This is a genomic window from Streptomyces roseicoloratus (genome assembly GCF_004117935.1).
Classification (GTDB): Bacteria; Actinomycetota; Actinomycetes; order Streptomycetales; family Streptomycetaceae; genus Streptomyces; species Streptomyces roseicoloratus.
In genome coordinates this window covers 55,861-112,863 of the sequence record NZ_SDOY01000170.1, presented here as the reverse complement: position 1 = coordinate 112,863, position 57,003 = coordinate 55,861, and the positions used below count along the sequence as shown (strand labels likewise).

Genomic DNA, 57,003 nt, shown 5'->3' with positions numbered 1-57,003 from the left:
GTGAGCGGGCCGCCGACCTCACCGACATCCGTGGCGGCGGTGGCAGCCCGGTACGCATCGTCGAGGCCGGAACCGGGCGGCTGCTCGGCACGGTCGACGAGGCCGCCTCCCACGCGGCCGTCCACGAAGGCGCCGTCCACCTGCACCAAGGCCGCACCTATCTGGTCCGCGAGCTCGACCTGAAGGACTCCGTGGCCCTCGTCGAGGAGGCGAACCCGCCCTACTCGACCACCGCCCGCGACACCACCTCCATCTCCGTCCTGTCGACCGACACCGAGATCCCCTGGGGAGCCGGCCGCCTCTGCTACGGCTCCGTCGAGGTCACCAACCAGGTCGTCTCCTTCCTCCGCCGCCGTCTGATCACCGGCGAGGTGCTCGGCGAGACCAAGCTCGACCTGCCGCCCCGCACCCTGCGCACCCGGGCCGTGTGGTGGACGGTCACCGAGGACCAGCTCGATGCCGCACGGATCAACCCGGAGATCCTCGGCGGTGCCCTGCACGCCGCCGAACACGCCTCCATCGGCATGCTGCCGCTGTTCGCCACCTGCGACCGCTGGGACATCGGCGGGGTCTCCGTCCCGCTCCATCCCGACACCCTGCTGCCGACCGTCTTCGTCTACGACGGCCACCCCGGCGGCGCCGGGTTCGCCGAGCGCGCCTTCCACACCGCCCACGCCTGGCTCACCGCCACCCGCGAGGCCATCGCCTCCTGCGAGTGCGACGCCGGCTGCCCGTCCTGCATCCAGTCCCCCAAATGCGGCAACGGCAACGACCCCCTCCACAAGCGCGGCGCCGTCCGCCTCCTCACGGAACTCCTACGAGGCGCCCCCGAGGCAGCCGAGGCGAAGGCGAGCAGTGCCGCGGCCGACGCCGCCGCGACCGGCCCGCCCACGGCTGGCACTCCCGCGGCCGGCGCACCCCCGGCCAGTCCAGCCGCAGCCGACGCGCCCTCGGACGCCACCCTCGGGGAGGCGGCGGCTGCCGAGAACGCTCCTGTTCAGCCGTCGGACGAGCCGAGCTGACGGCCGAGGACGGTGGGAGGGTCAGGGTTCAGGCCCTGCCACCGACCCGGGCCGGGCCCGGGCCGGGCCCGCAGGAGACGCCGGGTGGGCCGGCAGCGCCGGGTCTGCTGGTGGGCCCGCGCGGGCGCGGGACTCCGGGTTCCATGGCGGGTGGGTCACCCGCGCCGTGACGTCGGCGATGTCCTCGCGGATCCGGCAGCGGACCACGGTGGCGCCCTGGGCCGACGCGACACGGGCCGCGGCCGCGCAGGCGTCCTGCTCGCCCCACAGTGCGCGGCCCGCGGCGGCGAGCACCGCCAGATCGGCGGCCGCGCCCGCGCGGTGGCGGGCCGCGACAGCCTGTCCGAGGGCGAGCACCGCCCCGAACACGACGCAGAGCGCGCAGGCCGCGAACGCGGTCCACACCGTGGCCGCGCCGCGGTCGGCGAGGCGGGCCCGTAGAGCACTCATGGCATCGCCTCCCCGATCGTGTCCTCGGCGAGCGCCGCAGCCCCGGCCCGCAACGTCAGTCCCAGTCCGCCGGGTCCCGGCGCGGCCGCCTCGACGTTCACCCGCCAGAGCTCGCCGTCCCGGGCCACGGTGACCGTGGCACCCTCGGGAGCCGCGGCCCGGGCCGCGGCCTCCGCGGCCGGGACGGGCTCGGAGCGGGCGACCGCCCTCGCCCCGGCCCTGGCCGCGTCCACACACTGGATCTGCGCGGCGGCCGCGGCCAGGCCCCACAGCAGAGCCGCGGTGAAGAGCACGAGTGCGGGCAGCGCGACCGCCGTCTCGGCGGTCACCGATCCCCGGTCAGAACGGCGCATCGAGAGCCTTCCCGATCACCGCTTCCAGCGCCTTGCTCACCGTGCCGCTGGTGAGCACCTTGTAGAGCACGGCCGCGAAAGCCGCGGCGGCGATCGTGCCCATCGCGTACTCCGTCGTGCTCATGCCCGTGTCGCGGCGGGCCGCCGCCGTCCGGGACCGCCACCATCCGCACAGCCGGCGCCCCGCGCTCCCGCGCATTCCGCGCTCCCTGACCTGCATGAACTTCATTTCCGGACCTCCTTGTGATCTTTCGTCCACTTCGTTCTCACCGGCCGCCGAGCAGTCCGCTCGCCAGGCCGATCACCACCGGGGCCACACCGACCGCCAGGAACGCGGGCAGGAAGCACAGCCCGACCGGCGCGGTGATCAGCACCTCGGCGCGTTGCGCACGGGCCGCCGCCACCCGGGCGCGGGTCGCGCGCAGCGCCTCCGCGTGGCGTGCCACGGCATCCGCCGCCGGCGCCCCGGAGGAGGCCGCGCGCTCCAGGCAGCGGGCCAGCCCTTCCGCGCCGGGTATCTCGCCGAACCTCCGCCACACGTCGGCCGGTTCTCCGCCGAGCCTGAGTTCGGCGGCGGTGCGGACCAGCCGCTCGCCCACCGGGCCGCCGAGCGATCGGCCCACGGCTTCCGCGGACTCGCCGGGCGGCGCCCCGGCCGAGGCGCAGGCCGCCAACAGATCCGCCGCAAGGGGCAGCTGACGCGCCGTCTCCTCATCCCGCTGCTCGTCCGCGGCCCCCGGCCGCCGCGCGCGCCACCGCCACAACGCCCAGGCCCCGCCCGCCCCGGCCAGAAGGCCGGGAAGTCCGCCGATCAGCACGAACCCCGCGAGACCCACCGCGCACGGCACGCCCCAGGCCCTGGCCCGTGCCGTAAGCACCGGTCTGCGCCTGCTGCCCCGGTGTCCGCTCCCGCGCCGTCCGCTCCCCCTCCGCCTGTTCTCCGCCGGCCCGTTCTCGCTCGGCCCGTCCTCCCTCGGCCTGTCCTCCCCCGGTCTGTCCTTCCTCGGCCTGTTCTCCATCCGTCCGCTTCCCGGCGACCGCCCCGACGGCCTCCCCATGCCCAGCAGAGCCGCTGTCCGGGCTCGCGCCCGTCGGTCGCGGCCTCGGCCGGACAGGACCAGGGCCAGCGCCGCGAGGGCGGACAGCACGGCGAGGGCGGCCGTCACGACCGCTCACCTCCCCGCACGATCCGGGCCGCCCACCACAGGCCCGCCGCCTCCAGCGCGCCGCCGACGACCAGACACGCGAGGCCCGCAGGCGTGTGGAGCAGCACCCACAGCGGGCGGGCTCCGAGCGCGGCGCCAAGTCCGAGCCCGGCGACGGGCAGGACCGCAAGGACGGCCACCGTCGCCCACGCGCCGGCCAGTTGGGCCCGCAGCCGCTCCCGCTGGTCCTGGTGGGCCCGCAGGGCGGCCTCCAGCCGGTCGAGGCCGGCGGCGAGACCCGCGCCGCCGTCCACGGCGACCTGCCAGCAGGCGGCCATACCGGCCAGGCCCTCGGCACCGTCGCCGCGGGCCGCCCGCCGCAAGGCTTCCGGCACGTCTCCGCCGAAGCGGGCCGCCGCGAGGACCGCCGCTTCCTGACCGCCGAGCGCGCCCGTGGTGCGGGCGGCGAAGGCCAGCGCCTGGGCGGGCTGCCAACCGGCTCTCAGCTCTCCCGCGACCGTCCCGCACAAGGCGACGACCCGGTCGGCGCGTGCCTGCCTCTCCCGGCGTGCCCGCGCCGCCCTGAGCCGGCGTCCGGCCAGCGGCACCGCGACCACGCCCGCGAGCAGCGGCAGGGGTGAGGAGCCGAGCAGTGCGACCATTGCCCCGACCGGCAGGCACAGCCACTCCGGCCGGCCGCGCAGGGCGTTCCACCCGCGGGTGGCGGCCTCGGGCACCGGGGCCCAGATCCAGGTCGTCCCCGGGCTTCCCGGTGCCGCCAGGACCGCACGGGCCTGGCGGGCGGTCCGCTCCTCCCGAGCGGTCCACCACAGCGCGAGAACGGCACACCACACCGCCGCGACCGTCGTCGTCATCGCCCGCCTCCGATCAGCGACCGCAGCCGCTCCCAGCCCCGCTCCCGCTGGAAGCCGTCCGGCGCCCAGCTCAGTGCGGGAACCGTCACCACCAGGCCCTCCCGGTCCCGTTCGAAGACGTGCACCTCGGCGATCCGCCGGAGCCCGGAACGGTCCCGCACCAGATGCAGCACCGCCGAGAGGCCGGCGCCCAACTGGCTGTGCAGAGCGGCGCGGTCGAGTCCGGCGGCAGTGCCCAGCGCCTCGAGCCGGGCGGGCACGTCCGCGGCCGCGTTGGCGTGGACCGTGCCGCAGCCGCCTTCGTGTCCTGTGTTGAGGGCGGCGAGCAGGTCGACCGCCTCAGGGCCGCGGACCTCGCCGACCACGAGCCGGTCGGGCCGCATCCGCAGCGCCTGCCGCACCAGGTCTCGCAGGGTGACGAGCCCCGCGCCCTCCTGGTTGGGCGGGCGGGCCTCCAGACGCACCACGTGCGGGTGGTCTGGGCGCAGTTCGGCCGAGTCCTCGGCGATGACGATCCGCTCGCCAGGGCCGACCATGCCGAGCAGGGTGGACAGGAGGGTCGTCTTGCCCGAGCCCGTGCCGCCGCTGACGAGGAACGAGACTCGGGCCTCGACCAGTGCCCGCAGCAACGGCTCGCCGCCCGGCGGGACGGTGCCCGCCTCGGTCAGTTCTCCCACGGAGAAGGCCCGCGGCCGCACCACGCGCAGCGAAAGACAGGTCGAGCCGACGGCGACCGGCGGCAGCACGGCGTGCATGCGGGTGCCGTCCGGAAGCCGCGCGTCCACCCAGGGTCTGGCGTCGTCGAGCCGGCGACCCGCGACCGCCGCGAGCCGCTGCGCCAGCCGCCGTACCGCCGCGGCATCGGGGAACGTCACGTCGGTCGCCTCGAGTCCCGCGCCGCGGTCCACCCAGACCCGGTCGGGCGCGGAGACCAGGACGTCACTCACCTTCGGGTCGGCGAGCAGCGGCTCCAGCGGCCCGGTCCCGATCAGTTCGCACCGCAGTTCCTCCGCCGCCCCCAGGACTTCGGCGTCGCCGAGCAGACGTCCCTGGGCCCGCAGGGCCGCCGCGACCCGTGCCGGGGTCGGTTCGGCGCCGCTCTCCGCGAGCCGCCGGCGCACGGCGTCGAGGAGTCCCGTGCCGCTCATGCCGCACGCTCCGGGACCAGGACCCGCTCCCAGAACGCGGAGCAGAAGCGGGCGAGACCGCCGCGGACCTCGGAGCCCGGCGGAGGTCCGCCGTCCCGGGCCGTCGCCAGGCCGGGGTCGCAGGGCAGTTCGCCGGCAAGGGGAAGCCGGAGGGCGTCGGCGATCCACTGCTCGTCGAGCCCGGGCGCGTAGGGGCCCCGGACGACCGCGCGCAGGTCGCGCAGCACGGTGCCGACGGCTCCGGCCATCCGCTGGGCGGCGGCGACGGCCCGCAGCTCGCCGGGAACGACGAGCAGGCCGAGGTCGAGCTGGGCGAGGGCCTCGGCGACGGTGTCGTCGACACGGCGGGGCAGGTCGACCACGACGACGCCGTCGCGCCGGCGACCGGCGGCGAGGACCGAGCGCATCGCGTCTGGCGGCACGAGCACCGGGTCGCCCCGGTCCCAGCTCAGCACCCGCAGCCCGCGCACCGACGGCAGCGACTCCTCCAGCGCCGCGCCCGCGACCCGCCCCTTGGACGTGGCGAAGTCGGGCCACCGCCGTCCTTCGGCGCGCTCGCCACCGAGCAGTACGTCGAGTCCGCCACCGAGCGGGTCGCCGTCGACGAGGAGAGTGCGCTGCCCGGCCCGGACGGCGGCGAGCGCCAGTGCGCAGGCCAGTGTGGAGGCTCCCGCGCCACCGCGTCCGCCGATGACTCCGACGGTCAACGCCTGCCGTCCGACGCCCTCGACGGCATCGGCGATGAGGTCGACGACCCGGCCCTCGTCGTCGGGCAGGGTCAGTGCGTCCTCCGCGCCGATCCGGACGGCCCGCCGCCACACGCCCGGGTCGTCGGGGTCCCGCCCCACGAGCAGCACCCCCGGCCGCCGGGTGGCGCCGCGGCAGCGGGCCGCCGCGTCGTCCCCGACGAGGACGAGCGGCGGATCGGTCCAGGCCGCCCGGTGCTCGGGCACGGTGTGGTGCACCTCGGGCTCGGCGCCCGCGGCGGCGCACAGCCGCAGCAGGTCGTCGAGGAGCGCCAGGTCCTCCGTGACGAGCAGCGGCCGGGCCGGCCTGGCACCTCCGTCCTCCCTGTCCGTGCGCCCGCCCGGGCCCGCACCCGGGCCCACCCGCGAGCTCACGGCCGCACCCGCGACCGCACTCACCCCCGCCGCGCCTCGCACCGGCGTTCCGGAAGTCTTCGGTCCTTCCACGGCACACACCCCTCACGTGATTCCTGCGGTTCGCGGACTTCGCGACCGGAATCACCGTGCAGCCGTCGGGAAAAACTTGTGGATCTTGGTCAAAAACTGTGGATAACCCACCGGCTGTGAATAACTTCGCCACCCAAACCGGTACTGGGCCGGAGAGCACCCTCTCGACTACGCTGAGTGACGAAACAAGATCTCGTACGGCCCCTCGGCCGACACGTGACACGGCCTGCCAAGGAGGGACGGAGATGAGGGAGAACCGAGGCGGAAACAGGTCCGGACCAGGTCCGGACATGCGACGACCCCCGCCGGGGGGGAGAGCGGGGGTCGTCTCTCCGGCCGACTCGGGGGGGGAGGAGCCGGTCCGGGTTAGCACGGTCGCGAACGATCCGTGACTTCCATGGTGTACCCGAGAGCCTTCTCAGGCAAACCCACGCGCCCCAGCGTACGCCGAATGGCGGGCACCTATGCTCAGCTCGTGGAAAACCACTCGATGCCGCGCGCAGCCGCCTTCTTTGACCTGGACAAGACGGTCATTGCGAAGTCCTCGACGCTGACCTTCAGCAAGTCCTTCTACAGGGGCGGACTGATCAGTCGCCGTGCCGCACTGCGGACGGCGTACATCCAGTTCGTGTTCCTGATCGGGGGCGCCGATCACGACCAGATGGAGCGGATGCGCGAATATCTCTCCGCGCTCTGCAAGGGCTGGAACGTCGCCCAGGTCAAGGAGCTCGTGGCGGAGACCCTGCACGACCTGATCGACCCGATCATCTACGACGAGGCGGCCTCGCTCATCGAGGACCACCACGCCGCCGGCCGCGACGTCGTGATCGTCTCGACCTCGGGCGCCGAGGTCGTGGAGCCCATCGGCGAGATGCTGGGCGCCGACCGCGTCGTCGCCACCCGGATGGTGGTCGGTGAGGACGGCTGTTTCACGGGTGAAGTGGAGTACTACGCGTACGGCCCGACCAAGGCGGAGGCGGTCCGGGAGCTGGCCGAGTCCGAGGGCTACGACCTGTCCCGCTGCTACGCCTACAGCGACTCGGCGACCGATCTGCCGATGCTGGAGGCGGTGGGCCACCCGTACGCCGTGAACCCCGACCGGGCCCTGCGCCGTGAGGCGACCGCCCGGGACTGGCCGGTCCTCGTGTTCGACCGGCCGGTGCGGCTCAAGCAGCGGCTGCCGGCGTTCCGCATGCCGCCCCGCCCGGCCCTCGTCGCCGCGGCGGCGGTGGGAGCGGCTGCGGCCACCGCCGGTCTCGTCTGGTACGCGAGCCGCCGTCGGCAGGCCGCACTGGCCCGGGCCGCGACCGGGGTCCTCGCCTGAGCCGGCGGTTCGGCTCGCCGGCATCACCGCCCCACCATCCCCGCGCACCCCACCATCCCCGCGCGCCCCACGACCGCCGATCCACCGCCCCGCGCCACCGCCGGGACCTCGGGACTTGCCCCTCGCTTTGCCCGGATTTGAGACGAAAGCAAAGAAGCGGAGTCAGGACTTTCGCTTCCTCGCCGACAGGAGTAGAAAGGAATCAGGCCCGCGAGACCTAGGACATCCGAGAGGATCACCTGTTGAGCAAAACGGCCCCACGGACCTGATGCACGAAAACCTGGCACCCACGCGACGTCGACCCTTCGATTAAGGGCCAGCCGCACCAGGCGCAGGGCAAAGCACCCCGCTTGATGGGCACATATCGAGGACGCTTGGTAACTGGGTGGACGTGCCAGCGGCGGTACCGAAGTCTGGTACCGCCGCAACCCATGTCAGGACCCCTTGCGGGGACCCGCACTCCCGGAGGTCTCTCAGGCCGCGCCGCGCTGCAGCGCCTCGCAGACGGCCGTCGACTCCCGGACACCCAGCTCCACCGCGCGCCCGCAGTGCGCGATCCAGGCGGCCACGCCCTCCCGCGTCCCGGACAGGTACCCCTCGAAGGCCGTCAGGTAGGCCGCCCGCCCCAGCTCCGCGTGGCCGACCTCTGCCGGGCAGATCGCCTTCGGGTCGAGACCGCTGCCGATCAGCACGATCCGTTCCGCCGCCCGCGCGACGAGGCCGTTGTGCGAGGTGAAGGGCCGCAGGGCGAGCAGCTCGCCGTGCACCACGGCGGCGGTGACCAGAGCGGGAGCGTCGCCACCCGCGATGATCAGGTCGGCGAGGCCGTCGAGCCGACCCGAGACCTCGGCCGGATCCGGCAGGGGCGCCTCGACCAGCGTTTCGTCGACCGGCTCGCCCGCCTGTCGCGGCCGGCCCGTCGAGGCAAGCGGCTCGCCCTCGGCGACCAGGTGCAGCCGGGCGAGCACCCGCAGCGGCGACTGGCGCCAGATGGACAGCAGCTGGCCGCACTCGGCGGTCAGCCGGAGCGCCGCGCCGACCGTGCGGGCCTCCGGGTCCGCGCTGAAGTCGGTACGCCGGCGGACCTCCTCCAGGGCCCAGTCGGCGCCCGCGAGCGCGGCCGAGCCACGGGCCCCGCGCAGCGCCGCCTCGGAGGTGATCTCGTTGCTGCGGCGGCGCATCACGCGGTGGCCGTAGACCCGGTCGACGGCCTTGCGTACGGAGTCCACCGAGTCGGCGACGCCCGGCAGGGAGCCGAGGGCGGCCAGGGGGTCAGAGGCGTGCGTACTCATAAGTAGGGAGGCTACGCGCCCCGGGCCCGGACCCCACGTTGGAGTGGTCTTCTTCACGCAGCCTGACCACACTCGGCATTCATGCCGCTACCCTAGGTGAACATGAAGATCGCTTTCGTGGGGAAGGGCGGCAGCGGCAAGACGACGCTGTCCTCGCTCTTCATCCGTCACCTCGCCGCCACCGGAGCCCCGGTCGTGGCGGTCGACGCGGACATCAACCAGCACCTGGGAGCGGCGCTCGGCCTCTCCGACGAAGAAGCCGCCGCGCTGCCCGCGATGGGCGCGCACCTGCCGTTGATCAAGGAGTACCTGCGGGGCTCCAATCCCCGGATCGCCTCGGCCGACACGATGATCAAGACGACACCGCCCGGGGAGGGTTCGCGGCTGCTCCGGGTGCGCGAGGACAACCCGGTGTACGACGCCTGTGCCCGGCCCGTGCGGCTCGACGACGGCGAGCTGCGGCTGATGGCGACGGGCCCGTTCACCGAGTCCGACCTGGGCGTGGCCTGCTACCACTCCAAGGTCGGCGCGGTGGAGCTGTGCCTGAACCACCTGGTGGACGGGCCGGACGAGTACGTGGTGGTCGACATGACGGCCGGCTCCGACTCCTTCGCCTCCGGCATGTTCACCCGCTTCGACATGACGTTCCTGGTGGCCGAGCCGACCCGCAAGGGCGTCTCCGTCTACCGCCAGTACAAGGAGTACGCGCGAGACTTCGGGGTCGCCCTGAAGGTCGTCGGCAACAAGGTGCAGGGCGCCGACGACGTCGACTTCCTGCGCTCCGAGGTGGGCGAGGACCTGCTGGTGACGGTCGGCCATTCCGACTGGGTCCGTTCCATGGAGAAGGGCCGGCCGCCCCTCTTCGCCCTCCTGGAAGCGGCCAACCGCACCGCCTTGCAGACCCTGCAGGACGCGGCGGACGACTCGTACGCCCACCGCGACTGGGAGCGCTACACGCAGCAGATGGTCCATTTCCACCTGCGGAACGCGGAGAGCTGGGGCAACGCCAAGACCGGGGCCGACCTGGCCGCGCAGATCGACCCCGGCTTCGTCCTGGACGAACGCCTCGCCGTCCCCCAGCCGAGCTGACGAGGGCCGGCGCTCAGCGCCGAGCGGCCCGGCCGCCGGAGGCCGCCGATCCTTCCGGCGGCCGGCGCCGCTCGGTCACCTCGTCCCGGCCGCCGGTCCGGCCGGGACGGCGGGCTGCGGGGCGAGGAAGGACGTCCAGCCGCCCTGCGGGGCCTCGCCGACCTTCAGGGTGCGGAGCTTGGCGAGGACCTCCGGGTCCTGGGCGTCGAGCCAGTCGGCGAGCTGGCGGAAGGAGACGCACTTGACGTCCTTCTGCACGCACACGGTGGCGATCGTCTGCTCGATGGCGCGCATGTAGGTGCCGCCGTTCCAGGACTCGAAGTGGTTGCCGATGATCAGCGGCGCGCGGTTGCCCCGGTACGAGCGCTCGAAGGCCTGCAGGAGGCCGTCGCGCATCTGGTTGCCCCAGAACTCGTGCATCGACGGATCGCCCTTCGTCGTGCCGGACTGGTTGACCAGGAAGTTGTAGTCCATCGACAGGGTCTGGAAGGCACGTCCGGGGACCGGGACGAGCTGCATCGACAGGTCCCACAGGCCCTTGTCCTTCTTGGGCCAGATCTGGTCGTTGACGCCGCTGGTGTCGTAGCGGAAGCCCATCTGCGCCGCCGCCTGGACGAAGTTCTTGCGGCCCTCGAGGCAGGGCGTGCGGGCGCCGACCAGCTCCTTGTCGTAGTCGAACGGGAGCGGCTTCTCCGCCTTCAGGCCGGCGTTGGTCTTCCAGTTCTTGACGAAGGACTTGGCCTGGTTGATCTCGCTCTTCCACTCCTCGACCGACCAGGTGCCGACTCCGCCGTCCTTGCCGCAGAAGTGGCCGTTGAAGTGGGTGCCGATCTCGTTGCCCTCCTCCCACGCGCCGCGCAGCTCGCGCACGGTGTCGCGGATGCCCTCGACATCGTTGAAGCCGATGTCCGAGCGGCCCGGTGAATGCTTCGGCGGGTCGTAGAGCTCGCGCTTTTCCTGGGGCAGCAGGTACACGCCGCTGAGGAAGTACGTCATGGTCGCGCCGTACTTCCTGCCCACCTTGCGGAAGTGGGAGAACAGCCGCTGGCTGTCCTCGCCCGCGCCGTCCCAGGAGAACACCACGAACTGCGGCGGTTCCTGACCGGGCTTCAGCCGCTGCCATGTCGGCTGGTGGGGCTGCGGCCCGGTGAAGGCGGTCGAGCCGTCGCCGATCAGCCGCACCGCGCTCTGCGGCGCGGCAGCCGGGGCCTCCTTGGCGCCCCCGCCGGGCGCCCCGTCGGGGGCGGAACCGCCGGAGCCCGAGCAGCCGGCGAGCCCGGCCGTGAGGGCGACGGCGAGAGCGCCGCCGACGAGCGCCCTCTTCTGGACAGTGGTCCTTCTCCCGGCGGCTGACATCCGCCCACCTCTCCTCGGTCTGCGTCCTCGGTTGCGTCGTGCGGTGCGTCCGGATCGTCCGTGCGGCGGGTTCCGGTTGCGGGGTCGCCCGCCTGCCCCTTCGCACGGTTCCTCGGATTTCCGTACAAGCGGCGTCAACGTCGCACCAAGGCGGCCGGAGAGCGGCAACGACAAGCGGCATGACCACGTTCTGTCACCGGATCCAGTGAACCCTTGCCCTGTTTGCCCCGAAAATAATGCCGGAGTCTTTACTCTCCATTACTGTTCATTTACTGAGCGTTGAGGATCGCCGATCATCGCGCTCGATGACCCCGCCGCTGCACCCCGCACGAGCCGCGACCCCGCTGCCCCCCCCGGAGGAGACGGGACATGACACTCACCACCCCTGCCCGCACGATCAACCGGCCCCGCGTCCAGAGGCCACACAGTCCGCCGGACGGACCCCGCCGCCGGTTCCGCCTCGACGGTGCGGACGTCTCCGCGTCCGTCGCCGTCTTCCTGATCGCGCTGCCGCTGTCCCTGGGCATCGCGCTCGCCACCGGCGCCCCGCTCCAGGCGGGTCTGGTGGCCGCCGCCGTCGGCGGCATCGTCGCCGGACGACTCGGGGGCTCCCCGCTCCAGGTCAGCGGCCCGGCCGCCGGACTGACCGTGGTCACCGCCGAGTTGATCCAGCACTACGGCTGGCGCACCACCTGCGCCATCACGGTCCTGGCGGGACTCGCCCAACTCGGTCTCGCCGCCCTCAAGGTGGCCCGTTCCGCCCTCGCCGTGTCCCCCGCGATCGTGCACGGGATGCTGGCCGGCATCGGCGTGACCATCGCCCTCGCCCAGCTGCACATCGTGCTCGGCGGCAACCCGCAGAGCTCCACCGTCGCCAACGCACTCGGGCTGCCCGGCCAGCTGGCGCACGCCTCGCCCGCCGCGCTCGTCGTGAGTGCCCTCACCATCGGATTGCTGCTGCTCTGGCCGCGCCTTCCCGGCCGTACGGGCAGGCTGCTGCGCACGGCCCCCGCCGCTCTCGTCGCCGTGGCCGCCGCCACCGCCGTCGCGGCGCTCGCCGGGCTCGGCGTGCCGCGGGTCGACCTGCCCTCGTGGAGCAGCCACGCACTGCCCGGCCTTCCCCAGGGGCCGTTCCTCGGGATCGCGGCCGGAGTGCTCACCATCACGCTGGTGACGAGCGTGCAGTCGCTGCTGTCCGCCGTGGCCGTGGACAAGCTGGCGGCGAAGCGCGCCGCCGACACCGGCGCTCCCTCGGTCCCCCGCTCCCGGCTCGACCGCGAACTCGCCGGTCAGGGCGCGGCGAACGTGGTGTCCGGGGCGCTCGGCGGCCTGCCGGTGGCCGGCGTCGCGGTGCGCAGCGTCGCGAACGTCTCGGCGGGAGCCGTCAGCCGCAACTCGTCGATGCTGCACGGCGTGTGGATCGTGCTCGCGGCCCTGCTTCTCGTCCCGGTCCTCGACCTCATCCCGCTGCCCGCGCTCGCCGCCCTCGTCATGGTCGTCGGCGTCCAGATGGTCAGCATCACGCACATCCGCGCGGTCACGCGTCACCGTGAAGTGCTGGTGTACGCGGTGACGCTGGCCGGGGTCGTGTTCGTCGGCCTCCTCGAGGGCGTGGGCCTCGGGATCGCGGTGGCGGTCGCCGTCGCGCTGCACCGCCTCGCCCGTACCCGGATCACCCCGGAGGAGAAGGACGGGCGTCATCTGGTCAGGATCCGCGGACAGTTGACCTTCCTCGCGGTGCCGCGACTGAGCCGCGCTCTGCACCAGATCCCGCCGGGCGCCGACGCGGTGGTGGAGCTGGACGGCTCCTTCATGGACCACGCGGCGTACGAGACCCTGCACGACTGGCAGGCGGCGCATCTGGCCCGCGGCGGCACGGTGGAGACGACCGGACCCTCCGGCGGCCGGATCGCCGACCCGGCGCCCGAAGCTGCGTCCGCGCGGGGCCACGGGTCCCACCCCTGCTGCCGGCCCTGGACGCCGTGGCGCAACCACCAGTGCGGCGAGCAGCCGGCCGAGGAGGCCGGGCTCACGACCGCGCACCGGCTGGCGAGCGGCATCGGCGCCTTCCAGCGGGACACCGCGCCGCTGGTCAGGGACGAGCTGGCGCGGCTTGCGCGGGAGGGCCAGCGGCCCTCGCAGCTGTTCCTCACCTGCGCCGACTCCCGGCTGGTCACCAGCATGATCACATCGAGCGGCCCGGGCGACCTGTTCACCGTGCGCAACGTGGGCAATCTGGTGCCGCTGCCGGGCGAGGAGAGCGGCGACGACTCGGTGGCGGCGGCGATCGAGTACGCGGTGGAGGTGCTGCGGGTCGAGTCGATCACGGTCTGCGGGCATTCCGGCTGCGGTGCGATGCAGGCCCTGCTGAACAGCGGTCCGGACGATCCGCCGACTCCGCTGCGGCGCTGGCTGCGGCACGGCCGGCCGAGTCTGGAGCGCATGGCGAGCCGCCGGCACGCCTGGGCGAGGATCTCCGGGCGGCTGCCGGCCGACGCGGTCGAGCAGCTCTGCCTGACCAACGTGGTGCAGCAGCTGGAGCACCTGCGGTCGTACGAGTCGGTGGCGCGGCGCCTCGCGGACGGGTCGCTGGCCCTGCACGGGATGTACTTCCACGTGGGCGAGGCGCAGGCCTATCTGCTGGCCGGGACGGACGAGGTGCACAGCTACGACGACGTCTTCAACCACGTGCCGCCCGCGGCCGTGACGCCGGAGGCGTATCCGGGCCTCCGGCAGATCGCTCGCGCGTCCTGAACCTTCCCTTCCGTTCGTCCGTGCAAGTGTGTGACCCCTCGCTCCCTCCCGCTCGGGGAGAGAGGGGTCACCTCCCATGTCACCCCACAGGTCTAAACCAATTGCCCGGATGCTCTTGTCACCCGGGCATCCGCCTGATGAGCTATGACGCGGGACACACAGGCACATAGGACGCCCTGGGAAAGGGAGATGTCGTGAGCAACGAATCCTTGGCCAATCTGCTCAAGGAAGAGCGCCGGTTCGCGCCGCACGCCGAGCTGGCCGCGCACGCCAATGTGACGGCGGAGGCGTACGAGCAGGCCAGGGCGGACCGGCTGGGCTTCTGGGCCGAGCAGGCGAGGCGGCTCACCTGGGCAACCGAGCCGACCGAGACCCTCGACTGGTCGAATCCGCCCTTCGCCAAGTGGTTCGCCGACGGTGAGCTGAACGTCGCGTACAACTGCGTGGACCGCCATGTCGAGGCCGGCAACGGCGACCGCGTCGCCATCCACTTCGAGGGCGAGCCGGGCGACAGCCGTGCCCTCACCTACGCCGAGCTCAAGGATGAGGTCTCCAAGGCCGCCAACGCCCTGACCGAGCTGGGTGTCCGCAAGGGTGACCGGGTCGCCGTCTACCTGCCGATGATCCCCGAGGCCGCGATCACGATGCTGGCCTGCGCCCGCATCGGCGCCGCGCACTCCGTGGTCTTCGGCGGCTTCTCGGCCGACGCCGTCGCCTCCCGCATCCAGGACGCCGACGCCAAGCTGGTCGTCACCGCCGACGGCGGCTACCGCCGCGGCAAGCCCTCCGCGCTCAAGCCCGCCATCGACGAGGCCGTCGCCCGCTGCCCGCAGGTCGAGCACGTCCTCGTGGTCCGCCGCACCGGCCAGGACACCGCCTTCACCGAGGGCCGCGACGTGTGGTGGGACGACGTCGTCGCCCGACAGTCGACCGAGCACACCCCCGAGGCGTTCGAGGCAGAGCACCCGCTCTTCATCCTCTACACCTCCGGCACCACGGGGAAGCCGAAGGGCATCCTGCACACCTCCGGCGGCTACCTCACCCAGGCCGCGTACACCCACCACGCCGTCTTCGACCTCAAGCCGGAGACCGACGTCTACTGGTGCACCGCCGACATCGGCTGGGTCACCGGCCACTCGTACATCGTGTACGGGCCGCTGGCCAACGGCGCGACCCAGGTCATGTACGAGGGCACCCCGGACACCCCGCACCAGGGCCGGTTCTGGGAGATCGTCCAGAAGTACGGCGTCACGATCCTCTACACGGCGCCGACCGCGATCCGCACGTTCATGAAGTGGGGCGACGACATCCCCGCCAAGTTCGACCTGTCGTCGCTGCGGGTCCTCGGCTCCGTCGGCGAGCCGATCAACCCGGAGGCCTGGATCTGGTACCGGGAGCACATCGGCGCCAACAAGTGCCCGATCGTGGACACCTGGTGGCAGACCGAGACCGGCGCGATGATGATCTCCCCGCTGCCCGGCGTCACCGAGACCAAGCCCGGCTCGGCGCAGCGCCCGCTGCCCGGCATCTCGGCCACCGTCGTCGACGACGAGGCGAACGAGGTCCCGAACGGAGGCGGCGGCTACTTGGTCCTCACCGAGCCGTGGCCGTCGATGCTCCGCACCATCTGGGGCGACGACCAGCGCTTCATCGACACCTACTGGTCCCGCTTCGAAGGCACGTACTTCGCCGGCGACGGCGCGAAGAAGGACGACGACGGCGACATCTGGCTGCTGGGCCGGGTCGACGACGTCATGCTCGTCTCGGGCCACAACATCTCCACCACCGAGGTCGAGTCCGCGCTGGTGTCCCACCCGTCCGTCGCCGAGGCGGCGGTCGTCGGCGCCGCCGACGAGACCACCGGCCAGGCCATCGTCGCCTTCGTGATCCTGCGCGGTACGGCCAGCGAGGACGAGGGTCTGGTCGCCGAACTGCGCAACCACGTCGGCGCGACCCTCGGCCCGATCGCCAAGCCGAAGCGGATCCTGCCGGTGGCCGAGCTGCCCAAGACCCGTTCGGGCAAGATCATGCGCCGGCTGCTGCGTGACGTCGCCGAGAACCGTGAGCTGGGAGACGTCACCACGCTGACGGACTCCTCGGTCATGGACCTCATCCAGACCAAGCTTCCGAGCGCGTCGAACGAGGACTGAGCGCCCGAAAGCCGCAGGTGAGAGCGCCCGTTCCGGACTCCGGGGCGGGCGCTTCCGCATGGCTGCCGAGTTGTCCACAGGCGGTTGTCCACAAGGGGTGCCGGTGTCCGCCTATGCACCTAAAGTGAAGATCACCAGACACCCGGCGGGCATCTTTAGGTAAGGTAAGGACCGCGTCAGTGACGTGACAGGAAAACCTTGGTGCGCCGGGAAGTCTGGTCGGCATGTGCTCTGTGCTGCCCATCGACCGGAGGTCCACATCGTGACCGCGCCCACGCCCACCGACCGCAGGTTCCTCGGACGTCTCAGCCTGCCCGAGCGCCGGTTCATCGCCGACGCCCTGCGCACGGAGACCGTCGGCGGCGTGCTCCTCCTGGTCGCGGCCGTCGTCGCACTCGTGTGGGCCAACACGCCCCTCAAGGACAGCTACGCGACGATCCGGGACTTCCACATCGGTCCGGCCGCCCTCGGCCTGGACCTCTCGATCCAGCACTGGGCGGCGGACGGCCTGCTCGCGGTCTTCTTCTTCGTCGCCGGCATCGAGCTCAAGCGCGAGCTGGTCGCCGGCGAGCTGCGGGACCCGAAGGCCGCCGCCCTGCCGGTCATCGCGGCGATATGCGGCATGGCCGCCCCCGCCCTGGTCTACGCGCTGGTCAACCTCATCGGCGACGGCAGCATGGACGGCTGGGCCGTACCCACGGCCACCGACATCGCCTTCGCACTCGCCGTCCTGGCCGTGATCGGCACCTCGCTGCCCTCGGCGCTGCGGGCCTTCCTGCTCACCCTCGCCGTCGTCGACGACCTGTTCGCCATCCTCATCATCGCGATCTTCTTCACGAGCGACCTCAACTTCGCCGCTCTCGGTGGCGCACTCGCCGGCCTCGCCGTCTTCTGGCTGCTGCTGCGCAAGGGCGTCCGCGGCTGGTACGTCTACGTGCCGCTGGCCCTGGTCATCTGGGGGCTGATGTACAACAGCGGGATCCACGCCACCATCGCCGGCGTCGCCATGGGCCTGATGCTGCGCTGCACCACCCGCGAGGGCGAGGACCACTCCCCCGGCGAGCACATCGAGCACCTGGTCCGGCCGATATCCGCCGGCCTCGCCGTGCCGCTGTTCGCGCTGTTCTCCGCCGGGGTCACCGTCTCCGGCAAGTCCATCAGCGACGTGTTCACCCAGCCCGTCACCCTCGGTGTGGTCCTCGGACTCGTCGTGGGCAAGATGGTCGGCATCTTCGGCGGCACCTGGCTCACGGCCCGCTTCACCCGGGCGGAGCTGAACCCCGAGCTGGCCTGGGCGGACCTCTTCGCCGTCGCCTCGCTGGCCGGCATCGGTTTCACCGTGTCGCTGCTCATCGGCGAGCTCGCGTTCGAGGGCGACCCCGTACTGACCGGCGAGGTCAAGGCCGCCGTCCTCATGGGCTCCCTGATAGCCGCCGTGCTGGCGTCCGTGTTGCTGAAGCTGCGGGTGCGGAAGTACCAGGCTCTGGTCGTGGAGGAGGAGCGCGACGAGGACGGGGACGGCATCCCCGACATCTACGAGGAGCACACGCCGGAGTACCACCTGCGGATGGCCGACATCCACGAGAGGAAGGCCGCGGAGCATCGAGAGCGCGCCCGACTGGCGGGGGCATCGCGCGATGAGGCCGACCGTCCGGCATGATCTGAGGGCAGACGACACAGGAGAAGAGGGAGCAGCCATGAGCGACCCGTTCGACGGAACCGAGCGCAGCCTCGGCCAGCTGGTCGCCTCGGCGACCGCCGAGATGTCCGCCCTGGTGCACGACGAGATCGCCCTCGCCAAGGCGGAGATCCGTCAGGACGTCAAGCGCGGTGCGATCGGCAGCGCCGCGGGCATCGCCGCCGGCGTGGTGCTGCTGTTCTCCCTGCCGATGCTGAGCTTCGCGCTCGCCTACGCCATCAACACCTGGTCCGGCGGGCACAACGGCAACGGCGGCTGGAACATGGTCTGGTGCTTCCTGCTGTCGTTCACGGCCAACGTGCTGCTCGCCGTGCTGCTCGCGGCGATCGCGGTCGCCAAGTTCAAGAAGGTGAAGAAGCCGGAGAAGTCCATCGCCTCGGCCAAGCAGACCGCGGCGATCATGCAGAACGTCAAGCCGCACCCGCGTCCCGTGGCCGGCACGGAGCGGGTCGCCCTGGACAAGGGCGAGACTGTGGCACGCTCGTCCGCATGACCGTCCCTGAGAGCAGCAGCATCGCCGGCGGAAGCCCCGTACGCATCGACGGGCCGTGGACCCACCGCGACGTCGCGGCCAACGGCGCCCGCTTCCACATCGCCGAGATGGGCGACGGCCCGCTGGTGCTGCTGCTGCACGGCTTCCCGCAGTTCTGGTGGACCTGGCGTCACCAGCTGCCCGCACTCGCCGACGCCGGATTCCGGGCCGTGGCCATGGACCTGCGCGGCGTCGGCGGCAGCGACCGCACGCCCCGCGGTTACGACCCGGCCAACCTGGCCCTGGACATCACGGGGGTCATCCGCTCGCTCGGCGAGCCGGACGCGGCGCTCGTCGGCCACGACCTCGGCGGCTATCTCGCCTGGACGGCGGCCGTCATGCGGCCCAAGCTGGTGCGCCGGCTCGTGGTCTCCTCGATGCCGCACCCGCGCCGCTGGCGTTCGGCGATGCTGTCCGACTTCGCGCAGACCCGCGCCGGTTCGCACGTCTGGGGCTTCCAGCGCCCGTGGCTGCCGGAGCGTCAGCTCGTCGCCGACGAGGGGGCGCTCGTGGGCCGGCTGATCCAGGAATGGTCGGGCCCGCATCTCCGCTCGGCCGCCGACGAGGAGGCCCTGGCGGTCTACCGCCGGGCGATGTGCATCCCGTCGACCGCGCACTGCTCCGTCGAGCCGTACCGCTGGATGGTGCGTTCCCTGGCGCGCCCGGACGGCATCCAGTTCAACCGGCGCATGAAGCGGCCGGTGCGGGTGCCCACGCTGCATCTGCACGGCTCGCTCGACCCGGTGATGCGGACCCGCAGCGCGGCAGGGTCCGGGGAGTACGTGGAGGCTCCGTACCGCTGGCGGCTGTTCGACGGCCTCGGGCACTTCCCCCACGAGGAGGACCCGGGGGCGTTCACCACGGAGCTCGTCAATTGGCTGAAGGACCCCGAGCCGGACCGCTGACGATCCACCGTCCGGCCACCGCTGACGGTCTGCCGTCCGGCCGCCTCCGGCCTCTGACGTCCCGTGCTCCCTCCACTGACGGGCCGTGGTCCGTCCGCTGACGCTCCGTCGCCTGACGGCGGTGACGGGCGGCACACAGGCGTCCGTCGAACTGCCATGTGCCTCGCGCATACGCCAATTGGCGGGCCCCGGGGAGGTTACCGACCTTGGGGCCCGGGCAGACGTCCCGGTATGGGCTGGACGCACGACTACGGTGACACGGCACGCGACCGCCGCTCGATCGGCGGATCCGACGCTCCGGAGCGGGGCGGCACGCAGGACCAGGGCCACTCGCACCCGGCGCGGGACGTGGGGATCTCCCGCATCCTCCGCCGCCGGGCCCGCTGGGTGTCGGCCCGGCTGCGGCACACCCGCACGTAGCGGGTACGGGGGCGCGCGGACAGGCCCCGTACCCCTTCCCGGGCCCGGTTCTCAGGACACACCTCTCAGGCCGTCAGGCCGTGATCCACGGCTCTACAGGGCACAGCCCTGGCTGTCGACCTGCTGGTTGGCCGAGCGGCCGCGGAGGATGTCGTCCTGGATCTCGTCGGCCGTCAACGCGTAGCCGGTGTTGGCGTCGTCGAGCGAGCGGGCGAAGATCACGCCGTAGACCTTGCCGTCCGCGGTGAGCAGCGGGCCGCCGGAGTTCCCCTGCCGGACCGTCGCGTACAGGGAGTACACGTCCCTGCGCACCTCGCCGCGGTGGTAGATGTCGGGTCCCTTGGCGGCGATCCGGCCGCGGACGCGCGCCGAGCGGACGTCGTACGAACCGTTCTCCGGGAAGCCGGCCACGATGGCGTCGTCGCCGCTGCGGGCGTCCTGGTCGGTGAACTGGAGCGGGGTGGCGTCCAGACCGGGCACGTCGAGGACGGCGATGTCGCGCTTCCAGTCGTAGAGCACGACCTTGGCGTCGTAGAGCTTGCCCTCGCCGCCTATCTGCACGGTCGGCTCGTCGACGCCGCCGACGACGTGGGCGTTGGTCATGACCCGGCGTTCGGCGAACACGAAGCCGGTGCCTTCGAGGACCTTGCCGCAACTGGGCGCCGTGCCGACGACCTTGACGATGGAGCGCTGCGCGCGGGCGGCGACGGGGCTGCCGGAGAGCGCCGGGTCGGGCGGGCGGACCTCGGTGATGGGCTCGTTGGCGAAGGGGCTGAAGACCTGCGGGAAGCCGTTCTGGGCGAGCGCGGACGTGAAGTCGTCGAACCAGCTCGGCGCCTGGTCCGGCATCACCTGGGAGATCCCGAGCAGCACCTTGGAGCTGCGGACCTCCTTGCCCACGGTCGGCATCGCCGTGCGGGCCAGGGCAGAACCGATCAGCCACGCGACCAGGAGCATGGCCACCACGTTGACCAGGGCGCCGCCGGTGGCGTCCAGGGCGCGCGCGGGAGTCCAGGTGATGTGCCGGCGCAGCCTGTTCCCGAGGTGGGTGGTGAAGGCCTGTCCGACGGAGGCGGCGACGATGACCACCATCACGAAGACGACCGTCGCCGTCGTCGTGACCTGGCTGTGGTCGGTCAGCTGGTTCCAGATGACCGGCAGCAGCAGGACGGCGACGAGGCCGCCGCCGAGGAAGCCGATCACCGAGAGGATGCCGACCACGAAACCCTGGCGGTAACCGATGACCGCGAACCACACGGCGGCGAGCAGCAACAGGATGTCCAGCACGTTCACCGTCAATAGCCTCGCAGATTCGTCATCGATCGCCCCGGGGTCAGCCTGTCACGACCTCCAGTCCAGCGGGACCCGCTTGGAGCGGTCCCAGGGGCGCTCCCACCCCGCGAAATGCAGGATGCGGTCGATCACTCCGGCCGTGAAACCCCAGACCAGAGCCGATTCCACGAGGAACGCGGGGCCGTGGTGACCGCTGGGATGGGTCGCGGTGGCACGGTTCTCGGGGTCCGTGAGATCCGCCACGGGGACGGTGAAGACCCGGGCGGTCTCGGCGGGGTCGACGACCCCGACCGGAGTGGGCGTGTGCCACCAGCCGAGCACGGGCGTGACGACGAAGCCGCTCACCGGGATGTACAGCCGGGGCAGCACGCCGAAGAGCTGGACGCCGGCCGGGTCGAGGCCGGTCTCCTCCCGGGCCTCGCGCAGCGCGGTCCGCAGCAGCCCGCCGGAGGCCGGGTCGCCGTCCTCGGGATCGAGGGCTCCGCCGGGGAAGGAGGGCTGCCCCGCGTGCGACCGGAGGCTGCCCGAGCGCTCCATCAGCAGCAGCTCGGGTCCGCGCGGTCCCTCGCCGAAGAGGATGAGGACCGCGGACTGCCGCCCGGCGCCGTCCGCGGGCGGCAGGAAGCGGCTGAGCTGCTGCGGCTCGACCGTACGGGCCGCTCGGTCGACCGGCTCCAGCCAGTCGGGCAGCCCCTCGCGGCGGAGCAGGCCGCCCGTCCCTTGGACCTCTTCACCAGTGCGCGTCATCGGCACCCCCGTCTTTCACACCCGTTTTCCACAACGCGGTCGGAGTCTCGGATCGTTCCCTCAGGACGTGGCGCCCAGCGGGGGCGCGGGCCGGCCCGGGTAGTCCGGAGGCGGGTTGAGCCGCTGTCCGGGGAAGCCGCCCTTCTCGTACTTCAGGAGCTTCTTCGCCTTCTCGGGATCGGTCTCGCCCTCGCCGTACGCCGGGCAGAGGTGGGTGATCGGGCAGGCGCCGCACGCGGGCTTGCGGGCGTGGCAGATGCGGCGGCCGTGGAAGATCACCCGGTGCGAGAGCATCGTCCACTCGCTCTTCGGGAAGATCTCGGCGACCTCGGCCTCGATCTTCACCGGGTCGTCGGACTCGGTCCACTTCCAGCGGCGGGCCAGCCGCATGAAGTGGGTGTCGACGGTGATGCCGGGAACGCCGAAGGCGTTGCCGAGGACGACGAAGGCCGTCTTGCGGCCCACGCCGGGCAGCTTGACCAGGTCGTCCAGGCGGCCGGGCACCTCGCCGCCGAAGTCGTCCCTGAGGGCCGTGGCCAGCCCCATGATCGACTTGGTCTTGGCGCGGAAGAAGCCGGTCGGCCGGATCAGCTCCTCGACCTCCTCGGGAGCGGCCGCGGCCAGGTCCTCCGGGGTCGGGTACTTCGCGAAGAGGGCGGGCGTGGTCTGGTTGACCCGCAGGTCCGTGGTCTGGGCGGAGAGGACCGTGGCGACCAGGAGCTCGAAGGGGTTGCGGAAGTCGAGCTCGGGATGGGCGTACGGGTAGACGTCGGCGAGCTCCCGGTTGATCTTCCGGGCCCGCCGGACCATGCCGAGACGCGACTCGGGCTTGGCGGCCTTCCTGGGGGCGGCGATCCGGGAGGCGGGCCCCGAGGCGGCTTCAGAGGACGCCTCGGCGGAGGCCTTGGTGGAGGCCTTGGTGACGGCCTTGGTGGCGGCCGCCTTCTTGGAGGCGACCTCCTTGGAGACGGCCTTCTTGGCGACGGCGCTCTTTGAGGCGGCCCTCTTTGAGGCCGGCTCCTTCGCCCCGACCGACGTCGATGCCGGCTTCGGCTGCTGCGTCGGCTCCGACACGGGCTTCGTCGGCTTCGGCTTCCGCGTCGACTCCGGCTTCCGCGTCGGCTTCGACGCGGACTTCGCCGGCTTCGACGTCGCCTCAGGCGCTGCCGCCGTGCTCCCGCCGGCCGCGCCCGACGATCCGGTCTCCCCCATCAGGGGGCGTTTCGCCGCATTCGTCTGTTTCGACACGCCGTGTTCGCCCACAGCGGAATTGACCTCGTCCCGCACTCTTCCAGCCCCCTTGGCCTGTGCTCTCACCGGCGAGTTGGACACCCGGCCAGCCTAGGGGCCGCCGCCGACATCCGCCCCGTCCGGACCCGATCACGACCCAATCGGGCCCCTGACGTACGGAAAGGCCGTCCGGTGAGTCAAACTTGTTGTGATTGATCGCACTGAGGTCGACATAGGAGAGAACTCGTGGACGACGTTCTGCGACGCGCCCCGCTGTTCGCGGCGCTCGACGACGAGCAGGCCGCTGAGCTGCGCGCCTCGATGAGTGAGGCGACGCTTGCCCGAGGCGACGCGCTCTTCCACGAGGGCGACCCGGGCGACCGGCTCTACGTGGTCACCGAGGGCAAGGTGAAGCTGCACCGCACCTCGCCCGACGGCCGCGAGAACATGCTGGCGGTCCTCGGCCCCGGCGAGCTGATCGGTGAGCTGTCCCTCTTCGACCCGGGCCCGCGCACCGCCACCGCCACCGCGCTGACCGAGGTCAAGCTGCTCGGCCTCGGCCACGGCGACCTCCAGCCCTGGCTGAACGCCCGCCCGGAGGTGGCCAGCGCCCTGCTCCGCGCCGTCGCCCGCCGCCTGCGCAAGACCAACGACCAGATGTCCGACCTGGTCTTCTCCGACGTCCCGGGCCGTGTCGCCCGCGCGCTCCTCGACCTGTCGCGCCGCTTCGGCGTGCAGTCCGAGGAGGGCATCCACGTCGTCCACGACCTCACCCAGGAGGAGCTGGCCCAGCTGGTCGGCGCCTCCCGCGAGACGGTCAACAAGGCGCTCGCCGACTTCGCCCAGCGCGGCTGGCTGCGCCTGGAGGCCCGCGCCGTGATCCTGCTGGACGTGGAGCGCCTCGCGAAGCGCTCGCGCTGAGCATCGCTCCGTACCCGTACGACACCAGCGACGGCATCGGCCCGTACGCCGCCGCCTTCCGCCGGCGTCCGTGCGTACGAGAAGGGGGCCGCCCGGTTTCGACCGGGCGGCCCCCTTCCGCGTCCTCGGACGCGGTCAGCGCGGGTCAGCGCGGGACGGGCGGCGGGATCAGCGCTTCGTGCCGTCCACGATCAGCGGGTTCGAGTTGCCGCTGCCACAGGGCACCGCGTAGACCGGGTTCTTCGCCGCGACCTCCTTGTACGCCTCGATGCACTGGTTCATGAGGACCTTGTCGGTCAGCGAGTCGTTGAGGATCTTGTTGGCACGGGCGATGCCCTCCGCCTCGATGCGGCGCCGGTCGGCCTCCGCCTTGGCCGTACGGGAGGCCTCCAGGGCCCGCTCGGTGGCCTGCTGCTGCTGGATCTTGCGGTCGATCTGGCCCTGCAGGGCGTCCGACGGCCTCACATTGCGCAGGTTGACGGTGGTGACGTCGATGCCGCGCGGGGCGAGGCGCTCCTTGATGAGGCCGGCGATCTCCGCGTTGATCTTCTCGCGGTCGGAGGTGTAGCCCTGCTCGCTCGTGTAGCGGGCGAAGACGTTGCGGACGATCTCGCGGCTGTCCGGGAAGACGAGCCGCTGCTGGATGGCGTCCTCGCTGCCGGCCAGCTTGTAGAGCTCGACCGCCTTGGTCGGCTGCACCGCCCACTTCACGGTGACCTCCGCGTACATGACGCCGCCCTGCGAGGAGCGCACCTCCACCACGTCCTTGTCGGAGAGGTTGAGGTCCACGGGCCGGGTGGAGAACGTCGTGACGCTGGTGAACGGCGACGTGAGGTGCATGCCGGAGTTCATCGGCGAGCCGACCTTGCCGAAGGCGACCGGGACGCCCACCTCGTACGCGCTGACCACGTACGTCATGCTCACGATCAGAGAGAACACGCCGCCGAGGAGGGCGCCGAGGGCGCCCATCTTGAGGCCGCGGGTGTCGTTCGCGCGGCCGATGAAATACAGCACTGCTGCGGCGATGACCAGCAGGATTGCTATGACGAACACGGGATCCCCCCGAAAGCTACGGCCAGATGTAAGCGCAGCGTAAGCCACGCTTCGAGGCCGGAAAATGCCGGAGGTCGGCAAACTCCGTGACGAGAAGGTTCCGGGACGGCACTCCACCCCGCGCCCGCCCACGTCCTCGGGCGGAGGATCCGCCTCCGCGCTCAGATCAGACCGCGCTCCGTCAGATAGTCCAGCTGTGCCCGCACGGAGAGCTCCGCGGCCGGCCAGAGCGAGCGGTCCACGTCCGCGTACACGTGGGCCACGACCTCGGAAGCTGTCCGGTAGCCGCTCTCGACGGCTGTCTCGACCTGGGCGAGCCGGTTCGCGCGGTGCGCCAGGTAGAACTCGACGGCGCCCTGCGCGTCCTCCAGGACCGGTCCGTGCCCCGGCAGGACGGTGCGGACCCCGTCGTCGGTGGTGAGCGAACGCAGCCGCCGCAGCGAGTCCAGGTACTCGCCGAGCCGTCCGTCGGGGTGGGCCACCATCGTCGTGCCGCGCCCGAGGATCGTGTCGCCGGTCAGCACCGCCCGGTCGGCCGGGAGGTGGAACGAGAGCGAGTCGGAGGTGTGCCCCGGCGTGGGAACCACCCGGAGCTCGAGTCCGCCGGTGGTGATCACGTCCCCGGCCGCGAGCCCCTCGTCGCCGAGCCGCAGCGCCGGGTCGAGCGCCCGCACCGCGGTCCGGGTCAGCTCGGCGAACCGCCCCGCGCCCTCGGCGTGGTCGGGATGGCCGTGGGTGAGCAGGGTCAGCCCGATCCGCTTGCCGAGCTTCTCGGCGGTCTCCACGACGTTGCGCAGATGGCCCTCGTCGAGCGGCCCCGGGTCGATGACGACGGCGAGGTCGGAGTCCGGTTCGGCGACGATCCAGGTGTTGGTGCCGTCGAGGGTCATCGCGGACGGGTTCGGCGCGAGCACGTTGTACGCGCGCGTGCTGCCCGGCCCGGAGGTCACGGACCCGCGCGGCTGCCCGGGAAGGGCCGCGGCGTCGCTCATGACGTCCCTCCTTCCGGACCCGTCGTCGGGATGTGCTTGGTGAACTCGTCGTGTCCCGGCCAGCTCAGGACCACCCTGTCACCGTCGAGCCGCGCCTGCGCGAGGACGGGCGTCAGGTCCTGGTCGCGCGCGGCCCCCAGGGCCTCCTCCGCGCTCCGGAAGCGCTCCACGGCCCGCAGGGTCGAGATCGTCGGCGGCATCATCGTCAGCTCGCCCCGGTCGTAGCCGGCCGCGGCGTCCGCCGGGCGGATCCAGACGGTGCGGTCGGCCTCGGTGGAGGCGTTGCGGGTCCGCTGGCCGGCCGGAAGGGCCGCGACGAAGAACCAGGTGTCGTAGCGCCGGGGCTCGAACTCGGGGGTGATCCAGCGGGCCCAGGCGCCCAGCAGGTCCGAGCGCAGCACGAGGCCGCGGCGGTCGAGGAAGTCGGCGAAGGACAGTTCGCGGGCGACGAGCGCCGCCCGGTCCTTCTCCCAGTCCTCGCCCGTCGTGTCGCCGACCACCGACTCCGCGGTCTCGCCGGCGAGCAGGACGCCCGCCTCCTCGTACGTCTCGCGCACGGCGGCGCAGACGACGGCCTGCGCCTGCGCCGGATCCGCGAGTCCGAGCCGATCCGCCCACTCCTCCCGGGAAGGGCCCGCCCAGCGCACGGGATGCTCGTCGCGCGGGTCGACGCCGCCGCCGGGATAGGCGTACGCGCCGCCGGCGAAGGCCATGGAGGCGCGGCGGCGCAGCATGTGGACGAGGGGGCCGTCCGCGCCGTCCTTCAGGAGGAGCACGGTGGCGGCCCGCTTGGGCGTCGCCGGAACCAGCTCACCGGCGGCGAGGGCACGGATCCGGTCGGGCCACTCCGGTGGGTACCACTGTCCGTTCGACTGACCATTCGACATGGCCGGATGCTATGCGCAAGCATCGGAATGCACGAGAGCCGGTTCCCTCCGGGCGGGAGGGAACCGGCTCGTCGACGACCGTCGTACGGCGCTGCCCGGGATCCGGCGGTGTCCGTCCGGGGCGCGCGGGCCGCGCCGGCGACCCGTACCGCTCGGGCGCTGCTCAGGGTCCGGCGGAAGGGCCGTACCGCTCAGGCACTGCTCAAGGTCCGGTGAAGGCCCGTACCGCTCAGGCACTGCTCAAGGCCGGGTGAAGGTTCGTCCCGCCCCTCAGGCGGACTCGAGCTCCACCTGGATCTCGACCTCGACGGGAGCGTCCAGCGGGAGGACCGTGACGCCGACGGCGCTGCGGGCGTGCACGCCCTTGTCGCCGAGGACCGCGCCGAGCAGCTCGCTCGCGCCGTTGATGACGCCAGGCTGGCCGGTGAAGTCGGGGGCGGAGGCGACGAAACCGACGACCTTCACGACCCGCTTGATCCGGTCCAGGTCACCGGCGACCGACTTCACGGCCGCGAGCGCGTTGAGCGCGCAGGTGGCGGCGAGCTCCTTGGCCTCCTCGGCCGTCACCTCGGCGCCGACCTTGCCGGTGACCGGCAGCTTGCCGCCCACCATCGGGAGCTGGCCCGAGGTGTAGACGTACACGCCGGACTGCACGGCGGGCTGGTAGGCCGCGATCGGCGGGACGACCTCCGGCAGGGTCAGGCCCAGCTCGGCGATCCGCGCCTCGACGGCTCCGGCCCCGCTCACGACTTGGCCCGCTTCAGGTAGGCCACGAGCTGCTCGGGGTTCGGGCCGGGTACGACCTGGACGAGCTCCCAGCCGTCCTCGCCCCAGGTGTCAAGAATCTGCTTCGTCGCGTGCACCAGCAGCGGCACAGTCGCGTACTCCCACTTGGTCATGAGGCGACTGTAGCCGTTGTGGCGAAGCGCCCCGTTCCCGTAGGGGTTCATTCAGGGACGCGTCCGGGGCGGCCCTCTGATTGGTCCGGGCCGCCAGTGGTTAGGCTCGAAGGCGTGAGCAGGCTCCAGGTCGTCAGCGGCAAGGGCGGTACCGGTAAGACGACGGTCGCCGCCGCACTCGCGCTCGCCCTCGCGACCGAGGGCAAGCGGACCCTCCTCGTCGAGGTGGAGGGCCGGCAGGGCATCGCGCAGCTCTTCGAGACGGAGGCGCTGCCGTACGAAGAGCGGAAGATCGCCGTCGCGCCGGGCGGCGGCGAGGTGTTCGCGCTGGCGATCGACGCCGAGCGCGCGCTCCTCGACTACCTCCAGATGTTCTACAAACTGGGCAGCGCGGGCCGGGCCCTGAAGAAGCTCGGCGCGATCGACTTCGCGACGACCATAGCCCCGGGCGTCAGGGACGTCCTGCTCACCGGCAAGGCCTGCGAGGCGGTCCGCCGGCGCGAGAAGCACGGCGGCTTCTCCTACGACTACGTGGTGATGGACGCGCCGCCGACCGGCCGCATCACCCGCTTCCTCAACGTCAACGACGAGGTGGCGGGCCTGGCGAGGATCGGTCCGATACACCATCAGGCCCAGGCGATCATGCGCTTCCTGAAGTCCCCGGACACCGCGGTCCATCTGGTCACGCTCCTGGAGGAGATGCCCGTCCAGGAGACCTCGGACGGCATCGCGGAGCTGCGTGCGGCCGAACTGCCCGTCGGTTGCGTCATCGTGAACATGGTCCGCCCGCACGTCCTCGACGAGGCGGCGGTACGGGCCGCCTCCGGCGACCACCGGGACGCCGTCGCGGAGACGCTGGCGTCCGTCGGGATCAGGGGCGGCACGAAGCTGGTCGAGCCGCTTCTGGAGCAGGCCGCGGAGCACGCCCAGCGGGTGGAGCTGGAGCGGGCCCAGCGCGTGGCGCTGACCGGTATCGGGGTCCCGACGTTCGAGCTCCCCTTCCTGGGGGACGGTGCGGACATCGCAGGCCTCTACCGGCTGGCGAAGGAGCTGCGGAGGCAAGGGGTGGGCGCTTGACGGAGAACGTGACGAGGAAGGCCGCGACGAAGGGGACGGCGCCGAGCGAGGTCGCGGCGGAGGTGACCGCGGCGAAGGCGGCATCGAAGAAGGCCACCCCGAAGGCCACCCCGAAGGAAACGGCGAAGGAGACGACGAAGGGGGCGACGAAGGAGACGACGAAGGGGACCGCGCCGAGGGAGGCCGTCGCAGAGGCGGCCGCGAAGGAGACGGCGGCCTCGGCCGGGCTCGACACAGTGCCCTTCCTGGAGCTCGATCCGCTGATCGACGACCCCGCCACCCGCATCATCGTGTGCTGTGGCGCGGGCGGTGTCGGCAAGACGACGACGGCGGCCGCTCTCGGCGTGCGCGCGGCGGAGCGCGGCCGGCGGGTCGTGGTGCTGACGATCGACCCGGCGCGCCGGCTGGCCCAGTCGATGGGCATCGACTCGCTCGACAACGTGCCGCGCAAGGTGGACGGCATCAAGGGCTGCGACGGCGGCGAGCTGCACGCGATGATGCTCGACATGAAGCGGACCTTCGACGAGATCGTCGAGGCGCACGCGGACGCCGACCGTGCCCGGGCGATCCTGGAGAACCCCTTCTACCAGTCCCTGTCGGCCGGTTTCGCCGGTACGCAGGAGTACATGGCGATGGAGAAGCTGGGCCAGCTCCGGGCCAGGGACGAGTGGGACCTGATCGTGGTCGACACGCCGCCGTCCCGGTCGGCGCTCGACTTCCTCGACGCGCCGAAGCGGCTGGGCTCGTTCCTCGACGGCAAGTTCATCAGGCTGCTGATGGCTCCGGCGAAGGTGGGCGGCCGGGCGGGGATGAAGTTCCTCAACGTCGGCATGTCGATGATGACGGGGACGCTGGGGAAGCTGCTGGGGGGTCAGTTCCTCAAGGACGTGCAGACGTTCGTGGCGGCCATGGACACGATGTTCGGCGGTTTCCGGACCCGCGCGGACGCCACGTACCGGCTGCTGCAGGCCCCCGGCACGGCCTTCCTCGTGGTCGCGACGCCGGAACGGGACGCGCTGCGCGAGGCGGCGTACTTCGTGGAGCGGCTGGCCGCGGAGGACATGCCGCTGGCGGGGCTCGTCCTCAACCGGGTGCATGGTAGCGGCGCCGCCCGGCTGTCGGCCGAGCGGGCGCGGGCCGCCGCGGAAAATCTTGACGAGCGTCGCATTGTGGATCAGGAGGGCGGGAAGACTGCTGGGCGTGGCTCCCGTGCCACCTCTCCCGAGATGTCCGACCTCGCCACCGCCGCCAGCGCCGCCACCGCACGATCCGAGTCCCCGGCTGCCCCCACAGCCCCGGTTGCCCCCACAGCCGGCACGGACTCGGACACGGAAGCACTCCGCACCGACGCACGCACCCCCGACAGATCCGACACCGACGTGCCGGAAACGACGGACGCCCCGGACACGCGCCCTGACGCGGACGCGCCGGAAGCGGACGCACCGGACCCTGACACACCGGAGGCGGACGCACTGGACGCGGACGCACCGGACGGTGACACACCGGGCGCGGACGTGAAGGAGCTCACCGCCGGTCTACTTCGGCTCCATGCCGAGCGGATGCAGGTGCTCGCGCGCGAGCAGCGCACGCGCGATCGTTTCACCGCGCTCCACCCCGAGGTGGCGGTCGCCGAGGTGGCCGCCCTGCCCGGCGACGTGCACGACCTCGACGGGCTGCGGGCCATCGGTGACCGTCTCGCGCTCGGCCGCCTGCCGTAGCCGACCGGCCGAACCGGCTTCACCGGCCGTACAGGACGATCGCTCCGTGCCGCACAAGGACGATCGTTCCGCCTGCCAGCGGAGGGCACGCGATGACGCGACCGCAGAAGGTGTACGGACGTGCGCGACGGGCGGTGTGCGGGCGGCGGGCTAGCCCACCGCCGCGTACGTCTCGTACGTCGCGTCGTCGTCCATCGCCACGGGAAGCAGGCCCGCTCCCCGCTCGTACTCCGTGCGCGCGGTCTCCAGAAGCCGGCGCCACGAGGTGACCGTCGGCCGGCGGCGCAGCAGGGCGCGTCGCTCGCGCTCCGTCATACCGCCCCACACGCCGAATTCCACGCGGTTGTCGAGGGCGTCGGCGAGACATTCCGTCCGCACCGGACAGCCGGTGCACACCGCCTTCGCCCTGTTCTGCGCCGCGCCCTGCACGAAAAGTTCATCCGGATCGGTAGTGCGGCAGGCCGCCTGCGCACTCCAGTCAGCTACCCAGCCCATACCGGCGCCGTCCTCTCCCGAATCGAGGCTCCCCCACGGCGGTAGCGGCATATTCACCGCTGCCAGTTGGGACGTTACGGAAGGCGGGGACAGCGCAACACCCCCTTCGGGCCCAATCTTGAATGGCCCGAACGGACTATGCGTACGCGTCAGATCACCCAGGGGAGTGACGCAAGGACATCACGACCATAACGGACATGAGCCCGATTCGGGCATGAAGTCACCGCGCTTCGGGTACGCGGGAATTCACACCTCTGTCACGCACGGGTCTTGATGCCGGACCGCACCGCTGTGACAGTCGAGAGCAGCTTAGGCCAAGGCATATACGCGTGTCCGGCGAATGCGAACGTCCGCACCTCACGTGCGCCGTGCCGTCAGGTCGGCGGACGAGCCCCTCCGCCCCCTCTGACTCCCTCCGCCCCCTCTGCTCCCTCCGGCTCCCTCCCCACCTCCCTCTGACGCCTCCGGATGTCACGGTCTGGTACGCGAACGCTCCGAGAGGCCCCTGCTCCTGCGGATCGCACATCGCTACGGATTAGGCTGCCCCCATGGCAAAGAAGCGCTCGGGCGGAGGTCTGACCGGGACCCAGCAGGCCGCCAAGTTCCTCGGGGTCAGTGTGCTCGCCGGAGCCGTGCTGGCGGGCATCGCCCTGCCCGCGGCCGGGGTGATGGGGCTGGCGGCGAAGGGCACGGTCGAGGGGTTCGACGAGATCCCGTCCAACCTGAAGACACCACCGCTGAGTCAGCGCACCACCATCCTCGACTCCGAGGGCGGCCACATCGCCACCGTGTACTCGCGCGACCGGAAGGTCGTACCGCTGGACAAGATCTCCCCGTACATGCAGAAGGCGATCGTCGCGATCGAGGACTCGCGCTTCTACGAGCACGGCGCGATCGACCTCAAGGGCGTGCTGCGCGCCATCAACCGCAACGCGCAGTCCGGCGGAGTCGCGCAGGGCGCGTCCACGCTCACCCAGCAGTACGTGAAGAACGTCTTCGTCGAGGAGGCCGGCGACGACCCCGAGAAGGTCGCCCAGGCCACCCAGCAGACCCTGGGCCGCAAGGTGCGCGAGCTGAAGTTCGCCATCCAGGTCGAGGAGGAGCTGGGCAAGAAGAAGATCCTGGAGAACTACCTCAACATCACGTTCTTCGGGCAGCAGGCCTACGGCATCGAGGCCGCTTCGCAGCGCTACTTCTCCAAGCCCGCCGCCGACCTCACCCTCCCCGAGGCCGCCATGATGGCCGGCCTCGTGCAGTCGCCGAGCCGCTACGACCCGGTGAACGACATCCAGGAGGCGACCAAGCGGCGCAACACCGTCCTCCAGCGCATGGCCGACGTCAAGGACATCAGCCAGGCGGAGGCCGACAAGGCGATGGCCACCCCGATCAAGCTGAAGGTGAAGTCGCCGAAGAACGGCTGCATCACCGCCGTCGACGGTGCCGGCTTCTTCTGCGACTACGTCCGCAAGACGATCCTCAACGACCCGGTCTTCGGGAAGACCCCCGAGGACCGCCAGAAGCTGTGGAACCTGGGCGGTCTGACCGTCCGGACCACCCTCGACCCGCGCGCCCAGGCCGCCGCCAACGAGGCCGCCGTCGCCAAGGTCGACAAGGACGACCCGGTCGCCGCCTCGGTGGTCCAGGTCCAGCCCGGCAGCGGCAAGATCCTCTCGATGGGCCAGTCCCGCCCGTACGGCCTCGACCAGAAGCTCCACCAGACGACGCTCAACCTCTCCGTCGGCAAGAAGATGGGCGGCACCACGTACGGCTTCCAGGTCGGCTCGACCTTCAAGCCGATCACGGCCGCCGCGGCGCTGGAGAAGGGCCTGAGCCCGGCGCAGTCGTTCACGACGCCGTGGAAGATCTCGGTGCCGATGAACTCCTACTCCACCTGCGCGGGCGGACCGTCCGGCGGCGGCAACTGGGACCTCCAGAACGAGATGCAGTCCGAGGCCGGCACCTGGGACATGACCAGCGCCCTCGGCAAGTCCATCAACACCTACTTCGCCCAGCTGGAGCAGATGGCCGGTCTGTGCGAGACCGTCACCATGGCGCAGAAGATGGGCTACGAGCGTGAGCTCGGGAAGAAGCTGAAGGAGCTTCCCTCCATCACGCTCGGCGGCCAGGAGGCCACCCCGCTCGACATGGCCTCGGTCTACGCGACCTTCGCCAACCGCGGCACGTACTGCACGCCCATCGCCATCGAGTCGATCACGACCGCGAACGGCGAGAAGCTGAAGGTCCCGCAGACCCAGTGCTCCAGGGCGATGAGCGAGCGGACCGCCGACACCGTCAACCAGATGCTGAAGGGCGTCGTCGAGGACGGCACCGGTACCAGGGCCGGTCTGAGCGACCGCGACAACGCGGGCAAGACGGGTACGACCAACGACCGCAAGGACGCCTGGTTCGTCGGCTACACGCCGAACCTGTCCACGGCGGTGTGGGTCGGTGACGACGTCGGCGAGAAGAAGTCAATGTACGACATCACCATCGGCGGCCAGTACTACGACAAGGTCTGCGGTGGCTGCCTCCCCGGCCCGATCTGGCGGATCGCGATGACCGGCGCGCTCGAGGCCGGAGAGACCCCGTCCTTCGTCCGGGTCGACGTGCCGCGCGGCGCGCAGCCCGGAGACAAGGACAAGGACAAGGACAAGCGCCCCGGCGACGACAACAAGCCGGGCGGCCGGAACCCGGGCACCACGCTGCCGGGCGGGATCACCCTGCCGCCGGACCTGATCGGCGGAATGACGGGCAGGGGCGGTCACGGCAACGGGGGCCGCAACGGCCAGTAGGTCGTCGGCGTTCGGCGAAGGCACACGACGAAGGCGCCCCTCCTGATCGTTCGGTCGATCGGGAGGGGCGCCTTCGTGCGTGGCTCGCGGGGTCGCGCGCGGACCGGGGGCCACGCGCGGGCCGGGGTCGCGCGCGGACCGGGGCCACGCGCGGTGGTGTAAGAGGAGGGTCAGCCGGCGAGGAGCTTCTTCACGGCGGCGGCGACGCGGCCGCCCTCCGCCTGCCCGGCGACCTTCGGGTTCACGATCTTCATGACGGCGCCCATCGCGCGCGGGCCCTCCGCGCCGGCGGCCTTCGCCTCCTCGACGGCGGCGGCCACGACGGCCTCCAGCTCCTCGTCGCTCAGCTGCTTCGGCAGGTAGGCGTCGAGGATCTCGCCCTCGGCCCGCTCCCGCTCGGCCTGCTCGGCGCGACCGCCCTGGGCGAAGGCGTCCGCGGCCTCGCGGCGCTTCTTCGCCTCCTTGGCGATCACCTTCTGCACCTCGTCGTCGGAGAGCTCGCGCTTGGTCTTGCCCGCGACCTCCTCCTTGGTGACGGCGGCGATGGTCAGCCGCAGGGTCGAGGAGCGCAGCTCGTCGCGCTCCTTGATCGCGGCGTTGAGGTCGTCCTGAAGCTTGGCCTTGAGCGTGGTCATGGGGTCAAGTGTGGCAGGTGCCGGGGCTGTACCGCCCCCGCATTTCCGCCCACCGTGTCCGCGAACGCGCTCGGCGGGTCTGCGACGATAAGGGGATGCGCGCACGGTACGGGATCCCCCTGAAGATCACGGCAGGCCTCACGGCGACGGCGGCGGCCGGCGTCGTCTACGCGGCGGGCTTCGAGGCCCGCTCGTTCCGACTGCGCCGGGTGACCATCCCGGTGCTCCCCCGGGGCATGCGTGATCTGCGGGTGCTCCAGGTCTCCGACATCCACATGGTCAGCGGCCAGCGGAAGAAGCGGGCCTGGCTGCAGTCCCTCGCCGGGCTGCGCCCGGACTTCGTCGTGAACACCGGCGACAACCTGTCCGACCCGCAGGCCGTGCCGGAGGTCCTGGACGCGCTGGGGCCGCTGATGGAGTTCCCGGGCGTGTACGTCTTCGGCTCCAACGACTACTACGGCCCACGGCTGCGCAACCCCGCCCGCTACCTGAAGGAGAAGGTGCAGGGCCGGCACGGCCTCAACGGCAACCCGCCGGTGGTCGGCGCCGTCCACAACCCGTGGGAAGGCATGCGGGACGCCTTCGACGCGGCCGGCTGGGTGAACCTGACCAACACCCGCGGCCGCCTGAAGCTGCCCGGGCTCGACCTCGCCTTCACGGGCGTCGACGACCCGCACATCAAGCGGGACCGTTACGAGCGGGTGGCCGGCGGCCCCGACCAGGACGCCGACTTCTCGATGGGCGTGGTCCACGCGCCGTACCTGCGGTCCCTGGACGCGTTCACCGCGGACGGCTACGAGCTGATCCTGGCCGGGCACACGCACGGCGGACAGCTGTGCATCCCCTTCTACGGCGCCCTGGTCACCAACTGCGACCTCGACACCGACCGCGTGAAGGGCCTGTCCACGCACACGGTCGCCGACCGCACCTCGTACCTGCACGTCTCGGCCGGCTGCGGCACCAACCGCTACACCCCGGTCCGCTTCGCCTGCCCGCCCGAGGCCACGCTCCTCACCCTGACCGCCCGCACCTGACCCCACCCGCTCCGCCCGACGAACCGCTTCCGACCTGCGGCGGCGGGCCGCGAATACCGGATTTCGTGTCTGGGCGCGGGTGGGCTAAAGTAATCGATGTCGCCGCGACGTGGAGAACAGAGCAGCGACATCGGGGTGTAGCGCAGCTTGGCAGCGCGCTTCGTTCGGGACGAAGAGGTCGTGGGTTCAAATCCCGCCACCCCGACAGCCGAAACACCAGGTGAGGCGCCTAGGAACGTTCCTAGGCGCCTCACCTGTTTTCGTTTGCGCGTTCATCTGCGTGACGAGCGCTCCTGCAGGCCCGCTCGCTCCCCGCTGCGCCGGAGACCGCCCCTCGAGACGGGAAAGGACCTGTCGGGGGGCACATCGTGAGCAGGAGAGCGGCCCCTGACCGGCTCTGGGCCAGGGACCGTCCATCTACGGCAGTCTTGCCATGTGACGTCACGGCGGCATAGTGGTCTCGAGGGGCCCGCCGCGCCTGAGACCGAAGCTAGAACCGTCCGCGGATCTGCATACCCGTGACGCTCTCGGGGCGGTTCAGTGCGTCGTAGACCTTGTGGCCGGAGTCGCGGGCGCCGCCGGCCCAGGAGACGGCTCCCCGATCGGTCACCTTGGCCGCGATCCCGCTCCAGTACTTGGCCTCACGCTCCCACTGGACCTCCTCCAGCAGGCGCTCCAGGGTGAGGCCCTCGGGCATGGGGTCCGCACTCCAGGACATGGTGCGGTTCATGGTCGCGCCGAGGCCGGCTACGACGGCAGGGGCGGTAATGGCGGTCTTGGCGTGGAAGAGCTCGGCGTTCTCCTGAAGGAAGGCGCCCAGTGTCTCCATGACCTCGCGCTGGACAACGAGCTTGTCCGGACGGTTGCCGTTCTCGTCAGCGGGGATGTCCTCGTGCTCGATGCCGGTCGACGCGGCGTGGATACCGGCCTTGCCGAGCATGGCCGTGGAGACGAGGGTTCGCAGGACGGACATCGTCATCCACTCGGCAGCCTTGTCCGACACCTGGCGCTTGCCCGTGAGGATGAGGCGGGACAACGGAACAGTGCCCTCACCGGAAGGCACCTCCAGCGACTCCATCAGCTTGCGCGTCACAGTGGTGCCGAAGTCACGGCCGTCCATGGACATGGCCAGGGACTTGTCGACCGGAACTCCCTTCAGGTTGCGGTCATGGAAGATCTGGCGGGCGGCCATGACACTGATGCCGTGGAAGATCTCGAAGGACAGGGGGATCGCTCCGAAGTCGATGTCCTCCAGGCCGTACGCGGCCGGGTTCCTCTTGATGCGGTGCCAGGCGGTGACCTGGGTCTCACTATCCAGAGCGAAGAGACCGTCCTTGATCGGCAGGGCCGCCGAGCCCTCCTCGGAGATGGCCAGCGGGCGCGGCGACCACAGGGTGATCTGCGGCAGCGACCAGGCGTCGTCGAAGTCTCCCCGCAGGCCGGCCGCAATGTAGTCGGCATACTCGCCGACGTTCTTGGCCTTCTTGCTGCCCGCGGTGCCAAGGAGGCGCTGGATCTCGGCACGCGTGCGGGCGTACTCGCTGACCGGCTGTCCGGCCTTCTGAGCACGCTTGGTGGCGTCCTCGACCTCTTGCGGATCGTTGACGATGGCCAGGAGGTTCTCACAGTCGATCACGCCGTTCGCCATGACCCCCTTGCGGATCTCCCGGAGATCAACAGGCAGACCGGTGGTCACTGGCTTCAAAGGCTTGGCAGTGCTCAAGTTATCCCCCTCCAAGGGCACTCTTCTTGACGCCCCATCACATTGCAGGACGGTATCGGGGCGCCCATCAGGAGGTCAACTGCGGTGTGTGGAAAGCACAGTTGCGTGCTCCGCAGTCAGTCAGCTGAATGCTGAGGCAGAGCAAACGCATGTTCCCGCGCCGTTGCGGTGAGCAGTATTCAGACACGTTGGCTGCCCATCGAATCTGCGGGTGGCCGACGTAGCTGGCCTCGATCCGACCGGCCGTGGCAGATTCCGGATCCTCCTGGGAGACGTTGACGAACCGCGTTCAGGCGGTACTGGGGCCGCGCTCGGACCATGCTGGGGCCGCGGTTTCTGCAGGGGCGGGGCAGATCCAGGAGCAGAGCCCATGTGACTGCGGCAGGACCGTCCGAGCCGTAGGCTCTCTGAGCGCCTGGCCGACTCCGCCGGGCACGGCGAGGGGGCATGGTGGATCATCTCTTCACGGTTTCGGGTTCGTCGGCGATGCCCGTCTCCCCCACTGGGCTGGCAGCGGAGGGGCTGCTCGAGCGGCAGCATCTTCAGGAGTGGGTGATCGACAACCCGCAGGTCCTCGGCGAGGCGGTGCTCGTCATCACTGCGGAATTCGACCGGTGGGCCGACACGGACGGTGTTCCGGCGCGCGACCGGCTGGACGTCCTGGGACTGGACGCCACGGGTCGGCTCGTCGTGGTCGAGCTGAAGCGGGGGACAGCCGACCGGGACGTACACCTCCAAGCGATCACGTACGCCGCGCTGGTGTCCCGCTTCGACATCGACACCCTGGCTCAGGCACATCGCGACTTCCTGGCGCGCCGAGGGCAGACACTTGATCTCGAAGCGAGCAGGCAGCGCCTCCTCGATCACGTCGACGGTGACTGGAGCCCGGAGCTGCTGCAGCGGCCCCGACAGGTGATCATCGCTGCGGACTTCCCCAAGCAGGTCACGCACACCGTTGTCTGGCTGTCGGAAATGAACCTCGACATCGACCTCATCCAGGTCGGCTTGTGGAGGGTCGAAGGCCATCTGGTGGCCGGCTTCACCAAGGTCTACCCGACTCCCGAGGTGGAGGAGTTCACTCTGGCCCCCGCGCGCGTCGAGGCCAAAGCCGCCGCCCAGAAGCTGGAGGAACGCTCACGAGCCCAGAACGCCGTGCACGTACTCGTGGGGGCCGGTCTGCTGCCCGACGGGACCCGGTTGCGGCTGGTCCCGCGACACGGTGTGACGGACTCCATCCGTGACGCCATCGCCGTGTGGGTCGGCGAGGACGCCAACCGCTCGACGGCTACCTGGACCAACGACACCGCGAAGCCCCTGACCTGGGATGCCGACGGCAATAGGTACACGCCGACCGGGCTTGCCAACCACATCTTCCGCAGTGTGACGGACCGGAAGGCGGACGGGATCCAGGGCACGACCTGGTGGGGCATCGACACCGCTCGTCTCCCGGACAACGTCGACCCCGAGGAATGGGCGACGCTCGAAGGCACCGACCTCGCCACCCTCGCCAAGCGACTCCGCGGTACCGGCAAGGACTGGACACGCATGCACGCCTTGCTGGAGACCATCCCTCCTGGGCGCTGGACCACGTACGGCGACGTGGCCACCGTCATCGGCAGTCACGCCGTCCCCGTCGGCACCCACCTCGCCAACTGCGGCCAGTGTCCCGCCCCATGGCGCGTCCTCACCGCGGCGGGACGCGTCGCGGCGGGATTCCGAAGGGTCGGCGCCACGCACTCGGGCGCGCCTAGGGAGATCCTGACCGACGAAGGCGTCCGCTTCGACAGGGACACCGCAGCCACGGAAGCGCGCCTGACGCTGGATGAGCTTCGGCAACTGCTCGAGAGCTGACGTCCGGACGAGCACGTGGCGCGAGACCGGATACGCAGGCCGTCGCGCGACGAAGGCGTCAGACGGTGCCAGGCGATGTCAGGTGATGTCAGGCAGTGCCAGGCGATAGCAGGCGGTTGCCAGGCGATAGCAGGCGGTTGCCAGGCGGTGTCAGGCGGTTGTCACGCCGGGGTGGTCAGCAGGGAGTCGGTGGCGGCTGATGCCACTGCTTCGGCGACCGTGGAGAGGGCCGGGGAGTCCAGTTTCCACTGCTGCCAGTACAGCGGGACGTCCAGGGGTCTGCCGGGCGCCAGTTCCACCAGGCGGTCGGCGCGGAGCAGTGGCTCGGCCTGCGGTTCGGGGACGAGGCCCCAGCCGAGACCGGCGGCCACCGCGTCGCGGAAGCCGTCGGAGGCGGGCACCATGTGGCGGATCCGCCCTGCGCCCGAGCGGCCCCGGGTGAGGGACCGGACGAACGCGTCCTGGAGTTCGTCACGCCGGTCGAAGACCACCGTGGGCGCCTCGCTCAGGTCCGCGGCCAGGTCCCCGGTGAAATGCCGGTCCGCGAACTCCGGTGTGGCCACGACCAGGTAGCGGGCCGACCCGAGGCGCCGTACGGTGCAGCCGGCCACCGGTTCCGGCGAGGAGGTGACCGCTGCCATCACCTGGCCCTCGCGCAGCAGGGCGGTGGTGTGGGACTCGTCCTCCCGGTACAGCTCGAAGCAGATCGGCGGGTCCTGCGGGACCCGGGTGAGCGCGGGCAGGAACCAGGTGGCGAGGGAGTCGGCGTTGACCGCGATCGGCACCCTGGCCGGGCCCTGCTCGGCCGCCAGGCCGAGTTCGGTACGGGCGTCCCGCTCCAGTCTGGCGAGCTGCCGGGCGAAGCGGACCACCACCTCGCCGGACTCGGTGAGCCGTACCGGCTTGGTCCGCTGCAGCAGGACCCGCCCGGTGCGCTGCTCCAGGGCCTTGACGCGCTGGCTGACGGCGGAGGGAGTCACGTGCAGGGCGGCGGCCGCGGCGTCGAAGGTGCCTTCGTCGACCACCGCGAGCAGGGTCCGAACCTGGTCCAGGGGCAGCTCGTCCATAAGTGGGGCTAAGGATACCTAAGAATCTTTAGCTGTACCTGGGAATGTGTGCTCCGTACGGTCAAGGACATGACCAGCAGCACCATCGCCGCCGTAATCGCCGGTTTCGGGACCGGGCTCTCCCTCATCGTGGCCATCGGGGCCCAGAACGCGTTCGTGCTGCGCCAGGGCGCCCGCCGGCAGGCCGTCCTCGCGGTCGTCGCGATCTGCGCCCTCTCGGACGTGGCCCTGATCACGCTCGGCGTGGCCGGTGTCGGCGCGGTGGTCACGGCCTGGCCGGTGGCACTGACCGCAGTCGGTCTCGCGGGCGGGGCTTTCCTGCTCTGCTACGGCTTCCTGGCGGCCCGGCGGGTGCTCCGTCCCGACCCGGACGCCTCGCTCACGACCGGCGACGGGCCGGGCGCGCGATCCGCCGACGGGCCGGGCGCGCGATCCGCCCGGCGGGCGGTCCTGACCTGCCTGGCGATGACCTGGCTGAACCCCCACGTCTACCTCGACACCGTGCTCCTGCTCGGCTCCCTCGCCTCGGACCGCGGCGACCTGCGCTGGGCCTTCGGCGCGGGCGCGGCCCTGGCCAGCCTGAGCTGGTTCGTCGCCCTGGGGTTCGGCGCCCGGCTGCTGAGCGGCGTGCTGTCCCGACCGAAGGCATGGCGGGTGCTGGACGGGCTGGTCGCGGCGACCATGCTCGCGATGGGCGGGATGCTGGTGGCCGGGGCTTAGGACCGGCCCGGCGGGTCCGACGTATCCGACCGGCCCGACCGGCCCGACCACGACCGGCCCGATCTTCCCGACCAGTCCCGAACCTCCCGACCAGTCCGACCTGCCCGAACTTCCCGACCAGTCCGACCTGCCCGACCAGTCCGACCTGCCTGTCCGGTCCGGCCTGCCCGTCCGACCTGCCCGACCAATCCGGCCTGCCCGTCAGACCTACCTGTCAGACCTGCCTGTCAGACCTACCTGTCCGACCTTGTTCCAGACGCAGCACACCACCCCCCGGTCGCACGGCGACAGGCCGGCCCTGGCGGGCCGCGTACGTGGACGCGGGGCAAGAACCCTTCAATACCCGCTCTACGATGAGGCGTCCAGAAGAAGGGTGGGTTCTCAGGTGCTGGTCGCGGACCGATATCGGCTCCAAGTGTGCGTCGGGCGTGGCGGCATGGGCGAGGTGTGGCGGGCGACCGACGAGGTCCTCGGGCGGGACGTCGCCGTCAAACTGATGCTGGGTCACGAGCACGACCCGTCTGCGGCCGACCGGTTCCGCATGGAGGCGCAGACCGCGGCGCGGCTGAGCCACCCTCACGTCGTCGGGGTGTTCGACTTCGGCACCTGGGACGGGAAGCTGTACCTCGTCATGGAACTGGTGGCGGGCGACAGCCTCGCCGGCGACCGGGGGCGGTCCGTCGTCCTCGGTGCCGAGCAGGTCGCCACGGTCGCCGCGCACGCCGCGGCCGGACTCGCCGCGGCGCACCGGCAGGGCGTGGTGCACCGGGACATCAAGCCCGGAAACCTCCTGATGGACGCCGACGGCACGGTGAAACTCGCCGACTTCGGCATCGCGCGCTTCGTCGACGACCCCTCCGCCGGGCTCACCACCACCGGCCAGATCGTGGGTACGGGGCTCTATCTCGCGCCCGAGCGTGCCCTCGGGCAGCCTGCCTCGCCCGCCTCCGACGTCTACTCGCTGGGCTGCGTGCTGTACCAACTGCTCACCGGGCAGACACCGTTCCGTGCCGACACCGCGACGGCGCTGCTCTACCAGCACATCGACACTCCGCCGGCGCCGCCGCGGCAGCTGGGCGTGCCGATGCCCGCCGCGTTCGAGGCCTATCTGCTGTCGCTACTCGCCAAGCAGCCGGAGCAGCGGCCGACCGCGCAGGCCATCGCCGACTGGTTCAGCTCGGGCGCGTGGCGCGACCAGCCGATGCCGCTGCCCCAAGCCGTACCGTCGCAACCGGCTCCGCACGGCATGCCGCCCGGGAGCACTCCTCAGGGCGCTCCTCGGACCCCTCCCCACGGCGTCCCGCCTCGGGCCGTACCGCAGCATCAGGCCACGCCGCCTCACCAGGCCGCACCGCTTCACCAAGCCGCGGCGGCTCACCAGGGCGCGCCGCATTCCGTACGTCCGACGGCGCCGCACCCGGCTGTCGCGCCCGGCGGCGCCGCCGGGCCGAACGCCGTCCCCGGCCCGGTCCACGGCGGCCCCGTCGCACACGCGCCCGTCGCACATGCGCCCGTCGCGCACGCGCCTCAGCAGCGGTCGCGGCGGGTCCAGCCGCAGCCGGCCGAGAACCCGCTTGCGGCGATATCCCGGCGCAGACCGCGCCGTACCGCCGCCGTCGCCGGTGCCGTCGCGTTCGTCGTCTTCCTGCTGATCGGGATGGCCTGGCTCAGCTGAGCCGGCGGGGAGGAACCGCGGCCGGTCAGTAGACGCGCGGGGCCATCACATGGCCCTCCTGCTCCTCCGGTCCGAGCAGCAGACAGCGCGGCACTCCGGGGCCCGGCGTCGCGCGGACGGTCACCGGGATCGGCGGGTCCGCCGGCAGTTCGAGGTGGATGAGGACGGGCCGGTCGTCACGGCTCGTGGCGTACCCGGTCTCCTTGCCGTCCACCAGGATCTCGACCACCGGATGGTGACCGGTCTGGACGGTGGCGCTGACCGAGTGGCCGCGGTAGTCGATGTGGAAGTGGTGTCGTGCTCTCATGACGTCGCCTCCGCGCGCCGGGCCGCCTTCCGCCGCCTTCCCTCCAGCGTAGAACCATCCCGGCCCGTCCGGCATCGTCACCGTACGAAGGCGAGGGCCATGGCGCCCACCAGGACCAGGCCCGAGCAGATGCCCAGGTTCACGGCCTTGAACTGCAGGAAGACCGCCACGAACTCGCGGATCGTCGCACTCGGCCAGAAGTACGCGGCGGTCGGCGAGCCCACCACCTGTCCGTTGACGCCCGCCTTCCGGGCCATCAGGGCGGCCCTGAACGCATGGAAGTTGTTCGTCACGATCACGCACTCGGCGCCGGGGCGTTCCGCCTCCATCAAGGCGTGGCTGAACAGCATGTTCTCCTCGGTCGTACGCGAGCGGTCCTCGCGCACGATCCGGTCCGCCGGAAAGCCTCGCTCCACCAGGTAGTCGGCCATCGCGTGCGACTCCGGCACCTCCTCGTCGGGGCCCTGACCGCCGGAGGTGATCAGGACCGGCGTCCGGTCCACCTCACGGCGCTCGGCCAGCGTCTCGAAGACCTGGCGGCCGCGGTCCAGCCGGCTCGCGAGCAGCGGCGGTACGCGGCGTCCGCCGACCAGGCCGGAGCCGAGGACGACGACGTAGTCGGCGTCGCGCCGGATGCGCATCCGGCCGTAGAGGAAGGCGTAGCCGATGAAGCTGAGGAAGAGGAAGGAGACGTAGCCGAGGACCATCAGGAGGGTGCCGACGACGATGCCGAGGGTCGTGGAGTGGGTGAGGACGGCCGCGGCCATCAGGCCCATGACGCCGAGGATGCCGAGCCCGGCGAGCAACGAGAGCAGGTTCGCGGGCCGTCTGCCCTCCTTGCGGACCATCTTGACGCCGTTGGCGCACAGCAGTCCGGCGAGCGCCACCGGGCCGAGGGACAGCACGAGCAGCACGAGGACCATCACCGTGACGGCGACACCTGGCGGTGCGTCTTCGAGCCCGGCGAGCAGTCCGAGGCCGAGGAACGTAACGGCGAGGCCGAGGTACACGGCGTTGCTGAAACGGCGCCGGTCGCGGAGCACACCGGCACCGAAGAGCCCGAGGAAGACCGCGGCGACGACGTAGGCGAACATGCCGCCATCGTAGACAGCGCCTCCGACAACAGGCCGCCCCTTGTGGGCCGTTCCGGCGCCCGCCTGGCCGGAACCGGATGCCGGGGGGAGTCGCGGAGGACCGCGGACGCCGCACCCGAGTCCGAGTCTGACTCCAAGTCCGAGTCTGAGTCCGTGCCCGAGTCTGAATCACTACCCGAGTCTGAATCACTACCCGAGTCCGCGTCCGTGGCCCGAGTCCGAGTCCAAGTCCGCGTCTATGCGAATCCGCGTCCGTGCGAATCCCTGCCCGCGTCCGAGTCCGCGTCCGAGTCCGCGTCACGAGTCGCCGGCCCGAGCCGCGAGCTACCGACCCGACCCGAGCCGAGGACAGCGAGGCCGCGGGCCGGGAGCCGGGGGCCCGCGAGCCGGGGCGAGGGCCGCAAGCGGGGGCGAGGGCCCGGGGACCGGAGGTCCGGAGCCCGGGCCGCGAGAGGTTATCCACAGGTTGCGGACGGGGCGCCCCGTTTGTCGGTCCGGCGGAGCATCATGGCTGCATGAACGAGGAGATCAAGGACGCGGCGGACGCAACCGGCGAGGACTTCGCGGCGGCGCCCGTCTGGGAGCAGCGGTTCCGCGCCCCGCGGGTGTCGCTGCCGGAGTGGGCCGAGGAGGCCCCGGACCGCTCGCTGTTCGTGTCGAACGCCACGGGGACGTACGAGCTGTACGCGTGGGACCGGGCGACCGGTGTGCAGCGGCAGGTGACCGACCGGCCGAACGGGACCACTGACGGCACGCTCAGCCCGGACGGCCGGTGGATCTGGTGGTTCGCCGACACCGACGGCGACGAGTTCGGCGTGTGGATGCGCCAGCCGTTCGATGGCGGCGCGGACGAACCGGCCGTGGCGGGGCTCGCGGCCTCCTATCCGGCGGGCCTCGCCATAGGCCGGGAGGGCACGGTCGTGGTCGGCCGGTCGACCGACGAGGACGGTTCGACCGTGCATCTGCTGCGGCCGGGCACCGACGGGCCGGTGGAGATCTACCGGCACCGGGAGTCGGCCGGCGTCGGCGACCTCTCCCACGACGGGAGCCTGATCGCGATCGAGCACACCGAGCACGGCGACGCGATGCACTCGGCGATCCGGGTGCTGCGGGCCGCCGACGCCTCGACGGTGGCGGAGCTCGACGACACCAAGGGCGGTACGGAGGAGCTGGGCCTGAGCGTCCTCGGCTTCGCGCCGCTCGCCGGGGACACCCGGCTGCTCGTCGGGCACCAGCGGCGCGGCCGCTGGGAGCCGATGCTGTGGGACGTGGCCACGGGCACGGAGACCGATCTGCGGCTCGACCTGCCGGGCGACGTGTCGGCCGAGTGGTATCCGGACGGCTCGGGCCTGCTGATCGTGCACGGCTTCGAGGCCCGCAGCGAGCTGTGGCGGTACGAGATAGCGACCGGCGCCCTGGTACGGGTCGACACCCCGGCCGGCTCGGTGTCGAGCGCGACGGCCCGCCCGGACGGCTCCGTGGAGTACCTGTGGTCCTCGGCCGCCCACCCGCCGGTGGTGCGGTCCACGGACGGCTCGGTCGTCCTCGACCCGCCGGGCCCGAAGGCACCGTCGTCGGTGCCGGTGGAGGACGTGTGGGTGGACGGCCCGGGCGGCCGGATCCACGCCTTGGTGCAGCGCCCGGCGGAGGGCGAGGGACCGTTCCCGACGGTCTTCGAGGTGCACGGCGGCCCCACCTGGCACGACAGCGACTCCTTCGCCGCGGGCCCCGCCGCCTGGGTCGACCACGGCTACGCGGTGGTGCGGGTGAACTACCGCGGCTCGACCGGCTACGGCAGGGAGTGGACGGACGCGCTCAAGCACCGGGTCGGTCTGATCGAGCTGGAGGACATCGCGGCGGTCCGCACGTGGGCCGTGGCGAGCGGGCTCGCCGACCCGAAGCGGCTGGTGCTCGCCGGCGGCTCCTGGGGCGGATACCTCACCCTGCTCGGCCTCGGCACCCAGCCGGACGACTGGGCGGTCGGCCTCGCCGCGGTGCCCGTCGCCGACTACGTGACGGCCTACGAGGACGAGATGGAGGCCCTGAAGGCGCTCGACCGCACGCTCCTCGGCGGCTCGCCCGAGGAGGTGACCGAGCGGTTCGCGGCGTCGTCGCCGCTGACGTACGTGGACGCGGTGAAGGCGCCGGTGCACATCTCGGCCGGGGTCAACGACCCCCGCTGCCCGATCCGCCAGATCGAGAACTACGTGGACCGGCTGGCCGCCCGGGGCGCGGTGCACGAGGTGTACCGGTACGACGCGGGGCACGGCTCGCTGGTGGTGGACGAGCGGATCAAGCAGGTCGCCCTGGACCTCGCCTTCGCGGCCCGTCACCTGGGGACCCGGAAGGAGGTGGGCTGAGGGGGCTTGCGTACCGTGGGGGTGTGTACCGGTTCCTGAGAACGCCCCGCTGGTGGGGGATCAACGTCTTCGTTCTCCTCGCGATCCCGTTCTGCCTGTTCATGGGCACGTGGCAGATGGGCAAGTTCGAGGACCGTGTCGCCGACCACCAGGATGCCGATCGGCGGCCGGCCCCGACGGCGGGGTCCGCCCAGGCGCTGGAGACGCTGCTGCCGGTGGACAAGGAGACCTCGGGACGGATCGCCCGCGCCAGCGGACGGTTCGGTGAGCAGTTCCTGGTGCCCGACCGGGAGCTGGACGGCCGCACCGGCTCGTACGTGCTGACGCTCCTGAGGACCGACGGCGGCAAGGCGCTGCCGGTGGTCCGCGGCTGGCTGCCCGCCGGCGCGAAGGCGCCGGCACCGCCAGCCGGCGAGGTGACGGTGACGGGCGCGCTCCAGGCCTCGGAGAACGCCGGCTCCAAGGGCGTGCGTGCGGCCGGCGGGCTGCCGCAGGGCCAGCTGGGCATGATCAGCGCCGCCTCGCTGGTGAACGTGGTGTCGGACGACGTCTACGACGCCTGGATCACCCTGACCGAGTCCCCGGCCGGGCTGACCCCGGTGCCGGCGACGGCCGCCGCGGGCACTTCCCTGGACATGAAGGCCTTCCAGAACCTGGGCTACACCGCCGAGTGGTTCGTCTTCGCCGGCTTCGTGGTCTTCATGTGGTTCCGGCTGCTGCGCCGCGAGGCCGAGGCCTCCCGGGACGCCGCGCTGGGGTTGTAGGGCGCTGGGGCCGCAGGACGCGCTCGGGCTGGGGGCGCTGGCTGTGGGGCGCGCTGGGCCTGCGGGCCCACTCGGCGGGTAGGAGCGCGCGGCCGGTCGGAACGCGGTGTGCAGGAGCGCCCGGCCCGTCGGCGCCCTCGGCCCGTGGGAGCGCCCGGCTAAGCAGGCCGTTCAGGGAGCCGGTCGTTCAGGAGGCGTCCAGGACTCCGGTTCGGTAGATGGTGCCCGCGCAGGCGTTGGGGATGGTGGCCGCGGCCACCGGGCCGCCCGGGTCGGCGGTGTGGGTGACCTCGACGCTGCCGTCCGTCGGGCCGCCGTCGGTGGCGAGCTGGGCGGCGGGGGCGCTGTCCGTGGTGTCCGTGCCGGTGGAGCCGGTGGTCCCGGTGCCGGCGGAGGTCGAGCCGCCGGCCGACGACGGGGTCGGGGTGGGCGTCGGCTCCGGGCCGGTGGTGGGGCAGGTCTCGCTGGGTACCCAGGCGAACCGCACCTCGTACGCGTTGTCCGGGGTCAACAGGAGCTTGGGCGCCTCCTGCGAAGGGTCGGGCAGGCCGCTCGCCGCGTCGCCGGTGGTGTGCTCCACGACCGTGATCCGCGCGCCGTCGGCGGCGCCGCGCGCCGCGAAGCCGACCCGGCCGGCGCCGCCGACCACGCAGTCGCGGGCGGAGACGTTGGCGATGCGGAAGGTCCCGTAGACCTTCCCGGTCGCGTCCGGGGCGCCGGTCTGCACGGAGCTGACGCCCAGCTGTCCGGCCTCGCAGACCGGCTTGGTCTCCGGGGCGCCGGACGGTGCCGTCGCGTCGCCCGTGCTGCCGCCCGGGCCGTCGGCCGACGCGGTGGGCTTGCCGCCGGCGCCCTCGGCCTCTCCATGGCTGGGCTCCGCCGTGCCGGGGGCCTGGGTGTCGCTCTGCTGGCCGCCCTCGATGCCGGTCTCGGTGCCCGTGCCGCCCTGGGCCTGCTCGCCGTGCCCGGCGTTGACGGCCTTGTCGGCGGTGACCCCGCCCGAGGAGGCGACGTGCACCAGCGCCGGGACGGCCGTACCGACGAGGACGACGGCGGCGGCGACGCCGACGAGCGCCTGCCGCTTGCGCACCCGGCGGGCGGGCACGGCACGGCGCAGGTGGTCGAGCGCGCCCTCGGAGGGTTCGAGACCGGCCACCGCGCCCTGGAGGAGGCGCCGCAGCGCCACTTCGTCGGGCGTGCCGTTCTCCGGCGCTTCGTTCACCATCCCGCGTCCACTCAGGTCGTCCCGGTCACCGTGCTGGTCGTGCTGCTGCTCGTGCCATGCCGCGCCACCGCCCGGCCCGCGGCCGGTCTCGCGGTCCGCCCCGCGACGCGCCATCGGGTCCGTGTCCCGGCCCGCCCGAGGGCCTGCGCCGCGGCTCGTGGCGCGGCTCTGCGCGGCGCCGCCGTCGCGGGCACCCTCCCGGGTGCCGCCACCGGCGCCGTCCGGCGACCCGCTCATGACGTGGCCTCCATGGCGACCCGCAGCGCCGCGATGCCGCGGGAGCCGTAGGCCTTGACGGACCCGAGGGAGATCCCGAGGGTCTCCGCGACCTGGGCTTCCGTCATGTCGGCGAAGTATCGCAGCACCAGCACCTCGCGCTGCCGTCGCTGGAGTCCGCGCATGGCCTTGATGAGCGCGTCGCGCTCCAGCTGGTCGTAGGCGCCCTCCTCCGCGCTGGCCATGTCGGGCATGGGCTTGGAGAGGAGCTTGAGGCCGAGGATGCGCCGGCGCAGCGCGGAGCGCGAGAGGTTGACGACCGTCTGCCGCAGATAGGCCAGGGTCTTCTCGGGGTCGCGCACCCGGCTGCGCGCCGAGTGGACCCGGATGAAGGCCTCCTGGACGACGTCCTCGCACGAGGCTGTGTCGTCGAGGAGCAGCGCGGCGAGACCCAGCAGCGAGCGGTAGTGGGCCCGGTAGGTCTCGGTGAGGTGGTCGACGGTGGTGCCGGCTGCCATCGTGTCGTCAGCGCCCTCGCGGGGCGCCGGAATGCCGCTGACGGTGGCCGGACGGCTGGTCCTGAGGGGCATGGGCGCGATCACCGGCATGCCACTGACCGGGCGCGGCCGCCTGAGCGGGCGCACCGCGGTGCTGCGCAGCGGGATGACCGCCGCGATGTCGAGTACCTCTGCCACGCCTGTTGGACACGCTTCCCCCCGTCAGGGTTGTACGCGTACGCCACCGTTTTTGGCGGTGCGTCATTTGCCCTCATGCGTAACCGTTCTCCCCCGTTGCCCCGCTCGTGCGGCGTGCTCCGCGTCACATGCTTCCGGGTGCACGCGAAGACGCTCCCACCCGGCCACTGGTTGCAGAGGGAGGGAACAGCATCGTCGTCCAGGACATCTGACCTGATCAAGAGGCATCTGAAGCCGATTTGCTCACAGGGCGTTCACGGATCCTACAAAGTTGAACGGCGAGGGGACGCCGATTTCCGGACACTGATCAGATCATCGGCCCGTTTCGAGGTGTGTTCCGAGGTCTGCTCCGCAGTCTGCTCGGCTGTCTGATCCGCGGTCTGCTCGGCGGTCTGCTCGGCCGTCTGCTCCGCGTTCTGCTCGGCTGTCTGATCCGCCCGTCTGCTCCGCCCGTCTGTTCGGCGATCTCTTCGGCGATGCGCTCGGCGTTCTGGCGCCGGGTCGTCGTACAGCACCACGCCCGGCGAGGTGGCGAGGATCTCGTGGGCGCGCGCCACGGTGACCGGTCGTGCGAAGCGGGCGTGCACGGAGGCGGAGTGGCCGGTCACGACCGGGAACCGGACGCAGGTGGCCGTGACCCGCAGCCGCGGCAGGTCCAGGATCTTGCGGGTCCCCTCGCGGACCGCCGGCTCCTCGGCGGACCAGCCGTCCGCCGCGGGCCCGCCCCACCAGGGCAGGACTTCGAGGGCCAGCGGTCCGGCGAAGGTGCCGGTGTTGTCGCCGACGGCCCGCCGGACGTCGCCGGGATGGACGCCCGGCTCGCTGCCGGTGACGCTGCCAATGACCAGGGCCAGCCTGTGACGGAGCGCCCGCCGTGCCCGCGCGTCCCGCGGCGCGGCAGCCTGCTGGAGGGTGACGACGAGTTCGTCGAGCCCGTACGCGGCGTGCAGCGCGCCCACGGCGACGATCGGTGTCAGGGTCGAGCAGCCGTATCTCGCCCCAGACGTCCGCGTGGTGCGAGAGCGCCTGGTGCGAGAGCGCCTGGTGCAGCACCGCGCCCACGGCCCCGGTCGCTCCCACGACCGCGAGCGTCGGTCGGCAGCGGGCCGGCGGCACCGGGTCGCCCAGCGCCGGCAGAGCCGGGCTGACTGGGGCCGGGAGCACCGGATCGCCCGGGGCCGGACTACTCAGGGCGAGGAGCACCGGATCGCCCGGGGCCGGGCCACCCGGGGCCGGAAGCCCCGGGTGGCCGACCCGGAATCCCGGGTCGCCGGTCGGGAGCGGCGGGCTGCCCCGCTCACCGGAGGACGGGCTTGGTCAGCGGCCCGTGCCGCCGTAGACGACGGCCTCGTCGGAGTCGCTGTCCAGACCGAAGGCGGTGTGGACGGCGCGGACCGCCTCGTTCACGTCGTCGGCGCGGGTGACGACCGAGATGCGGATCTCGGAGGTGGAGATCAGCTCGATGTTGACGCCCGCGTCGGACAGCGCGCGGAAGAAGTCCGCGGTGACGCCCGGGTTGGTCTTCATGCCGGCGCCGACCAGGGAGATCTTGCCGATCTGGTCGTCGTAGCGCAGCGAGTCGAAGCCGATCGTGGCCTTGGTCTTCTCCAGGGCGTCGATGGCCTTGCGGCCCTCGGCCTTGGGGAGGGTGAAGGAGATGTCCGTCAGACCGGTGGAGGCCGCCGACACGTTCTGCACGATCATGTCGATGTTGATCTCGGCGTCCGCGACGGCCCGGAAGATGGCCGCGGCCTCGCCCGGCTTGTCCGGCACGCCGACGACCGTGATCTTCGCCTCGGAGGTGTCGTGGGCGACACCGGAGATGATGGCCTGCTCCACCTTCAGATCCCCTGTCGGTTCGTTGCTGACCCACGTGCCCTGCAGCCCCGAGAAGGAGGAGCGGACGTGGATCGGGATGTTGTAACGGCGTGCGTACTCGACGCACCGGTGCAGCAGCACCTTGGAGCCGGAGGCGGCGAGCTCCAGCATGTCCTCGAAGGAGATCCAGTCGATCTTCTTCGCCTTCTTCACCACGCGCGGGTCGGCGGTGAAGACGCCGTCGACGTCCGTGTAGATCTCACAGACCTCGGCGTCGAGCGCGGCTGCCAGGGCGACGGCGGTCGTGTCCGAACCGCCGCGGCCCAGCGTGGTGATGTCCTTCTTGTCGGCGGACACACCCTGGAAGCCGGCCACGATGGCGATGTTGCCCTCGTCGAGCGCGGTGCGGATCCGGCCCGGCGTGACATCGATGATGCGCGCTTTGTTGTGGACCGAGTCGGTGATGACACCCGCCTGGCTGCCCGTGAACGACTGGGCCTCGTGGCCCAGGTTTTTGATCGCCATGGCCAGCAGGGCCATGGAGATCCGCTCTCCGGCGGTCAGCAGCATGTCGAACTCACGGCCGGCCGGCATCGGGGATACCTGCTCGGCGAGATCGATCAACTCGTCCGTCGTGTCGCCCATCGCGGAAACCACGACGACCACCTGGTGGCCGTTCTTCTTGGCTTCCACGATCCGCTTGGCGACGCGCTTGATGCCTTCGGCATCGGCAACGGAGGAGCCTCCGTACTTCTGCACGACAAGGCCCACGTGCGCTCCTCGCTCAGTCCTTGCCACAGCTCGGCACTGCGGTCGGTTCAGTCTAACGAGCGAGCCCGAAACGCCACCGGTATATCGAATGCTGAGACGCAGCGCTCGCAGAGTGATCAGGAGCTCAGGATCGGGCCGGTCAGGACGGCGGGCGCCCGTAGCCGGAAGTGCCTGACGCTCGCGCCGGAGCGCCCGTCGCAGAAGTGCCTGACGCTGGACGGAGACCGTGGCCGCGCCAGGGGTGCCGGAAGACACCGACGTCTCGCTCAAGCCGGGAGCGGCAACAGCAACGACAACCGCCGAGGTCCGCGAAGGCCACTGCCGCGAGGCCCGCGAGCCCGCCGTACCGACTCCACCACCGACTCCAACGTCGCTCCAGCGCAACGTTCTCGACCGTTCATGCCCCGTCATGAACCCCTGACGGCAGGGGCGTTGGGGGTGTCTGCGGGTCTGCAGGTCTACGAGTCTGCGGGTCTACGGGTCCGCCGGTCCGCGGGTCCGTTGGTCGGCGGGTCCGCGGGTCTGCCGGTTTGCCGGTTTGCCGGTCTGCGGGCAACACCGATTCACACACGTGCGCGGCTGCCGAGCCGGCCGCTTCCGCCACCGACTCGTGCGCGGCGGCTCCGCCGCTGCTCAGACCTTCCGGCGGCCCAGGCCCAGCGGGCCCGCGATCTCCTGGATCATCACGCGGCCCGCCTCCTCCGCGAGGTCGTCCTCGGTCACGTCCTCGTCCGTGTCGAGCCCGTCCAGCTCGGCCAGCGGCTGGTCGAGGCGCACATGGGCGACCAGCGACTGCAGGGCGCGCAGGGTCGCGGAGGCGGTGGGTCCCCAGTTGGAGAAGTACGAGAACTGCCACCACCACAGCGCCTCGCTGGTCCGCCCGGCCCGGTAGTGGGCGAGGCCGTGCCGCAGGTCGGTGACGATGTCGGCGAGGTTGTCCGAGATCCGGGCCGGGACGGGCGCCTTGCGCGGCTCGTACGGGTCGAAGACCTCGGAGAACACGTCCACCGGGTCGAGCATCGTCGCGAACCGCTCCCGCAGCTCGTCGACGTCCAGGTCCGGGCCCGCGTCGGGCTCGTACCGCTCGTCGGGGACGATGTCCTCGTGCGCGCCGAGCCGGCCGCCGGCCAGCAGCAGCTGGGAGACCTCCAGCAGCAGGAAGGGCACGGCGCTGTCCGGCTCGTCGCCCTTCGCGACCTCCGTCGTCGCGACGATGAAGCTCTCGATCGAGTCCGCGATCTGGACGGCGAAGTCGTCCGGGTCCTGCGTGATGGCGTGCAGCGTGGCGTCAGACATCGAGGAGCCTTCCTGCTCGGGTCCCTGGGAGCGCGACGGTCCCGTCGTCATACATCTAGCAGCCGCCGCCCCTCGAAGGCACGCCCCAGGGTGACCTCGTCGGCGTACTCGAGGTCGCCGCCGACCGGCAGACCGCTCGCCAGTCGGGTCACCTTGAGGCCCATGGGCTTGATCATCCGCGCCAGGTACGTCGCGGTGGCCTCGCCCTCCAGATTCGGGTCGGTGGCCAGGATCAGCTCGGTGACCGTGCCGTCCGCGAGGCGGGCCAGCAGCTCGCGGATCCGCAGGTCGTCCGGTCCGACGCCCTCGATGGGGCTGATCGCGCCGCCGAGCACGTGGTACCGCCCGCGGAACTCTCGGGTCCGCTCGATGGCGACGACGTCCTTCGGCTCCTCGACCACGCAGATGACGGTCAGGTCCCGGCGCGGATCACGGCAGATGTTGCACTGCTCCTGCTGCGCCACGTTGCCGCAGACCGCGCAGAACCTGACCTTCTCCTTGACCTCCATGAGCGCCTGCGCGAGCCGGCGCACGTCGGTCGGCTCGGCCTGGAGGATGTGGAAGGCGATCCGCTGGGCGCTCTTGGGACCGACGCCGGGCAGCCTGCCCAGTTCGTCGATGAGGTCCTGAACCACGCCTTCGTACAACGTCAGCGCCCTTCTCGGGAGTGCTTGATTCTTACGGTAATGGCTGGAAACCGGCCACAGAAGGTGTACGGCCCAGAAGACGGCGCCGGACGGGTGTGCGGGCCCGCGGGGGGCCCGCTCGTACGGTCAGAAGCCGAGGCCCGGCATTCCGCCCAGGCCCTGGGCCAGCGGGCCCAGCTTGGCCTGCTGGAGCTGCTGCGCGTTCTCGTTGGCGGCCTGCACCGCGGCGAGGATCAGGTCGGCCAGGGTCTCGGTGTCCTCCGGGTCGACCGCCTTCGGGTCGATGACCAGACCGCGCAGCTCGCCGGAACCGGTCACGGTGGCCTTGACGAGGCCACCGCCCGCCTGGCCCTCGACCTCGGTCGCCGCAAGCTCGGCCTGGGCACGGGCGAGGTCCTGCTGCATCTTCTGCGCCTGCTGGAGGAGCTGCTGCATGTTGGGCTGGCCACCACCGGGGATCACGGTCACTCCTCAGATCTGGAACACGGCAAACTCGGCGAACTCTGCAAACTCGGCGCACTCGGCACTCGGCACTCGGCACTCGGCACTCGGCACTCGGCGAGCTTGCAGACCGAGCCTACGTGGTCCCCGACCCCCACGCCGAAGCAACTCTTTCGAGTGAGAAACTGCGGGCTCCTCTACCTGATCAACACCCTCTTGCGGGCGGAAATCCCGGGATTCCGGGTCCACAGCCCACCATTCGGCGGTAGGAAGGGCAGGCACCACGTGCACCGCACGTCACAGAAGGACACGAGCGCTGAGCTGAACAGAGGAGTTCCCCGGTGAGCCAGCAGCCGGACATGCAGCCACAGCCGGGGAACCCCGAAGGCCCGGGCAAGCCCGGACGTCCGGCCGCGGAGCGGGATCTGACCGGATCGCCCTTCCCGCTGGGCGACTGGGGCGAGCCCGCCGAACGCCTCGACGAGCTCTACCGCTGGGTCGAGTCCAACGCGCTGCGCACCGCCGAGTGGTACCTCTCCGACCGCGTCTGGAAGCGGCGCTGCGCCCGCGTGCTGCGCGCCGGCACGGCCCTCGGCGTGATCGCGGGCGCCGCGCTCCCGCTGCTCGACCTGACCGGGGTGGCCGAGGGAACGGCCGGCTGGGGCTATCTGTCGCTGCTGCTCGGCGCCGCCTGTCTGGCCTGCGACCGTTACTTCGGCCTGACCTCGGGCTGGATCAGGAACGTGGCCACGGCCCAGGCCGTGCAGCGCCGCCTCCAGACGCTCCAGTTCGACTGGGCCTCCGAGAGCGTGCGCGAGGTCCTCGGCCCCACCGAGGGCACCGCCAGCGAGGCCGCCGAGCGCTGTCTGGGCGTCCTGCGCCGGTTCTCGGAGGACATCACCGAACTCGTACGGGCGGAGACCGCCGACTGGATGGTCGAGTTCCGCTCGGGCCCGGCGCCGCTGGCCCTGCAGTCCGTCGGCACCACGCCGCCCCGCCCCGAGCCCGGCCAGCCCCCGGGCCGCTTCCCTTTGCCGCCGGGCACCCGCCCGAACATGCCCCGGCAACGCCCGCCGGAGCCGCGCTGAGGGCCGGTCGGGAGTCCTGACCGGCCGCGCTACGGGCTGGCCGAAGCCTGACCGGCCGCGCTGAGAGCCGACCGAGAGACCTGGCCGACGGCGCTGATGACCGGGCCGAAGCCTGGCCGACGGCGCTGAGGACCGGGCCGAAGCCTGGTCGGCCGCGCTGAGGGCGGGCTACGGCCTGCTGATACTGCGGGCCGTCCGTGGCCTGGCTGACGACTGGCTGCGGCCTAGCTGAGGATGATCATCGAGCCCTGGCCCAGGCTCCTGGTCGCCGCCGCGTGGAGTCCCAGCCACACGTGACGCTCGCGGGCGAAGGGGCTGTCGTCCTGGTACGGCGCCGCCGCGGCGGGTTCCTCCAGGGCGGTGGGCCGGTCCGGGGCCCGCGGCGCGGCGGGCGGGTTGGCGGGGTCGATGCCGATCGCGGGCGCCACGAACTCCAGCTCCCGCAGCAGCCCCTGCGAGGAGCCCAGCGGCCCGCCGCCCTCGAGCAGCTCGTCGTTGGACAGCGGTGCGGGGAAGTCGACCGGCACGTACGCGCCGGCATGGTCGTAGTGCCACACCAGATGGGACTGCTGGGCCGTCGCCTCGAACATCTCCAGGAGCTGCTCGTAGTCCCCGCCGAGCTCGCCGACCGGTTCGACGGGCAGCCCGCACATCTGGAGCAGGTACGCGCGGCGCAGGAAGTGCAGGGCCTCGTAGTCGAACCCGGCGACCGGGGCGACGTCGCCGGAGAGACCCGGCATGTACGCGTAGACGGGCACGGTGGGCAGGCCGGCCGCGGTCAGGGCGTGGTCGTAGGCCGCGATGTCTTCCGCGAAGGGGTTGTCGGCGCTGTGGCACAGCACGTCGACGAGGGGGACCAGCCACAGGTCACAGGCCAAGACAGGCTCGCTCTCCGTCAATCGCCGTCGGTTTCGGGGACGCCAGGGTAGTCGGGGTCTCGGACCACGACTACCTGTCGGGGTGCCTGCCCCCGGAAGACCCGCCTCAACCCGTGGCGCCGGCCTCAAGCCGTGGAGCCACCGCGACCCGTGGCGCCGGCCTCAAGCCGTGGAGCCACCGCGACCCGTGGCGCCGGCCTCAGCTCGTGGTGCCCGCGCGGCCCGTGGCATCGGCGCGGACCGTGGCATCGGCGCGGACCGTGGCATCGGCGCGGACCGTGCTGCCCGCACCGGTGGCGCGGGCGTCCAGCCGGTCGGCCCACTCGAGGCACTTCGCGTTGTACGCCCGTACGACCGCGACCGCGCCTTCCCCGTCGCCGCGGGTGATCGCGTCGATCAGGTCGACGTACCCGCTCCACAGCCAGCCCAGCAGGTCGCGGTCCGAGCGCAGATAGGGCACGGAGAAGACCCAGGCCTGGACGCGGAGCCGGTGCAGGAAGTCGGCGATGTGGTCGTTGGCGGCGACGAGCCGGCCCAGCTCGCGCCAGTAGCGGATGTCGTAGCCGATGAGGACGTCGAGGTCACCGGCCCGGGCGGCGCGGGCCGCGGCCTCGCCGCGGCGCCGTATCGAGACGAGCGCGACGCCGACGGAGACGTCGGGGTCGACGGGCGCGGTCCGCGGGGCCTGGCGGCGGAAGATGCCGTCCACGACGAGCATCCGGGCCTCGACCATGCCCCGGTAGTCGTCCACCGAGAACTGGTGCACCCGGAAGCCGCGGTGCTGGTCGGAGTCGAGGAGCCCCTGAGCGCACAGGTCGACCAGGGCCTCACGGACCGGCGTCGCGGACACGCCGTACTGCTCGGCGATCTGCTTGACCGTGAACTCC

Annotated in this window: 53 protein-coding genes and 1 tRNA gene (2 of these 54 cut by a window edge); 22 read left to right on the top strand and 32 right to left on the bottom strand. The window is 71.8% G+C overall.

Annotated features, from left to right (window positions below; translation table 11 throughout):
- Positions 1-1,022, top strand: partial view of a DEAD/DEAH box helicase gene (locus ESG85_RS30305; RefSeq protein ID WP_246095407.1) — the final stretch only. 1,615 nt of this gene lie to the left of the window's left edge; only the last 1,022 of its 2,637 coding nucleotides appear in the window; its start codon lies off the left edge, out of view; it ends in the stop codon at positions 1,020-1,022.
- 21 nt (positions 1,023-1,043) lie between these two features.
- On the opposite strand, the gene ESG85_RS30300 is transcribed toward ESG85_RS30305, so the two are convergent.
- The 7 genes from ESG85_RS30300 to ssd form a co-directional block, all read right to left on the bottom strand.
- Positions 1,044-1,472: an Rv3654c family TadE-like protein gene (locus tag ESG85_RS30300; protein WP_128984367.1), complete on the bottom strand. Its 429-nt coding sequence runs from the start codon at positions 1,470-1,472 to the stop codon at positions 1,044-1,046.
- A complete protein-coding gene (locus ESG85_RS30295; RefSeq protein ID WP_246095405.1) occupies positions 1,469-1,801 on the bottom strand; it encodes a TadE family type IV pilus minor pilin in 333 nt (110 codons plus the stop codon). Before ESG85_RS30295 ends, ESG85_RS30300 begins: the two co-directional genes overlap by 4 nt.
- A gap of 10 nt (positions 1,802-1,811) precedes the next feature.
- Positions 1,812-2,045, bottom strand: a complete 234-nt coding sequence (locus ESG85_RS36820; RefSeq protein WP_342781435.1) for a DUF4244 domain-containing protein — start codon at positions 2,043-2,045, stop codon at positions 1,812-1,814.
- A gap of 46 nt (positions 2,046-2,091) precedes the next feature.
- On the bottom strand, positions 2,092-2,844 hold the full coding sequence (locus tag ESG85_RS30285) for a type II secretion system F family protein (RefSeq protein WP_128984364.1): 753 nt from the start codon (positions 2,842-2,844) through the stop codon (positions 2,092-2,094).
- 143 nt (positions 2,845-2,987) lie between these two features.
- Entirely contained in the window at positions 2,988-3,845 is an 858-nt protein-coding gene (locus ESG85_RS30280) for a type II secretion system F family protein (protein WP_128984363.1), read from the bottom strand.
- Positions 3,842-4,993: a TadA family conjugal transfer-associated ATPase gene (locus tag ESG85_RS30275; RefSeq protein ID WP_128984362.1), complete on the bottom strand. Its 1,152-nt coding sequence runs from the start codon at positions 4,991-4,993 to the stop codon at positions 3,842-3,844. Before ESG85_RS30275 ends, ESG85_RS30280 begins: the two co-directional genes overlap by 4 nt.
- Positions 4,990-6,102, bottom strand: a complete 1,113-nt coding sequence (gene ssd, locus ESG85_RS30270; RefSeq protein WP_128984468.1) for a septum site-determining protein Ssd — start codon at positions 6,100-6,102, stop codon at positions 4,990-4,992. Before ssd ends, ESG85_RS30275 begins: the two co-directional genes overlap by 4 nt.
- Positions 6,103-6,637: 535 nt before the next feature.
- Here ssd and ESG85_RS30265 point away from each other — a divergent pair.
- A complete protein-coding gene (locus ESG85_RS30265; RefSeq protein ID WP_128984361.1) occupies positions 6,638-7,510 on the top strand; it encodes an HAD family hydrolase in 873 nt (290 codons plus the stop codon).
- Positions 7,511-7,983: 473 nt separating this feature from the next.
- Here the strand turns inward: ESG85_RS30265 and ESG85_RS30260 are convergent, their stop codons facing one another.
- Positions 7,984-8,802: a Fic family protein gene (locus ESG85_RS30260; RefSeq protein ID WP_128984360.1), complete on the bottom strand. Its 819-nt coding sequence runs from the start codon at positions 8,800-8,802 to the stop codon at positions 7,984-7,986.
- Between the two features lie 102 nt (positions 8,803-8,904).
- Between ESG85_RS30260 and ESG85_RS30255 the strand changes: the two genes are divergently transcribed.
- Positions 8,905-9,891 carry an ATP-binding protein gene (locus ESG85_RS30255; RefSeq protein ID WP_128984359.1) on the top strand — a complete coding sequence of 329 codons (987 nt, stop codon included), beginning with the start codon at positions 8,905-8,907 and terminating at the stop codon, positions 9,889-9,891.
- A 75-nt stretch (positions 9,892-9,966) separates the two neighbouring features.
- On the opposite strand, the gene ESG85_RS30250 is transcribed toward ESG85_RS30255, so the two are convergent.
- Complete coding sequence (locus ESG85_RS30250) at positions 9,967-11,247, bottom strand: polysaccharide deacetylase family protein (protein WP_128984358.1); 1,281 nt, start codon at positions 11,245-11,247, stop codon at positions 9,967-9,969.
- A gap of 369 nt (positions 11,248-11,616) precedes the next feature.
- Here ESG85_RS30250 and ESG85_RS30245 point away from each other — a divergent pair, with 369 nt between their 5' ends.
- The 6 genes from ESG85_RS30245 (at position 11,617) to ESG85_RS30220 (ending at position 19,707) form a co-directional block, all read left to right on the top strand.
- Positions 11,617-14,001: a SulP family inorganic anion transporter gene (locus tag ESG85_RS30245; protein ID WP_128984357.1), complete on the top strand. Its 2,385-nt coding sequence runs from the start codon at positions 11,617-11,619 to the stop codon at positions 13,999-14,001.
- A 194-nt stretch (positions 14,002-14,195) separates the two neighbouring features.
- Entirely contained in the window at positions 14,196-16,151 is a 1,956-nt protein-coding gene (gene acs / locus ESG85_RS30240) for an acetate--CoA ligase (RefSeq protein WP_128984356.1), read from the top strand.
- Between the two features lie 262 nt (positions 16,152-16,413).
- Positions 16,414-17,811 carry a Na+/H+ antiporter NhaA gene (nhaA, locus tag ESG85_RS30235; protein WP_128984355.1) on the top strand — a complete coding sequence of 466 codons (1,398 nt, stop codon included), beginning with the start codon at positions 16,414-16,416 and terminating at the stop codon, positions 17,809-17,811.
- A 37-nt stretch (positions 17,812-17,848) separates the two neighbouring features.
- On the top strand, positions 17,849-18,343 hold the full coding sequence (locus tag ESG85_RS30230) for a phage holin family protein (protein ID WP_128984354.1): 495 nt from the start codon (positions 17,849-17,851) through the stop codon (positions 18,341-18,343).
- A complete protein-coding gene (locus ESG85_RS30225; protein ID WP_128984353.1) occupies positions 18,340-19,287 on the top strand; it encodes an alpha/beta fold hydrolase in 948 nt (315 codons plus the stop codon). Before ESG85_RS30230 ends, ESG85_RS30225 begins: the two co-directional genes overlap by 4 nt.
- A gap of 231 nt (positions 19,288-19,518) precedes the next feature.
- Positions 19,519-19,707, top strand: a complete 189-nt coding sequence (locus ESG85_RS30220; RefSeq protein WP_128984352.1) for a hypothetical protein — start codon at positions 19,519-19,521, stop codon at positions 19,705-19,707.
- A 93-nt stretch (positions 19,708-19,800) separates the two neighbouring features.
- On the opposite strand, the gene ESG85_RS30215 is transcribed toward ESG85_RS30220, so the two are convergent.
- From ESG85_RS30215 to nth, 3 genes are read right to left on the bottom strand one after another with little or no spacing between them, the layout of a single operon-like run.
- Complete coding sequence (locus ESG85_RS30215) at positions 19,801-21,000, bottom strand: MarP family serine protease (protein WP_128984351.1); 1,200 nt, start codon at positions 20,998-21,000, stop codon at positions 19,801-19,803.
- Between the two features lie 48 nt (positions 21,001-21,048).
- On the bottom strand, positions 21,049-21,747 hold the full coding sequence (locus tag ESG85_RS30210) for an NUDIX hydrolase (protein WP_128984350.1): 699 nt from the start codon (positions 21,745-21,747) through the stop codon (positions 21,049-21,051).
- A gap of 60 nt (positions 21,748-21,807) precedes the next feature.
- A complete protein-coding gene (nth, locus tag ESG85_RS30205) occupies positions 21,808-22,602 on the bottom strand; it encodes an endonuclease III (RefSeq protein WP_425471302.1) in 795 nt (264 codons plus the stop codon).
- Here nth and ESG85_RS37070 point away from each other — a divergent pair.
- Complete coding sequence (locus ESG85_RS37070; RefSeq protein WP_425471303.1) at positions 22,577-23,092, top strand: hypothetical protein; 516 nt, start codon at positions 22,577-22,579, stop codon at positions 23,090-23,092. The two genes, nth and ESG85_RS37070, sit on opposite strands and share 26 nt — an antisense overlap.
- Before the next feature lie 131 nt (positions 23,093-23,223).
- Complete coding sequence (locus ESG85_RS30195) at positions 23,224-23,898, top strand: Crp/Fnr family transcriptional regulator (protein WP_046910193.1); 675 nt, start codon at positions 23,224-23,226, stop codon at positions 23,896-23,898.
- Positions 23,899-24,066: 168 nt separating this feature from the next.
- Here ESG85_RS30195 and ESG85_RS30190 read toward each other — a convergent pair whose 3' ends face one another.
- The 5 genes from ESG85_RS30190 to sp36 form a co-directional block, all read right to left on the bottom strand.
- A complete protein-coding gene (locus ESG85_RS30190; protein ID WP_128984349.1) occupies positions 24,067-24,951 on the bottom strand; it encodes a prohibitin family protein in 885 nt (294 codons plus the stop codon).
- A 161-nt stretch (positions 24,952-25,112) separates the two neighbouring features.
- A complete protein-coding gene (locus ESG85_RS30185; protein WP_128984348.1) occupies positions 25,113-25,943 on the bottom strand; it encodes an MBL fold metallo-hydrolase in 831 nt (276 codons plus the stop codon).
- Complete coding sequence (locus tag ESG85_RS30180; RefSeq protein WP_128984347.1) at positions 25,940-26,830, bottom strand: NUDIX hydrolase; 891 nt, start codon at positions 26,828-26,830, stop codon at positions 25,940-25,942. Before ESG85_RS30180 ends, ESG85_RS30185 begins: the two co-directional genes overlap by 4 nt.
- A 270-nt stretch (positions 26,831-27,100) precedes the next feature.
- Positions 27,101-27,577, bottom strand: coding sequence for a RidA family protein (locus ESG85_RS30175; RefSeq protein WP_128984346.1), 477 nt, complete (start codon positions 27,575-27,577; stop codon positions 27,101-27,103).
- The gene (gene sp36, locus ESG85_RS30170) at positions 27,574-27,729 is read right to left on the bottom strand and encodes a Sp36 family protein (protein ID WP_128984345.1); all 156 of its coding nucleotides are present in this window, start codon (positions 27,727-27,729) and stop codon (positions 27,574-27,576) included. The genes ESG85_RS30175 and sp36 overlap by 4 nt, the downstream gene beginning before the upstream one ends.
- A gap of 114 nt (positions 27,730-27,843) precedes the next feature.
- Between sp36 and bagA the strand changes: the two genes are divergently transcribed.
- Both bagA and bagB read left to right on the top strand, forming a co-directional pair.
- Positions 27,844-28,806 carry an ATPase BagA gene (gene bagA / locus ESG85_RS30165; protein WP_164986353.1) on the top strand — a complete coding sequence of 321 codons (963 nt, stop codon included), beginning with the start codon at positions 27,844-27,846 and terminating at the stop codon, positions 28,804-28,806.
- A 236-nt stretch (positions 28,807-29,042) separates the two neighbouring features.
- The gene (gene bagB, locus ESG85_RS30160) at positions 29,043-30,524 is read left to right on the top strand and encodes an ATPase BagB (protein WP_181019162.1); all 1,482 of its coding nucleotides are present in this window, start codon (positions 29,043-29,045) and stop codon (positions 30,522-30,524) included.
- A gap of 150 nt (positions 30,525-30,674) precedes the next feature.
- Here bagB and ESG85_RS30150 read toward each other — a convergent pair whose 3' ends face one another.
- Positions 30,675-31,019, bottom strand: a complete 345-nt coding sequence (locus tag ESG85_RS30150) for a WhiB family transcriptional regulator (protein WP_046910200.1) — start codon at positions 31,017-31,019, stop codon at positions 30,675-30,677.
- A gap of 548 nt (positions 31,020-31,567) precedes the next feature.
- On the opposite strand from ESG85_RS30150, the gene ESG85_RS30145 reads away from it, so the two are divergent.
- Positions 31,568-33,811 carry a transglycosylase domain-containing protein gene (locus ESG85_RS30145; RefSeq protein ID WP_128984343.1) on the top strand — a complete coding sequence of 748 codons (2,244 nt, stop codon included), beginning with the start codon at positions 31,568-31,570 and terminating at the stop codon, positions 33,809-33,811.
- Between the two features lie 170 nt (positions 33,812-33,981).
- Here ESG85_RS30145 and ESG85_RS30140 read toward each other — a convergent pair whose 3' ends face one another.
- Entirely contained in the window at positions 33,982-34,446 is a 465-nt protein-coding gene (locus tag ESG85_RS30140; RefSeq protein ID WP_128984342.1) for a GatB/YqeY domain-containing protein, read from the bottom strand.
- Between the two features lie 95 nt (positions 34,447-34,541).
- Here ESG85_RS30140 and ESG85_RS30135 point away from each other — a divergent pair, with 95 nt between their 5' ends.
- Both ESG85_RS30135 and ESG85_RS30130 read left to right on the top strand, forming a co-directional pair.
- Positions 34,542-35,480: a metallophosphoesterase gene (locus ESG85_RS30135; protein WP_128984341.1), complete on the top strand. Its 939-nt coding sequence runs from the start codon at positions 34,542-34,544 to the stop codon at positions 35,478-35,480.
- 131 nt (positions 35,481-35,611) lie between these two features.
- A tRNA-Pro gene (locus ESG85_RS30130) sits at positions 35,612-35,685 on the top strand.
- Positions 35,686-35,970: 285 nt separating this feature from the next.
- Here the strand turns inward: ESG85_RS30130 and ESG85_RS30125 are convergent.
- Entirely contained in the window at positions 35,971-37,128 is a 1,158-nt protein-coding gene (locus ESG85_RS30125; protein ID WP_246095403.1) for a DNA sulfur modification protein DndB, read from the bottom strand.
- Between the two features lie 522 nt (positions 37,129-37,650).
- Between ESG85_RS30125 and ESG85_RS30120 the strand changes: the two genes are divergently transcribed.
- Positions 37,651-39,054, top strand: coding sequence for an MGMT family protein (locus tag ESG85_RS30120; protein ID WP_246095401.1), 1,404 nt, complete (start codon positions 37,651-37,653; stop codon positions 39,052-39,054).
- A 161-nt stretch (positions 39,055-39,215) separates the two neighbouring features.
- Here ESG85_RS30120 and ESG85_RS30115 read toward each other — a convergent pair whose 3' ends face one another.
- Positions 39,216-40,121, bottom strand: a complete 906-nt coding sequence (locus ESG85_RS30115) for a LysR family transcriptional regulator ArgP (RefSeq protein WP_128984339.1) — start codon at positions 40,119-40,121, stop codon at positions 39,216-39,218.
- A gap of 69 nt (positions 40,122-40,190) precedes the next feature.
- On the opposite strand from ESG85_RS30115, the gene ESG85_RS30110 reads away from it, so the two are divergent.
- Together ESG85_RS30110 and ESG85_RS30105 are read left to right on the top strand one after the other, a co-directional pair.
- Positions 40,191-40,841, top strand: coding sequence for a LysE/ArgO family amino acid transporter (locus ESG85_RS30110; RefSeq protein WP_128984338.1), 651 nt, complete (start codon positions 40,191-40,193; stop codon positions 40,839-40,841).
- 385 nt (positions 40,842-41,226) lie between these two features.
- Positions 41,227-42,516, top strand: a complete 1,290-nt coding sequence (locus ESG85_RS30105) for a serine/threonine-protein kinase (RefSeq protein ID WP_128984465.1) — start codon at positions 41,227-41,229, stop codon at positions 42,514-42,516.
- Positions 42,517-42,541: 25 nt separating this feature from the next.
- Here the strand turns inward: ESG85_RS30105 and ESG85_RS30100 are convergent, their stop codons facing one another.
- Together ESG85_RS30100 and ESG85_RS30095 are read right to left on the bottom strand one after the other, a co-directional pair.
- Positions 42,542-42,823 carry a hypothetical protein gene (locus ESG85_RS30100; RefSeq protein WP_128984337.1) on the bottom strand — a complete coding sequence of 94 codons (282 nt, stop codon included), beginning with the start codon at positions 42,821-42,823 and terminating at the stop codon, positions 42,542-42,544.
- Positions 42,824-42,900: 77 nt separating this feature from the next.
- A complete protein-coding gene (locus tag ESG85_RS30095; RefSeq protein ID WP_128984336.1) occupies positions 42,901-43,917 on the bottom strand; it encodes a YdcF family protein in 1,017 nt (338 codons plus the stop codon).
- 515 nt (positions 43,918-44,432) lie between these two features.
- Between ESG85_RS30095 and ESG85_RS30085 the strand changes: the two genes are divergently transcribed.
- Together ESG85_RS30085 and ESG85_RS30080 are read left to right on the top strand one after the other, a co-directional pair.
- On the top strand, positions 44,433-46,277 hold the full coding sequence (locus tag ESG85_RS30085; RefSeq protein ID WP_246095399.1) for a S9 family peptidase: 1,845 nt from the start codon (positions 44,433-44,435) through the stop codon (positions 46,275-46,277).
- 23 nt (positions 46,278-46,300) lie between these two features.
- Entirely contained in the window at positions 46,301-47,041 is a 741-nt protein-coding gene (locus ESG85_RS30080; protein WP_128984335.1) for an SURF1 family protein, read from the top strand.
- A 187-nt stretch (positions 47,042-47,228) separates the two neighbouring features.
- Here ESG85_RS30080 and ESG85_RS30075 read toward each other — a convergent pair whose 3' ends face one another.
- The 7 genes from ESG85_RS30075 to ESG85_RS30045 form a co-directional block, all read right to left on the bottom strand.
- Positions 47,229-48,503: a hypothetical protein gene (locus ESG85_RS30075; protein WP_246095397.1), complete on the bottom strand. Its 1,275-nt coding sequence runs from the start codon at positions 48,501-48,503 to the stop codon at positions 47,229-47,231.
- Positions 48,500-49,177 carry a SigE family RNA polymerase sigma factor gene (locus tag ESG85_RS30070; RefSeq protein WP_246095395.1) on the bottom strand — a complete coding sequence of 226 codons (678 nt, stop codon included), beginning with the start codon at positions 49,175-49,177 and terminating at the stop codon, positions 48,500-48,502. Before ESG85_RS30070 ends, ESG85_RS30075 begins: the two co-directional genes overlap by 4 nt.
- Positions 49,178-49,440: 263 nt before the next feature.
- Positions 49,441-50,136, bottom strand: coding sequence for an Asd/ArgC dimerization domain-containing protein (locus tag ESG85_RS30065; protein WP_309548893.1), 696 nt, complete (start codon positions 50,134-50,136; stop codon positions 49,441-49,443).
- A gap of 358 nt (positions 50,137-50,494) precedes the next feature.
- Positions 50,495-51,766, bottom strand: coding sequence for an aspartate kinase (locus ESG85_RS30060; protein WP_128984334.1), 1,272 nt, complete (start codon positions 51,764-51,766; stop codon positions 50,495-50,497).
- A 633-nt stretch (positions 51,767-52,399) separates the two neighbouring features.
- Positions 52,400-53,062 (bottom strand): DUF5063 domain-containing protein, encoded by a 663-nt coding sequence (locus tag ESG85_RS30055; RefSeq protein ID WP_128984333.1) that lies wholly within the window; start codon positions 53,060-53,062, stop codon positions 52,400-52,402.
- 47 nt (positions 53,063-53,109) lie between these two features.
- Positions 53,110-53,709: a recombination mediator RecR gene (gene recR / locus ESG85_RS30050; protein WP_128984332.1), complete on the bottom strand. Its 600-nt coding sequence runs from the start codon at positions 53,707-53,709 to the stop codon at positions 53,110-53,112.
- Between the two features lie 126 nt (positions 53,710-53,835).
- The gene (locus ESG85_RS30045; RefSeq protein WP_128984331.1) at positions 53,836-54,171 is read right to left on the bottom strand and encodes a YbaB/EbfC family nucleoid-associated protein; all 336 of its coding nucleotides are present in this window, start codon (positions 54,169-54,171) and stop codon (positions 53,836-53,838) included.
- A 338-nt stretch (positions 54,172-54,509) separates the two neighbouring features.
- On the opposite strand from ESG85_RS30045, the gene ESG85_RS30040 reads away from it, so the two are divergent.
- Positions 54,510-55,238 carry an SLATT domain-containing protein gene (locus ESG85_RS30040; RefSeq protein ID WP_246095434.1) on the top strand — a complete coding sequence of 243 codons (729 nt, stop codon included), beginning with the start codon at positions 54,510-54,512 and terminating at the stop codon, positions 55,236-55,238.
- Positions 55,239-55,462: 224 nt separating this feature from the next.
- On the opposite strand, the gene ESG85_RS30035 is transcribed toward ESG85_RS30040, so the two are convergent.
- Positions 55,463-56,116, bottom strand: coding sequence for a hypothetical protein (locus tag ESG85_RS30035; RefSeq protein WP_128984329.1), 654 nt, complete (start codon positions 56,114-56,116; stop codon positions 55,463-55,465).
- Positions 56,117-56,315: 199 nt separating this feature from the next.
- A protein-coding gene (locus ESG85_RS30030; protein WP_128984328.1) for a GntR family transcriptional regulator crosses the window boundary here: on the bottom strand, positions 56,316-57,003 show its 3' portion. It continues 98 nt past the right edge of the window; only the last 688 of its 786 coding nucleotides appear in the window; its start codon lies off the right edge, out of view; its stop codon occupies positions 56,316-56,318.

Bases quoted from the DNA above. Each gene is read 5' to 3' on its own strand.
- ESG85_RS30300 (WP_128984367.1), bottom strand. From the start codon at position 1,472: ATGAGTGCTCTACGGGCCCGCCTCGCCGACCGCGGCGCGGCCACGGTG.
- ESG85_RS36820 (WP_342781435.1), bottom strand. From the start codon at position 2,045: ATGCAGGTCAGGGAGCGCGGAATGCGCGGGAGCGCGGGGCGCCGGCTG.
- ESG85_RS30285 (WP_128984364.1), bottom strand. From the start codon at position 2,844: ATGGAGAACAGGCCGAGGAAGGACAGACCGGGGGAGGACAGGCCGAGG.
- ESG85_RS30280 (WP_128984363.1), bottom strand. From the start codon at position 3,845: ATGACGACGACGGTCGCGGCGGTGTGGTGTGCCGTTCTCGCGCTGTGG.
- ESG85_RS30275 (WP_128984362.1), bottom strand. From the start codon at position 4,993: ATGAGCGGCACGGGACTCCTCGACGCCGTGCGCCGGCGGCTCGCGGAG.
- ESG85_RS30265 (WP_128984361.1), top strand. From the start codon at position 6,638: ATGGCGGGCACCTATGCTCAGCTCGTGGAAAACCACTCGATGCCGCGC.
- ESG85_RS30260 (WP_128984360.1), bottom strand. From the start codon at position 8,802: ATGAGTACGCACGCCTCTGACCCCCTGGCCGCCCTCGGCTCCCTGCCG.
- ESG85_RS30255 (WP_128984359.1), top strand. From the start codon at position 8,905: ATGAAGATCGCTTTCGTGGGGAAGGGCGGCAGCGGCAAGACGACGCTG.
- ESG85_RS30250 (WP_128984358.1), bottom strand. From the start codon at position 11,247: ATGTCAGCCGCCGGGAGAAGGACCACTGTCCAGAAGAGGGCGCTCGTC.
- ESG85_RS30245 (WP_128984357.1), top strand. From the start codon at position 11,617: ATGACACTCACCACCCCTGCCCGCACGATCAACCGGCCCCGCGTCCAG.
- ESG85_RS30230 (WP_128984354.1), top strand. From the start codon at position 17,849: ATGAGCGACCCGTTCGACGGAACCGAGCGCAGCCTCGGCCAGCTGGTC.
- ESG85_RS30225 (WP_128984353.1), top strand. From the start codon at position 18,340: ATGACCGTCCCTGAGAGCAGCAGCATCGCCGGCGGAAGCCCCGTACGC.
- ESG85_RS30220 (WP_128984352.1), top strand. From the start codon at position 19,519: ATGGGCTGGACGCACGACTACGGTGACACGGCACGCGACCGCCGCTCG.
- ESG85_RS30210 (WP_128984350.1), bottom strand. From the start codon at position 21,747: ATGACGCGCACTGGTGAAGAGGTCCAAGGGACGGGCGGCCTGCTCCGC.
- ESG85_RS30185 (WP_128984348.1), bottom strand. From the start codon at position 25,943: ATGAGCGACGCCGCGGCCCTTCCCGGGCAGCCGCGCGGGTCCGTGACC.
- ESG85_RS30180 (WP_128984347.1), bottom strand. From the start codon at position 26,830: ATGTCGAATGGTCAGTCGAACGGACAGTGGTACCCACCGGAGTGGCCC.
- sp36 (WP_128984345.1), bottom strand. From the start codon at position 27,729: ATGACCAAGTGGGAGTACGCGACTGTGCCGCTGCTGGTGCACGCGACG.
- ESG85_RS30150 (WP_046910200.1), bottom strand. From the start codon at position 31,019: ATGGGCTGGGTAGCTGACTGGAGTGCGCAGGCGGCCTGCCGCACTACC.
- ESG85_RS30145 (WP_128984343.1), top strand. From the start codon at position 31,568: ATGGCAAAGAAGCGCTCGGGCGGAGGTCTGACCGGGACCCAGCAGGCC.
- ESG85_RS30140 (WP_128984342.1), bottom strand. From the start codon at position 34,446: ATGACCACGCTCAAGGCCAAGCTTCAGGACGACCTCAACGCCGCGATC.
- ESG85_RS30135 (WP_128984341.1), top strand. From the start codon at position 34,542: ATGCGCGCACGGTACGGGATCCCCCTGAAGATCACGGCAGGCCTCACG.
- ESG85_RS30125 (WP_246095403.1), bottom strand. From the start codon at position 37,128: ATGGCGAACGGCGTGATCGACTGTGAGAACCTCCTGGCCATCGTCAAC.
- ESG85_RS30120 (WP_246095401.1), top strand. From the start codon at position 37,651: ATGGTGGATCATCTCTTCACGGTTTCGGGTTCGTCGGCGATGCCCGTC.
- ESG85_RS30115 (WP_128984339.1), bottom strand. From the start codon at position 40,121: ATGGACGAGCTGCCCCTGGACCAGGTTCGGACCCTGCTCGCGGTGGTC.
- ESG85_RS30110 (WP_128984338.1), top strand. From the start codon at position 40,191: ATGACCAGCAGCACCATCGCCGCCGTAATCGCCGGTTTCGGGACCGGG.
- ESG85_RS30100 (WP_128984337.1), bottom strand. From the start codon at position 42,823: ATGAGAGCACGACACCACTTCCACATCGACTACCGCGGCCACTCGGTC.
- ESG85_RS30095 (WP_128984336.1), bottom strand. From the start codon at position 43,917: ATGTTCGCCTACGTCGTCGCCGCGGTCTTCCTCGGGCTCTTCGGTGCC.
- ESG85_RS30085 (WP_246095399.1), top strand. From the start codon at position 44,433: ATGAACGAGGAGATCAAGGACGCGGCGGACGCAACCGGCGAGGACTTC.
- ESG85_RS30075 (WP_246095397.1), bottom strand. From the start codon at position 48,503: ATGAGCGGGTCGCCGGACGGCGCCGGTGGCGGCACCCGGGAGGGTGCC.
- ESG85_RS30055 (WP_128984333.1), bottom strand. From the start codon at position 53,062: ATGTCTGACGCCACGCTGCACGCCATCACGCAGGACCCGGACGACTTC.
- ESG85_RS30040 (WP_246095434.1), top strand. From the start codon at position 54,510: ATGCAGCCACAGCCGGGGAACCCCGAAGGCCCGGGCAAGCCCGGACGT.